Source organism: Rhodococcus sp. H29-C3 (genome assembly GCF_030063405.1).
Classification (GTDB): Bacteria; Actinomycetota; Actinomycetes; order Mycobacteriales; family Mycobacteriaceae; genus Rhodococcoides.
In genome coordinates this window covers 112,361-170,031 of sequence record NZ_JASITC010000007.1, presented here as the reverse complement: position 1 = coordinate 170,031, position 57,671 = coordinate 112,361, and the positions used below count along the sequence as shown (strand labels likewise).

Below are 57,671 nucleotides of genomic sequence, written 5' to 3'. Positions count from 1 at the left end.
ATTCACCCACGAGGCTTTTCGCAGTGTGCGGCGCACCGCGAAGTGGGTTGTCTTCCACTGGCCACTCCCCTGCACCGACTCGATCGATCTCAGCGCGGATCGCGATCATGGCGTCACAGAAGGCGTCGATCTCGTCCAAATTTTCACTCTCGGTCGGCTCGACCATCAAAGTGCCCGCGACGGGGAAGCTCATTGTCGGCGCATGGAACCCATAGTCGGCAAGACGCTTGGCGACATCGTCGACCGTGACGCCCGTCGATTTGGTCAATCCTCGAAGATCGAGGATGCACTCGTGCGCGACCATCCCGTTGTCACCGGTGTAGAGAACCGGAAAGTGCTCGTCCAGACGCCGGGCTATGTAGTTTGCCGACGCGATGGCGGTGAGAGTCGCGCGACGCAGCCCCACCGCGCCCATCATGCGGATATACGCCCACGTGATGGTGAGGATCGAAGCACTGCCGAACGGCGCGCCCGATACCGCGGGTCCGCCCCCGAGGTCGGCTCGCAGGGGGTGCCCGGGAAGGTATGGCTGCAGGTGACTGCGTACTCCGATCGGACCGACACCGGGGCCGCCGCCACCGTGCGGAATGCAGAACGTCTTGTGCAGATTCAGATGGCTTACGTCACCACCGAAACGGCCCGGGCGGGCAAGGCCGACAAGAGCATTCAAGTTTGCCCCGTCCACGTACACCTGACCGCCGGCGTCGTGTACGAGTGCGCAGATGTCGTCGATCTCGTGTTCGTAGACGCCGTGGGTGGACGGATAGGTGATCATGATCGCAGCCAACGAACCAGAATGCTGATCGATTTTGGCCCGCAGATCGTCGACGTCGACGTCGCCGTTGCTGCGGCAGGCCACCACGACGACCTTCATACCGACCATGACGGCAGAGGCAGCGTTCGTGCCGTGTGCGCTCGACGGAATCAGGCAGACGTCACGGTGACTGTCTCCCCGCCCGAGGTGATAGTTGCGGATCGCGAGCAATCCTGCATACTCCCCTTGGCTTCCCGCGTTGGGCTGAAGACTGACGGCGTCGTAGCCAGTGATGTCGACCAACCACTTTTCGACATCGGCTATGACAGAACGTATTCCTGCCGTGTCGTCGTCGGGAGCGAAGGGGTGCAACCGTGCGAATTGTGGCCAGGTGATCGACTCCATTTCTGCTGTTGCATTGAGTTTCATCGTGCACGAGCCGAGAGGAATCATGCTTCTGTCGAGCGCGATGTCTTTGTCCGAGAGCATTCGCAGGTAGCGGAGCATCGAGGTCTCGGATCGGTGGCGAGTGAACGCCGGGTGGGTCAAGAACTCGGAAGTTCGCACGAGGTTCGCTGGAATGGACTCGATCGACTCAGAAATGGAGTCACCCGCTTCGAAAGCACTCAGAACTGCGTCGACATGGGCTGTGGTGGTGGCCTCGTCGCAGGACACTCCTACTCTGTCGGCATCGATGTGTCGAAGATTGATACCTGAGCTCTTGGCCGCATCGATGATGCACTGCGCGCGTCCTGGAACTATCGCCGTGACCGTGTCGAAGAAACGGTCCGAAACCAGTTCTATGCCAGAATTCGAAAGGCCGCCGGCAAGCCGTCGTGCGTGCGAATTCACTTGGCGCGCAATCGCTCGCAATCCTTCGCTTCCGTGATAGCTGGCGTACATTGCCGCCACTATCGCCAGCAGAACCTGAGCGGTGCAGATGTTCGAGGTCGCCTTCTCGCGACGGATATGCTGTTCCCTGGTCTGCAGGGCAAGCCGGTAGGCGAGGTCTCCGTCCGCGTCGACGGACACTCCGACCAGGCGGCCTGGAAGCTGCCTCGAATGTTGCGCATGCACTGCGAGATACCCGGCGTGTGGACCGCCGTAACCCATGGGAACTCCGAAACGCTGAGTGGTGCCGAAACATACGTCCGCACCCACTTCCCCGGGAGGGGTGAGCAGAGTCAGCGCCAACAGGTCTGCCCCGATCGCAACGAGAGCACCTGCCTCGTGTGCTCGCGCGATCGTGTCCGTGTGGTCGACCAACGCCCCCGAGGCGCCGGCCGTCTGTGCAAGCACACCGAAGAAGTCACCTTCGGGAAGACCCTTGGCCAGATCGATCGAGACCAAGTCGATGCCCAACGGCTCAGCCCTGGTTTGGAGGATCGCACGAGTCTGCGGGAACACATCGATGTCCACGAGGAAACGCGATGAAGTCGACTTGCGATTAGCCCGGCGAAGAAGCGTCATGGCCTCAGCGGCTGCAGTGGACTCGTCGAGCATCGACGCGTTGGCCACTTCCATTCCGGTCAGATCGGACACCATTGTTTGAAAGTTGAGCAGCGCCTCCAAACGACCTTGACTGATCTCCGGCTGATAGGGCGTATAGGCGGTGTACCACGCTGGGTTTTCGAGTATTCCACGAGTCAACACCGGTGGCGTCAGCGTGTCGTAGTAGCCGAGACCGATCATCGACGTCGCCACTGTGTTGTGTGAGGCAAGGACGGCCAACTCGGCGAGAGCCTGATGTTCACCCACCGGCTCCGGGAGGGTTTCGAGACCGTCGCTGATACCTGAAGACGACGCAGGATCGAGAATTGACTTCGGCACTGCACGGGCTGCCAGCTCGTCCAACGACGCGACGCCCACAACGTGAAGTATTCGTTCGAGTTCGTTACTGTCCGGGCCAATGTGCCGGTCGGCGAACAGCGCCTTTACCGATTTCAGATCAGCTGTGCTAGAAGAACTTTCGATCACGGGGCGCTCCAAGGTGTGCATACGACAGGGCCGGATCCTCCCCCTCTGTCGCGTGCTCACCGAAACGAGCGCCTGAGAGATTCAGCCGATCCGGACTCGAGGAGCTGTCCGAACGTCTTTTCACCTTGGGCGGACGGGTACTCCCATCACTTTCCAGAGACGTCGAAGCTCACACGGTCCGTGTGCCTGAGAGATTGACGGGGAGGTATTGCTCCTTCGGCGTCCGAGACTGGCTGTCCCGGAACTCTCCCGCGCAAGCGCGACGCTCGAAGTCTATCCTGTTTTGCGGCTGGCCCGAGTCTTGCGGCGGGAGGCGAGTTCATCTTCGGGACTCGTCTCGGACTCTCCACCGTCTGCACGCTCGGCTGGGAAGTCGGCGATCAGACCGGTCAGTTCACGCATCGCTCCGTTGACGGCAATGCCGAATACCCCTTGGCCGCCCTGCAGCAAATCGACTACTTCCTCTGCAGACGTGCACTCGTACACAGTGGTGCCGTCGGAGAACAAGGTGATGTTTGCCAAATCTCCGACGCCGCGCTTGCGAAGGTGATCTACCGCTACCCGTATGTTCTGCAGAGAGATACCAGTGTCCAGTAAACGCTTGACGATCTTCAGAACCAGCATGTCCTTGAAGGAGTACAGGCGTTGACTACCGGAACCTGCTGCGCTGCGAATGGACGGTACTACTAGCCCCGTACGAGCCCAGTAGTCGAGTTGACGATAAGTAATGCCCGCGATCTGGCATGCACTCGGAACTCGATAGCCCACCAGTTCGTCTGGAACGGAATCGTCCGGGAACAGCCCCGGCTGAAAGTCGGGCACGAAGGGTGTCGCCGTGACATCTGCCGCAGGCTGCGTCGGCAGATCTGCCTTCGAGGTATCCACCGATTCAGCATCGTCCGGCACAACACTCGCTGAACCGTGGTGGCGTCCCTGCGGCTGATCTTCCACTTACTTGCTCCCTCTTCGGATGTCTCGACGCTGCTGTTCGGACCACGACGATAGCGATCCGACCGGGAAATCATCCCGGTGTACTTCTGCGTGAAATCCACTCCGCGTACCCGGTAAGACTACGCCCCGGCGCGAATCGACGACACACGATCGTCGACTTCTGTACTTCACAACGGGAACGTTAGGGGGCCGAGGAGAGACAATCAACGCAACGCGCCGTAAACCTGAACCTAAAGTTGAGGTTGAGACTCTTCCGTTACCGAATAGAGGACTTCAGCCGTCCGTGGCCTTGAAATCGTCCGGTGAAACCGATTCCAGAAACTCCTTGAACTTCTCGACTTCGTCTTCGCGCTCATCAGGCATCAGGAGCCCTGCTTCGGAGAGGACGGGCTCGTCGGCGAAGATAGGTACGCCCGCCCGCAACGCGATCGCGATGGAGTCCGATGGACGGGCCGAAACTCGGATGTCCTTGTCGAAGACCAAATCCGCATAGAAGGTGCCCTCTTGGAGGTCCACGATGCGAACCTCCTTCAAAGTGTGTCCCAAGGCGCCGATCAAGTCTTTGATCAAGTCGTGCGTCAAGGGTCTGCCCGGTTGCACTCCCTGCTGCTCGAGCACAATGGCAGCAGCTTCGGTCTGCCCGATCCAAATGGGTAGGTACCGCTCCCCATCGGCTTCACGCAGCAACAGGACGGGCTGATTCTGAGGCTGCTCGACACGAATACCGACAACACGCATCTCACTCATTGCCTCTGCCTCCCATATGCGTTGAAAATCGGGCCGCAGGTCTGGGTCCGCCCACTGCAGCCGAGTCTATTGGAATCCACCGCCATGCGGAGGGTGGCCTAGGGATGAACACGAAACGAACCGAACGCTCAGCGATCGAGCGCACCGCGCACCGCGGCTTTGACCAGACAAGTGTGCAGAGTCAGAGACAGCGCAGCGAGCTCTCTGATCATTTCCTCGGCTCGGTCCCGTGCTCCCGCATCTCGGCCCTTCGCAACCGGTCCGGCAATTTGCGCTACCAAACCGGCTTCTCGATCGGCAGCCAGTTTGAAAGCTCGTAGATGCCGAACCTCGAGACCGAATTGCAACATCGCTTTCGCAGTCCTCGCGAGGGTTACCGAGCCCTCGTCGTAGAAGCCGGCTTGACCCGGCGTCAGTAGGCCGCCTCGAATGAGTTCGGTGACGAATGTCTCGTCGACACCCGCTCGCTCCATGAGGTCGGCTTTGCTGACTCTGACCTCACGATCAGCGAGGAACTCCTCAGGCGACACTTCACCGGGAGCGATACTGAGACCGCGCGGCCTACGAGGCGCGTCCTCTGCACGCTCGACGCGTGCGACTCCACTGTCTATGGCTTCGAGCTGCTCTTTGATCACTTTCAGCGGAAGGTACTGATCTCGCTGCGCCGTCAATACGTATCTCAACCGCTCGCAATCAGCGATGGAGAAACGACGGTATCCGGACGCTGTGCGCTCGGGCGAAATCAAACCCTCCGCTTCGAGGAATCGAATCTTCGAAATCGTGACGTCAGGAAAGTCGGGCCGAAGACGATCGAGGACGGAGCCAATCGACATCCCCCCAGGAGACTGCTGCCCGACGGCGGTCACTGGCTGCCCGCACCCGCAGACGATTCGCCGACCTGGGATCCGGCGCCGCCGCGTGGACCGGTCAGGAATACCAGGCGGAACTTACCGATCTGGACCTCGTCACCGTTGGTGAGCACAGCCGAGTCGACAGGCTCGCGGTTGACATAAGTTCCGTTGAGGCTTCCGACGTCGACCACCTGAAACTCGTCCTCGTCCTGACGGAACTCGGCATGACGCCGACTTACAGTGACATCATCGAGGAAGATGTCACTGTCCGGATGACGGCCGGCAGAAGTCGTCGGCTGATCCAGAAGGAATCGAGACCCTGCATTCGGTCCCCTCTTCACAACGAGAAGAGCCGATCCGACGGGCAGGCCTTCCACACCCGACACCGGGGCCTCCGAGGTCTGGCTCGTCGCCGAGTTATCCAGCTCCTGCAGGAAATCCGCACGAAAAACCGAAGTGGTTTCCGCTGGCGACTCTCCGTAGATGCCGTCGTTGTCGTTCTCGCTCACCGTTTCTCCTTCTCAGTCCTCTGCACCCTGGCGACTTACACCACGGTCGACGCAAAATAGTTTGGTTGTTCTGTGTTCCTACGGACCTGCGCCCCGACACGACAACTGCACAACAACGACCGTACCTTGCGGACGGGCATGGGTGTAGACGGTTGCTTCAGCTCGCGTCCGCTAGTTACTCGGTCGTAATGGCAGCATATCCGTCCGCATCGAGCATCTCTGACACTGCCGCGTCCAAGACCTCCGCCGAGGAGACCTCCAGTTCGACCAACCACCCGTCGGTGTAGGGTCCCGAATTCACCTTTTCCGGATCTGCCTCCAGAACTTCGTTGACGGCAATAACTTTGGCGGTCAGGGGTGCGAACACGTCGGACACACTTTTGGTCGACTCGACCTCGCCCATGGAGCTGCCGGCGGTGACTTCCTCGCCGACAGAAGGCAGCTGCACGAACACGACATCACCCAATTGCGCCTGTGCGTAGTCGGTGATACCGACGCGAACACTGGATGGGCCTACTTGCTGCACCCACTCGTGTTCGGGTGTGTAAAACAAATCGGCAGGCAGCTCGATTTCGCTCAACTCGGCAGTCCTTTCGTCTCAGCTCACCGGACGGTGATACGGGGTTTTGCTCGATGAGCGTATTGACGTGATCATGGGTCCCGCAAGGCGGACACGGTGACCTGCTCCGATTGTGAAATCCGGCATTGACCCCCATTCCTGGCTACCGTATCGACCACCCCGCCTGGAATATCCAATGCTGCGGCCAATGTCGCCGGATCTCCGACTGCGGTGTAGACGAACGGAGCACTTACCTTCTGCCCGTCCACGACGACCGCCCCTGCACGTCCCGCAATCCACGAGTCCAAGCCGATACGAACTCCATCGTTGTCGCTGCCGGCGATCTGCACCGTCTCCGCGCCCGCCGCTCGCAGCTCCTGCAATGCGTCCACGAGGACCTCGGAGCCGACGCCGGTGCGAGGGTCTTCCACCGTCATCACGATGCCGGGGCCCGTCGCAGGAACGGTCCCTACCAGTACCGACAAGGCGTCGAGACGCTCGCGCGCCTGCGTGAGTGCGGCACCGGAGCCACCGTCCTCCTGCTGCAGTGTCGACAGGGTGTCCTGTAGTGACGTGATGTCGTCACGGAGCGCAGCTTCTCGACGACCCAGATTGTCCAGAAGAACGAGAAGATCTCCCGGGCGCGCGCTGTCGAGTGAGTTCTCGCTGTCGTTGACGCGAACCTGCGCAGCCAAGCCGATCCCGAGGGCGATCATCAACACGATCGTCAGCGAACCGAACACGATCGTTCTGCGTCTGCGTCGATCACCGTGGAACTCGTGCCTTCCCTCTCGCGCCACGGCGGTCAGGCCCCGAACAGTCGACGGCGCAGGGCTGCTGCATTTCCGAAGATCCGGATTCCCAGAACCACGACTATGGCCGTCGACAGCTGTGTACCCACTCCGAGCTGATCTCCCAGCCACACGATGAGTGCTGCGACGAGAACGTTGAAGACGAACGAGACGACGAAGACCTTGGAATCGAAAATCTCGTCCAGATACGCTCTGAGACCGCCGAAGACCGCATCGAGCGCAGCGACTACGGCGATCGGTAGATATGGAGCGACTGCGCCGGGAATCTGCGGACCCGACACGGTTCCGATCAGGACCCCGATCCCGAGAGCAAGGAAGGCCAGCAAAACCAACCCTCCGCCGCGCCTGCTCACAGCATGTGTGGCGCGGTCGTCGGACACATAATTCGCTGCTGCCCCGTCGTTACGTTCCTGTGTCACCTTCCGCCTTCCTGCTGTGCGCGCCCGGCCGTCCTGATAGCCGCTGCGGGCAGTTCGAGTGAATCCTCGGACCGCACTTCGAACCCGACATCGTAGAGCTGAGTGAGCGCTGACATTCGCAGGTGGGCATCACTTACCGCAAATCGAACCTGGAGCTGCTCGGCCGACCCGATTGCGTTGATCGCGTACGGGGAGAAGACTGGATGATTGTCTACGAGCATGGCACCGCCCGCCTGTCTGATCGTCACGTTCGGGCCGATTCGGATTCCATCGACTGCAATCGCCTCGGCACCACTCGCCCACAATGAATTCACAACCACCTGGAGATCTCGATCCAGCACAGTGGCCGCAGAGTTTCCGCGTTTCTTCTGCGAAACATCGGACAGGTTTGCCGAGGCAGGCGGCTCGGTGACCACGACGGCGATACCTGCACCGGACGAGGTTTCGGCGCCCGCCGCAGACTCGATGTTCATCAGTGAACTCAGGATCGATGCACCATCGTTGTCGCTCTGTAAGACGTTCGACCGGGCCGACTCGACCTCGCCGGCGAGAGTCGACCGTGTTAGTTCCATCGCGTCGGACCGGCTTTCTGCCTCGCGTACCGTCTCCACCAAGTCGTGCGCTTGACCGGACGCGTCCGACCTGAGGACGTCGACTCGGGACAGCGCCACACCGAAAACAATGCCGATGAGAACTACGCCGACGATGGCAAGGACCACATCCATGCGAGTCCGAGTGGATTTCGACGACTTGGTCGCCGATGCGGCTGCATACCCTGGGTCGAGGTGCTCGCTCATCAATGACTTCAGCAATGAAGGCGTCGGGTTGCGTATCGGTGGTTTACGCATCACGAAACACGTTGATTCTGGCTCCTCGGGATCGTCTTCGCCACGATCGATGCTTTGTAGGTGTAGAGCACCCCGGTCCAGGTATAGAGAGCGGTCCCCCAAATGATCAGCGAGTATCCGATCGGTGTGAGCACGTCCGCTACAACCGATTCTCCGGTGGCACCGAGCAGTACAGGCAGGGCGACCATGATCACGAAAGTTGCTGCTTTACCCAGATAGATCACCTCGGGTGGCGGTAGTCCGCGTCGACGGTAGATCAGCAATGTACCCGCGAGGACGACGTCGCGTCCGATCAGAATCGCCGCCACCCACCACGGAATGATCCCACGGGCAACGAATGCAGCGAGAGCACTCACAACCGACAATCGGTCCACCAACGGGTCCAGAAGCGCACCCAGTTGCGATGACTGATCGAGCGCCCGTGCAAGCTTTCCGTCGAGCCAATCGGTTGCACCGCTGAGCAGCAGGACTGTCAGCGCCCATCCGTCTGCTTCAGGAACGAGCAGCAGATAAAGAAACAGTGGAATTGCCAGCAACCGAAGTGTGCTGAGCACGTTCGGCACTGTGAGAACCCGGCTACTGAGATCGGCATCGGAACCCGGATCGCTCACCACCCACACCTCGATCCTTTGTCGTCGACGCCCTGATTGAGGCTGGATTGGTACCCACACGTGGGGTGAAGAGTCAACGCCACGCGAACACCGGTTGCTCGAAGTCTGCCACGCGAGTATGACGCCGATGGAAGACGACTTCGCGGAACTGGTGACCGACTGCACCCGTCGGCGCGTGCACCAGCGAATCTCGGAACGGCCATTGGATGACGGGCCGTTCGGATTCTGGAATCGCCACGAACCTCGGGTCTATATCGATCTCCGAGGCGTCGACCTCGTACACGATCTCTACCTCGACGACGTTCGGCACGACCTGCTTCAACGTATCGCCTACCCACACGACGAACGGCGTGATCACATACCCGGATCGAGTGCTGTAGTCGTCGAGCCGGCCAAGAATATCGTGAGGGGGAACATGCACGTTCAGCTCCTCGCCGAGTTCACGCAGGCAAGCATCCTCGGCCGACTCCCCCGGGTCGATGCCACCTCCTGGCAAGGCGAACTGCCCCGGATGAGCGCGCAGACGCGAGGGACGCATGGTGAGAAGCATCCGTCGTCTGTACGGTTCACCACCGATGGCTATGGCCACTGCCGCCGCTCGCATGTCGCCGACTGCCATCCGCCGAGATTCGAATTCCGATAGCGCGGACACGATCGACGGACGTTCCAGTCGTTCGTCGTCGATCACGACGTAATCCATGTCGGGATGAAATTCGGCAGGCCGGCGTTGCACAGGACTTCGCTGTCGGATCGACCACCGGAAACACCGGAGTGGATACCGAACGCCGCGACGACCTGCGCGTCGAAATCGGGCATCGACAACTCCTCGGTCGGTGTGCGGAACGGTTGCTACATCCTACTCATCGCGCAACGCCGAGCTCTCGCACGAAGACCGGGTCCACAACGACGCGATCGACCCCCCAACCAGTCCAAGGCCTGCGCCCACAACGATTCCGACTGCTGTGCCGGGCGCGCCGCCGACGGCGACGCCGATAGTGATACCTACCCCGGCGCCCATACACAGCCCGACGCCAGGCAACGACTCACCGAGGCGTCGGCCTGATCGACTTGTGCTCATTGCCATATCCCACAATCTTTTTCGATCGCTCGACCGGTCACACTCTGTCTGCATCTTCGGTAGGAAGCTGCACTGTCGGCGGGACCTCGTGCAGGTCAACCGTGTCCGAACCGGTGTGTCCATCGACAGCTGGGACCTCCGATTCGCCGGGCAGCACCGCATCGAGCGCACGTGGTACGAGCCAGCACAGCAACGCACCGAAAAGGACCAGTATGTTGCACCATTGCAAAATTGTCGCTGCGTTGTCGTCGGTGATGACACGGTCGAGCGCTTGCATGTTCATCACGAGACCGTGGAGAAGTATCAGGACCCATAGTCTTCGGAACCGGAAGTAGACCCACGCCGCAGCTGCACCCCAGAGAAATGCCCACACGAACCCGCCGAAGCCGAAGTACACGTAGAGCAGGCCCCGCATGGTGGCAGCGAGAACTATGATCCATCCAATCGGTAGTCGACCCGAAAGAAGGAGAACGGGCAGCGCCGCTAGGAGTGGTTCTTCACGCAACCCGGTGGCCAATGCCGAAGCGACAGCCAACCAGGGTGACGCCACGACCGCCGGCACCGAGAAGTCGAACCGCGCGAGACCTAACTGGGCGAGAACCAACACGACCGCTGATGCACCTGCGATGGCCGCGCACCATGCGATGGACGCATCGAGAGCGGTTCCGCGGCGCTCTGGCAACACTGCGGCGAGAGTGCGTCGCCGCAGGAGGAGTGTCAGCCCGATGGCAATGAACCCCAACGACATCTGGACCGCCAGCGCAACGAGGTCGGCCCGTTGATCCGACACGCTCAGCACCGGGGTCGGCGCGTTGGGCTCCCGCATTCTCCACAGCGCACCCACAATGCTGACCGAGTACAGCAAAAGCCACCCTGTCACCAAACCGAGAACGAGCAGGACGCTGACGATCGACGACGGGTGCATCGTTTGGTTCGAGCGCGACCACACGCTGCTGTTGCCCACCATCTCCGACCACCAGACCTCGAACGCTCATCCGACCGCGATCTGTCTACCACGAGTTCGAGATCGACGGAGACTTCGAACTGGGTGCGGCGATGACCCGAGCGTTCTTCCGAGTATGGGCGGTATCGGACGAATACTTGACTTGTTCAAGAAATGAGAGTCGTATCACAGGTGTGACCTCGAGGCCCAACTACCGGGAGATGTTGCGCGATGCAGAACTTCGCGTCACGCGCCCTCGCATCGAGGTGCTCGACGCGGTGCACACGTACCCGCACTCGGACACCGAATTCATCCATACCGCAGTTCGCGCTGAACTGCCGGTCGTCTCTAGGCAAGCCGTCTACGACGTGCTCAGCGCCTTGACGGCCGCTCAACTCGTTCGCCGCATCCAACCCGCCGGTTCCGTGGCGCGGTACGAGTCCAGAGTCGGCGACAATCACCATCACCTCGTGTGCACCTCGTGCGGGGCCATCTCCGACGTCGATTGCACGGTCGGATCGGCTCCGTGCCTCACCGCGTCCGACACTCGAGGATTCGCGGTCTCCGAAGCCGAGGTCGTGTTCTGGGGCATCTGCCCCGATTGCGCGTCCCCACAGAGTTCACGATCACAATCATGATCGGTTCGATCCGCCAGCCCCGGAAGGAATCTCGTGTCTGAAGACCACACCACTCGCGAAAAAGAGATGAACCAGGACCAGCCCCAAGAGGGAGGCGCCTGCCCAGTACTACATGATCGGCAGCTACACCCGAGTGAGGGTGGGAGCAATCGCGATTGGTGGCCGCAGAGCCTCAATCTTCGGATTCTCAAGAAGAACCCAGCTGTGGGCAACCCGATGGGCGAGAACTTCGATTACGGCACAGAGTTCGCCAAGCTCGATCTCGCCGAGGTCAAGGCTGACCTTGCGGCCTTGATGACGGACTCACAGCCATGGTGGCCTGCGGACTTCGGTCACTACGGACCATTTTTCGTACGTATGGCCTGGCACGCGGCGGGCACGTACCGGATTCAGGACGGACGCGGAGGTGCGGGCGCGGGGATGCAGAGATTCGCTCCGTTGAACAGCTGGCCGGACAACGCAAGTCTCGACAAGGCTCGCAGACTCATCTGGCCTGTCAAGAAGAAGTACGGCAACAAGCTCTCATGGGCCGATCTCATCGTCCTCACCGGAAACGTAGCGATCGAGTCGATGGGGTTGCCGACCTACGGATTCGCCGGCGGCCGCGTCGACGTTTGGGAGCCCGACGAGGACGTCTACTGGGGACCGGAACAGACATGGCTCGGCGACGAGCGCTACACGGGCGAGCGGGAATTGGACAATCCTCTGGCCGCTGTCCAAATGGGTCTGATCTATGTCAACCCCGAGGGCCCGAACGGCGAGCCCGATCCCGCGGGTTCCGCCGTCGACATCCGCGACACGTTCGGCAAGATGGCGATGAACGATATCGAAACCGCTGCGTTGGCAGTCGGCGGCCATACCTTCGGCAAGGTTCATGGTGCAGCCGATCCAGAGCCACACATAGGCCCAGAGCCAGAGGCCGCACCGCTGGAGCAGATGGGTCTCGGCTGGAAGAACAGCTACGGCACGGGCGTCGGTGCAGATGCCATCACCAGTGGCATCGAAGGTACCTGGACACCGACTCCGACGACCTGGGACAACACGTTCCTCGAAACGCTGTACGGCTACGAATGGGAGGTCCACAAGGGTCCGGGTGGTGCATGGCAGTGGCGTCCGAAGGACGGCGCTGCATCCGATCTCGTTCCCGACCCCGCCGACCCTGCCAAACGGCACGCTCCGATGATGCTGACCAGTGACATCGCGATGCGTGTAGACCCGATCTACGAGCAGATCACTCGACGTTGGCTCGATCACCCGGAGGAACTGGCAGAGGAGTTCTCGAAGGTCTGGTTCAAGTTGACCCACCGTGACCTGGGGCCCGTCTCCCGCTACCTCGGTCCAGAAGTTCCGAGCGAGACCCTCCTGTGGCAGGACCCGATCCCGGCGCTCGATCATGAACCGGTCGGCGAAGCAGACATCGCAAAACTCAAGAGCGTCATCCTCGCTTCGGAGCTGACCGGACCACAGTTGATTTCCACCGCGTGGGCTGCAGCGTCGTCGTTTCGGGGCAGTGACAAGCGTGGAGGCGCCAACGGTGGGCGTCTTCGCCTACAGCCACAGGCCGGATGGGAGGTCAACGAACCGGACGAACTGGCAAACGCCATTCGTGTTCTGGAAGGCATCAAGGAGACCTTCGGTGCTGCGGGAACAGCGAAAATTTCCTTCGCCGACCTCGTCGTCCTCGGCGGGTGTGCAGCCGTCGAACGTGCCGCGCAGAGTGCCGGCCACGATGTCACGGTGCCGTTCACTCCCGGGCGTACAGATGCAGCACAGGACCAGACGGACGTCGAGTCGTTCGCCGCTCTCGAACCCAAGTCGGACGGGTTCCGCAACTACGTCGGGAAGGGCCAGAGTCTTCCGGCCGAGTACTCGTTGGTCGACAAAGCGAACCTGTTGACCCTCAGTGCGCCCGAGATGACAGTGCTGGTCGGCGGTCTTCGAGTGCTGGGAGCAAACCACAAGAAGTCCGAACACGGAGTCCTGACGACGCGTCCTGGAACCTTGACCAATGACTTCTTCGTGAATCTTCTCGACATGGGCACAGAGTGGATTCCCACGTCCGAGGAAGGCATCTACGAGGGCAAGGACGCTGCGACGGGAGAAACGAAGTGGTCCGGCACCCGTAACGACCTCGTCTTCGGCTCGAACGCCGAACTGCGCGCACTGGCCGAGGTCTATGCGTCGGACGATGCTCGCGAGAAGTTCGTCCACGACTTCGTCGCCGCGTGGGACAAAGTCATGCAGCTGGATCGCTTCGATCTGGTCTGAGCAGAGAAATCGACCGTCCGGGGCATCGGGTTCACCTGCTGTGCGGACGGCCTGTGCTCTCGCCAATCTCCTCTCGGACGTCAGAGAGGAGATTGGCTTCGGCCGGAAGGGGTAGACAGGACCGATGACCAGTACTCACCTCGTTTCGTCGCCACCCCTACCTGCACCCTGTGGTCCCTTGTCGGCCGGTGTCATGGACTTCATCACCGGCAAGTCGACGGCTGCGCCCCTGACTGCCGGTGGCTTGGAGCCGATGTCTCGGGACCTCCATGTGGCGTTGGCTACGTGCTACGAGTTGCACTACCGAGGCTTCGACGGGGTCGACGACCGCTGGGAATGGGATCCGGAGGTGCTGCGATTCCGCGCAGCCTTGGAAGCGTCGTTCTTGTCGTATCTCCGAGACAGCGTCGAGCCAGGCTACGACGCGATGGCCGAGATGGAGTTCTTGTCCGTTGCGCATTCTTCGGGTAGCGGGCCTTCCTGGTATCTGCGCGACGAAGGTTCGTGGGATCACATGCGCGAGTACTTCGTCCACCGATCGATCTACCACCTCAAGGAAGCCGACCCGCACGCGTGGGCGATCCCTCGGCTACACGGACAGGCAAAAGCCTCGTACGTCGCGGTCGAGTTCGACGAGTACGGCGGCGGGCGCGGCGAGCGAGTACATCAGAAGTTGTGGGCAGATCTCATGGATGCCGCCGACCTGGATTCGACATACCTCGGATATACCGATCGAGCGCCTGCCGAGACGCTCGCCTGGGTCAATTTGATGTCGCTCTTCGGTCTTCACCGGGGACTGCGCGGCGCGACGGTCGGGCACTTCGCTGCCACTGAGATCACTTCCTCGCCCGGGTCACAGCGGCTGGTCACCGGCCTCGAGCGGCTGGGGGCACCGCAGGCCTGCATCGAGTTCTACGCCGAGCACGTCGAGGCAGACGCCGTGCACGAGCAATTATTGCGTCACGACGTCGTCGGTGGCCTCATTCGTACAGAACCCCATCTCGAGTCCGACATCGTCTTCGGGATGCGCGCACTCGATTTCGTCGACGCTGCGCTGGGCGACCGGATGCTGGCAGCGTGGAACTCGGGTTTGTCGAGCCTGATCTGACAAACTTTCCCGAACGCTGCTCAGCTGTGCAGGTTGCCGTCTACGATCCGTTATTGGGTTTGGATAAATCAATCCCCGCACTGGTGGGGCGCACGTCTGACTGGGGGCGGAACAGCTATGTTGTCCGACGTGATCGATGTGACCATCGACTTCGAACATTCGAAAGATCAAGTCTGGGAAATCGTGACTGCGCCGGAATGGTATTCCCGGTTCTTCATGGGGCTCGAGTCCTGCCTGCCTGTTTCGGAGTCGATTCCCGGAGCGTTCATGGCAAGGGCCGACGGCACCGATCACGCCGTGCGGCTCGATCTCGACTACGTGAGAACGACGATGTCGATCACTCATCTCGATTCCGGTGGATTCGTCAATGTCCACCTCACCGAGGGTTCGCCCGGGCGATGTACAGCCGACGTGACCGTGTTCAAAGCATCTTTGAACGGTGCGTACTCGTCTGTTCCCGACCGCAACGGCGTTGTTTGCGATTGGTTGCGAGCAGGGTTCGCACACCTTGCCGACTACCTGGCGGGGAAGCCGACCTCCATTCTTTCCGGTTCGGGTAACTCCAGGACAATGCAACTCGATATCGCCAAGACAATGTACAAAACCGGCGTCATCCGCACCGCACGACCAGATCTCGCATTTCGACAACTGAGTTCGTTGTCCAAATGGGGTTTCACACTGGGCGGCGGTTTCGGCGCAGCCGCAGCGACCTCACCGGACGCGATCGCACTTATCGACGACCGAGGAACCCGGACGTTCGCAGAAGTACATCAACGGTCACACCGCATAGCTGCGGGTTTGTTCGCGATGGGTCTGCGCTCCGGAGACACCGTCGGGGTGCTGGCGCGCAATCACATCGCGATGACCGAATGCACAGTCGCCTGCGGATTACTCGGGGTGGACGTGGTGCTGTTGAACACCGGCCTGGCAGCACGCCAAATCGAGAGTATCGCGGACCACCATCAGCTGAAAGCGCTGTTCGCCGACGACGAGTTCGACTCGATCGTCTCGCATGTGTCCCAGGAAGTGCCGCGAATCAGCCTCTCCTCACGCTCGACCGTCCCTGGAAGGCGCCTGCTCGAGCAGCTGGTGGCGCCCCCGTCCGCGACATTCGCTCGGCCTGAGCATCCGGGAACACTGGTGGTCCTCACCTCTGGAACGAGCGGAACTCCCAAGGGCGCATTCCGCCCCACCGCCAAAGGGTTCGGAACGATTGCGGCGATGTTGTCCAAGATGCCGCTGCAGGTGAACGAGCGCATGATGATTGCCGCCCCACTGTTCCACAGCTGGGGTTTCGCCGCGCTTCAGCTCAGTACACCGCTTCGATCGACGGTTGTGTTGCAGGACAGATTCGAACCCGAATCCTGCTTGCGAGCGATTGCTGAGAATCGTTGTACTTCGCTCATCGCAGTCCCGATCATGCTCCAACGTATCCTCGAGTTGCCGGCGGACGTCCGCGCACGGTACGACACCTCGAGTCTGCGGGTAGTCGCATGCAGTGGATCGGTTCTGGCGGGTTCGATGGTCACTCGCTTCATGGACACATTCGGTGACGTTCTGTACAACTTCTACGGCTCTACAGAGGTGTCGTGGGCAACGGTAGCTGGACCTGCTGATCTCAGAGCTGCTCCTACGACGGCGGGGAAACCGCCACTTGGAACCCTTTTGGCCATTCTCGACGGTGGGGGTCTTCCGGTCCCGCGCGGCTGTGTCGGAAGAATTTTCGTAGGCAACGACATGCTGTTCAACGGATATACCAACGGCGCGACGCCTGCTGTCACAGCAGGCCTCGGGGCGGACACGATGGACACCGGTGATCTGGGTTACCTGGATTGCAATGGCCGGTTGTTCGTCTGCGGCCGGGATGACGAGATGATCATCTCAGGTGGAGAGAACGTTTTTCCTGGTCCTGTCGAGGATGCGATTGCTCATCTTCCTCAGGTCGGCGAGGTCGCAGTGGTAGGTGTGTCGGACAAGGAATACGGTCAGAGGCTTGCCGCATTCGTAGTGATGCGCGGCGCCGCAGGACTGGACGATGACATGGTTCGTCTCTACATCGGAAATCGGCTGAGCCGATTCTCGGTACCTCGCGACGTCACGTTTCTCGACGAGCTTCCGCGCACCGCAACCGGGAAGGTGATCAAACGTCTACTGATTCAGTCATCGCCACAAACTCCGCTCGCAACCTAGCCACCGCGGCACCGTTATTTGGGCGATCAGCCCGTTATCGAACGGGTTCCCTGAGCCCTCGGACGGTTGAATTCACCTGACCGGCGACGCGAAGGAAAAGTCCGCCGCACCGGGGCATCAAGATCGTCGGGCTGACTGTAGCCGCGATATGCTGTCAGCTACATCCGGCGGCGAACCGAGGCTATTGATACATGAGCGCGACTGATACATGAGCGCGACCTTGCGCCGAACCAAGTCCGAATCGAAGTCGTTCTGGACGCGATTCGACACGCGGACAACGATGGTGATCACGAGCGCCTCTGGGGCGCTGCCGCTACTGGCAATTGCGCTGATCTCACCGTCGTTCCTTCGCGACGGCGCGCTACCCCTCCTGACCGCGATCGTCGTCTTCACTGCGATTACCGTGCTGTACGCCGTGCACGTCGGCAGACTGACAGATGGGCAGTTCGCGGCGCTCGGTGCGGGCGGCATGATCGGTGTCGCAATTTCGGCTTACCTCATCGCCGACCCTGCAGGTACGCGGGCAGTGACGTCACTGCTTGCCGTTGTACCTGCAATTGCAGCGTCCGGCTCCTCGCCCCGCATGACAGCTGCTCTCACGGCAGGTTCGGTGGCAATGGCGACGTGGTTGTCGGCCGTCAGTCTCTCGTCCTCAGGCGTTGCGGTCACCATCGTCGCTATCGGTGCGGGAGCAACGTCTGTGCTGGTACCGGTGATCCTGATCGCGACCCTTCGCCGGTCTCTGCTCATCGTCAACAAGCGCCTCAATGTTCTGGCGAATACCGATCCACTCACCGGTTTGCTCAATCGCCGCGGAATGATGACACAGGTAGAAGCGTTGCTCGACCAGACGTGCGACAGTCGCAGTCAGTTGTCCGCACATGTCATCGATATCGACCATTTCAAGGCCGTGAACGACAGTCATGGTCACGCTGCAGGTGATCTCATACTCGTGACGATTGCGGATGCCCTCGTTCATGCAACCGAGGAGACGGGGTCGCGTGGAACGATCGTCTCTCGCATCGGTGGCGAGGAATTTCTCGTATTGACTCCCCTTACCGACAACCGTTCCTTCGAATCGAACATTCTCGAACGTGTCCGCTCCGAATGCGAGGTCACCGTCAGCATCGGATCGGTGACTGCCGACGTCCGTGCCGTCCTCGATCCCAGGCTCACCATCGACGGTGAATTGGACAGCCCCCACGTCGAGCAAGTCATCGATACACTCATGCACGCCGCCGACAACGCCCTCTACGCCGCCAAATCCAGTGGCCGTGACCGTGCGTCACACGCCGGGACAATAATGGTCACGTGGAACTCGACGCGGCAGACCGATGAATCGCTGTCCCCTCGAAGATAGTTCCCCGCAGTCGAAGACTTGATGACCACTATGCGACTGCAGAAGAGTGATAGCCGTTTCCGGTCAGCGCACGCGAATCGCTTTCCATGAGATCCCAGACATCCGCATGTGCATCTCGTGCAATGGTCTCCCGATCCCACCACATCAAACGAGTGCGGTACTGATCGCTTGGGTACGCAGCAGCGGGCACAGTGGTATCGATTCGCCCTCCGGACGTTTCCCACTGACGAAGCACATGGTCGGCAGCACTTGCGAACAAATACCTGCTGCCCGTCAGTTCGATGGTCGGCAGCGCCGTTCTAGCCAACATTCCCGAAATCAGCCGCGCCGGCGCTCCCTCTCTTACCCACGCGCTCTTCATCTCGATGATTCCGTGCGGAAGTCGAGTCAGAAGTTGACTCCTGACCACGTCGAGCCCCGGTGAGTCCGCCCATTCGGTCAACACATGCGACTGCTCGACATAGGTATAAGGACCCTGCGCCCTAACTCCACCGAGCATCTCCCCCTCAGGTCCGAGAACGACGTAGAACAACGCTGTCGTCGCGCCCGATTCCACTTCGTCGATGTCGAGAGCACACGTCACACCATGGCGCGAATACGACGACCAAGCACCGTCGACATACCGCGTCCAGAGTTCCGGCGCTGCAGAAGGCATTGCCGCAACGAGAGTCATCGATCCCTCGCAGTGGCTGATTCTCGGCCCGAATGATGCGTCGACGGGCCGACGCATTCCTGACAGCTTCAACCGAGCGGCACGCGAACCCCTGTTCGCGGTAGGGGTTGCATAGCGGTAATCGACTGTCGCAGGTGCAGACATAATCTCTCCTAAGTAGACATACCGGGATCCGAAGTCCCCGGCTATGGGGCGAAAAGCCGACGCTATCGAGCGCCAACAGTTCAGTTGCCAAGTGGCAACCAGGCAATTCTTCCTGGTCGTGGAACATTTGACTGTTCGAAGGTCGTAAATCTTCTTCCAGCACTGCGAATAATCATATTTCCGGTACCGATGACGCACTTTGTCGAATCTTTCGACTCGGATTTCGCAGTCGTATCGGACCTCAGTGAACACCGAGTACACCTGTATCGGTTATCTTGACGAAAGCGGAGCACCTGCTCGAGCGTCCGAACGAGAAAAGTGAGAGCCACGTGTCAGAACATCGGATACTGAATTCGGCCCTCGAGAGCGATTCGACGACCGTCGAGGAACTAGCGGGTCTACCAGGGATGCGGATTCTCGACGCTTCACAGAATCAGTTCGAATCGTTGACGGGTCTCCTGCCGAGCCCACCGGTGGACGTCCTCGCCGAGCCACAACGGTGGATTCACTATCCGTGGAGACACTCCCTTGTGAAACTTCTCGGGCCGAGAGGCTTTCGGACTCTGCGACTGGACCGGAACAGAAACAAAATCACCCTCTCCGAGCAGGAGCGGATGACCGAACTGCGGGTGGGAGTGGTCGGTCTCAGCGTGGGGCACGCCGTGGCGCACACCATCGCCATCGAAGGGTTGTGCGGTGAGCTCAGACTCGCCGATTTCGACGTCCTGGACCTGTCCAATCTCAACAGAGTCCCGGCATCGGTGTTCGACCTCGACATCAACAAGACCACGGTCGCGGCACGCCGAATCGCTGAATTGGACCCATATCTGAAAGTGGTTACGCACCCCGAAGGTCTAATTGCTTCCAGTATGGACACGTTCATGGACGGACTCGATATCGTCATCGACGAATGCGATTCGCTCGACGCGAAGTTGAATCTCCGCGAGGCCGCCAGAAGTCGAGGCATACCAGTTTTGATGGAGACCAGCGACGGCGGAATACTCGATGTCGAGCGATTCGATCTCGAACCGACCAGACCGTTGCTACACGGCCTCCTCGGAGATCTCGATGCCCGCTCTCTGGCTGACATCACGCCGGAGCAGAAGGCACCGCTGGCTGCCCGGATTCTCGACCCCACAAAACTCACTCCGCGAATGCTCGCTTCGCTACCGGAAATCGGGGTATCGCTGTCTACCTGGCCGCAACTCGGCAGCGATGTCGCACTCGGCGGCGCCTCGGTTGCGGCAGTGGTGCGCGCGTTCGGATTGGGTACGCCACCCCCGTCAGGAAGGGCGCGAATCAATTTGGAGACACATATCTCGGCAATCGTCGACTTTTGACCCATGGGCCGTCGTTAGGTGGTGCGGTCGAGGTGTGTCACGCACCCGTTCGGATCATGCGTTCTTGAATGTCGACAGCCCGTCTCGGTTTCAAGTGGTGATCCGGTCTACCCCACGGTGTCTTCGGCGGCTCGACCGGCTTTCGCGACAGGCGTCCGCTCTCGGCGTGCACGGTGGCTGGTGTCGCAGAATGGATAGATTTTGCTCCGCTTGCACATGCAGAGCGCGACGACACTGCGATCAGATACGACCTGGGATCCGTCGGGCATGGTGATCTCCACCGGACCGTCCACAAGCATGGGCCCGCGCTCCACCACGCGAATACGTGTACATGACATAAGGTCCTTACCCGATCTACTCGACACCACCATGTGAACAACACACCTGGCTGTGGGCCTTGCTTCCGCTGCAAAGTGACGGCGATGCAGTTCGCCGGGGTTTACCCCGCAGTGTGCGCTTCGAATCATGAGTCCTCCTACGACGAATGACAACACCGACGATGCGCAGGGCGGGCACGGGCGGCTACCGCCAATCGACTACGGGAAGCCTTGCATTGCTGGCGCGTAGCCGAGATAGAAACTAGCGTTTGCATGATGAGCGAGTCGAACGGCCTCGGCAATGAGACGTACGCGGCCCATCCCGGGGAACAGCACGGCGAGAGTCTTTCGTCACGGCTCAATTGGCTGCGCGCTGGTGTGCTCGGCGCCAACGACGGAATCGTCTCCACGGCAGGACTCGTCGTCGGTGTTGCAGCACTTTCGTCCGAGCGGGGACCGATACTCGCTGCAGGCGTCGCCGGTCTCGTCGCTGGTGCCGTGTCGATGGCACTCGGCGAGTACGTGTCGGTGAGCACCCAACGGGACAGCGAAAAGTCCCTACTGGCCAAGGAGAAAATGGAGTTGCGTGACGATCCCGACGCGGAACTCGAAGAGCTGACCTCGATCTACGAAAGCAAGGGACTCAGCCGGGCAACTGCGCTCACCGTCGCTCACGAACTCACCGAGCACGACGCTTTCGCAGCGCACGTCGATGCCGAGTTACACCTGGACCCGGACAACCTGACCAGTCCGGTTCAGGCAGCACTGTCGTCTGCTCTGTCTTTTACCTTGGGCGCAGCGTTGCCCCTCATTGCGATACTCGCGCCACCGGCAACGGCTCGAATCCCGGTGACCTTCGTGGCAGTTCTGCTGGCGCTGGCATTGACCGGCCAGGTCAGTGCGCGACTGGGCGGCTCGAGGCCAGGCCCTGCAATGTGGCGCATCGTCATCGGCGGCGCGCTGGCCATGATCGTGACTTACCTGATCGGACAACTGTTGGGTATTGCCGGAGTCTGACGATCAGGGCTGTGCAAGGAGTGCAGTAAATTCTTCGGCGTAAGCGAGCTGTGTTCGCAATTCGGCGCACGTGGTTTCGGCTCGTCGATGGCATTCGTCAACGTATCGCTCGGCCGTTGCCCGTGCCTCGCGGTCGGCGGATCCATCTGCTCGCGCGTCGAGAGCGGTAAGAAGTTCGCGCATCTCCTCGAGCGTGAATCCCAGCGGTTTCATGCGCCGTATGACGAGTAGCCGCTGCACATCCGATTCGGTGTACAAACGGAACCCGCCTTTGCTTCGCGCCGAAGGAGTCACCAGACCTGCGTCGTCGTAGTGTCGAATCGTCTTGATGGACAGCTCGGTTCGCGCTGCGACGTTGCCGATCTGCATCTGTGCCGGTTCGTTTTCGCGTTCAGGCATATCCGTATAGCTCCTTCTTTTCACGCGCGAACCCGTCAGTGCCCTGCGCCGAGATTTCCGCTCAGTAACCCATGTCGCTGCGCGCTGGCCTCGTTCAACCCGACGATGGTCGCGGTCTTTCCCTTGGCTGCGTATTTGGTGGTGATCGCATCAAGGGTCGCGACGGTCGACGCATCCCAGATGTGTGATGCCGACATGTCGATCACGATATGTGCAGGGTCACCGACGTAATCGAACTGATAGATCAAGTCGTTGCTGGAGGCGAAGAACAACTCACCATGCACCGCGTAGACGCGGGTGTCCGGGTCCGGGTGTGCGACATCGACGACCTCGGTCAGATGCGCGACGCGTCGCGCGAACAAGACCATCGCGGTCACGACGCCGACCGCCACTCCGTAGGCGAGATTGTCGGTAGCAACGGTGACCGCGACCGTGGCGACCATGACTAGGGTTTCGCTCGTGGGCATCCGCCGCAGTGTCGCCGGGGCGATGCTGTGCCAATCGAAGGTGCCGACCGAAACCATGATCATCACCGCCACCAACGCGGCCATCGGGATCAGTGAGACTATGTCGCCTAGACCGACGACGAGGATCAGCAGGAACACGCCTGCGAGGAACGTCGAGATCCGAGTTCGTGCGCCGGATGTCTTGACGTTGATCATCGTCTGTCCGATCATCGCGCACCCGCCCATACCGCCGAAGAATCCGGTGACGATATTGGCGACACCCTGACCCCAGGACTCTCGGGTCTTGTTCGAGTGACTGTCGGTGATGTCGTCGACGAACTTCGCAGTCATCAGTGACTCGAGCAGACCTACGATGGCCATCGTGAACGCATACGGGGCGATGATCTTCAGCGTCTCGAACGTGAGCGGAACGTCGGGAAGAACTAGTGACGGCAAACTTGACGGAAGCTCCCCCTCGTCACCGACATTGGGAACATTCAGCGCGAACACGATCGTCGCCGCCGTCAGTAACACGATCGCGACCAGCGGTGCAGGGACGACGGTGCTCACCTTGGGCAAGAACACCATTACCGCGATCCCGATGGCAACCATGGGATACACCAGCCAGGGGACGCCGAGAAGGTGCGGAACCTGGGCGATGAAGATGAGTATCGCCAGCGCATTGACGAATCCCACCATGACGCTGCGTGGGATGAACCGCATCAATTTCGCGACCCCCACCACACTGAGCAGGATCTGCAGCACGCCCGCGAGAATGACTGTCGCGATCAGATACTCGACCCCGTAGTCACGCACCAATGGCGCGATGACCAAGGCAACTGCACCGGTGGCAGCCGAAATCATTGCAGGTCTACCACCTACGATCGAGATCGTCACCGCCATGGTGAACGCGGCGAACAATCCGACCCGTGGGTCCACTCCGGCGATGATGGAAAATGATATCGCCTCCGGAATCAAAGCCAACGCAACCACCAGCCCGGCGAGAACCTCGGTCCGCAACCGTCTCGGCGATCGCAAGGCAGACCACACCGTCCATTGCGGTTCGATCGTCTGCGCTGCGGTGGCCGCGGAAGCCATGTAGATGCTCCATTCTCTGTCGAGGAATGTGGGGTGATCGGAAAGATGCGAGGTGTTGAACGCTTGCCGGAGTGGGGGCAACATCTCAGGACGGGCGCAGATTGTGTGCGTCCCTGGAAAGCTTCGTTCACGAACCTACCCTCCCGTGAGGGTAGAGTTGCACGTCAGGATGCGATTCGGTGACTCATCTCACGCCAATGGACCTTCGAAGAATTCCAGATTTGCAGCAGAACGCGCGGGCACTTGTCCAGAGCATCACGTGCTCCACGTGGCATTCGACTACTGCGCGTCGACCGACATTTCGCCCATCTCGCCCCATCCGGTTGCATCCACGGTCTGGCTGACGATCTTGGGCGTCGACGCCAGTGCTTGCGGGAGTTCTTTCATTGCCTTCTTGAAGTGATCACTGTTGACGTGGTCACCACCGGCATCATCATCGCGGAAGGCCTCGAGCAGGACATAGACGGATGGATCTTCCAGGCTCCGAGACCATTCGAACCACAAGTTGCCTGCCTCGGCGCGGGTATTCGCGGTGAACTCGGCTACGTGTTCTGGCCAACGCTCGGTCCACTCGGGCTTCGTCTCGAACTGTACGACGATGAATATCACTGTTTTCTCCTTGAATTCGGAACTGTCAGGAAGCTGATTGCAGCGGCGCCTGGCTCTCGCTCGACACCCACACTCGGGGCGATGTCAGTAGTCGTCACTGGAGTCGGAGGCCGCAGTCCCCTGTCGGACCCGCTGGATGTGGATGCGTCGAGCGAGCCTGATCATCGGGCGAATCAAGAGCTCGACACTGCCGATCAGGAACAACCACGTGCCAGCGACCGCCGTCGTCTCGCCGAAGAACAAGACACTGCCGACGATGAACCAGACGGCAACCAGAATGTCGTTGACGATACTGACGACTTCCCATCGCTGACGAATCACCAGTTCCTCGTGCCCGATGGTAAAGGTCAGTTCGCTCATTTGAGGCTCCTGCTGTTCGAGTTTGACGCCACAGGTAACTACCCGTAATCCGCGCCTCGAACACACAATGCAACCGGATCCGAAAGCCACAAGCGCAGCCGACTCATGTCAAGGTCAGATAGATCAGGACCACATTCAAAACAACGATGATGCCTGCGATGAGCCACGCCGCACCGGTGGTGATCCGGTGATTTACATCCTGTCCCATCAACACTCGATCGGAGGTGAACCGCACCAATGGGATCAAAGCGAACGGGATACCGAAGGACAACACGACCTGGGAGACGACGAGTGCGCGGCTGGGATCGACCCCAGCCGCAAGAATGAGAAGTGCAGGCACTAGCGTCACCACTCGCCGCAGCACAATCGGAATCCGTTTGCGTAGTAGGCCGTCCATGATCATCGCGCCCGCATACGCCCCTACCGACGTCGACGCGAGCCCCGATGCAAGGAGCCCCACCGCGAACAGCAGCGCGACCGATGGGCCCAATGTGTCCCCCACCGCCGCATGGGCGCCCTCGATCGAATCGACACCATCGCGTCCGCCGAGAGTTGTTGCCGCCAAGAGCAGCATCGACATGTTGACGGCTCCGGCCAACAGCATTGCCAATCCGACGTCTATTCGGGTGATCCGCAACAGCCGCCGACGTACAGGTCCTGCTTCGGGGTGTCCATGGCGATCGCGTGCAAGTCCGGAGTGGAGGTAGACCGCGTGCGGCATGACCGTTGCACCCAGCATCGCTGCTGCGAGCAACACGCTTTCCACACCGTCGAATCGTGGGACAAGTCCCGCAGCGGCCTGCGAAAACGATGGAGGTTCGACGAATATGCTGGCCAGGAAGCCGACCGCGATGACGGCAAGCAAACCGAGGATCACGAACTCGAACGGCCGCTGTCCACGCCGATCCTGCACCAACAGCAACATCATCGACACCAGCCCGGTGATCAGGCCACCGGCAAGAAGGGGCAGGTCGAACAGTAGATACAGCGCAATCGCACCACCGACGACCTCGGCGAGGTCGGTCGCCATGGCGACAACTTCCGCTTGAGACCAATATGCAAGTCGCACAGACCTGCTCGATTTCGAGCGGACGACCTCGGGAAGCGTCATGCCGGTGACGATGCCGAGCTTCGCGGACAAGAACTGCACGAGTCCGGCCATCAAGTTCGCCGCAACGATCACCCACACAAGCAAGTAGCCGAACTGCGCGCCGGCACTGACGTTCGAGGCGACATTCCCTGGATCGACATAGGCTATCGCCGCAACGAAAGCTGGACCGAGCAAGATACTGGCCGACCTGAACCGTGACGGCGGCCGCCTGGAATGGCCCGGTGAGGGCGAACTGCCCATCACACCTGTCCGATCGCCACGTTTTTCATAGTCCCGACAATAGAGTTGGGATCACCGAACTATGCGTTCGACGCGGACCTTCCGATCTATCCGACGTCGACCCACGTGTGAATTCGATCCGGTCCACGCACGGAACTGGGTATAACATCAAGCGATGACATCGATTGATGACAAACCGGAGGAACAACTCGCGCCCCCCCGCGGGTTCGTACCGGTCCTGGCCGCAATTTGTACCGTCGTCGCCATCGTCAGCAGCGTCGGTGCACCTTTGATTCCGACAGTGGCCGACGCATACTCGGTCTCGTTCACGAGCGCGCAGTGGACGCTGACGATAACGATGCTGGTAGGAGCCGTTACCGTTCCGGTCCTCGGCCGCCTCGGAGACGGTCCCCACCGACGACCCGTGATCATCGGAGCGCTGTCCGTGGTCTTCATCGGTTGTGTCCTGGCCGCGATCCCCAGCAACCTCGCACTCCTGCTCATCGGGCGTGGCCTCCAAGGTGTCGGGCTGGGGCTCGCGCCGCTCGCGATGGCGGTAGCGCGCGATCACCTGACACCGGTCGAGGCCAGACGCACCGTTGCGGCACTGTCGGTGACCGCGGTCGCGGGCATCGGTCTCGGCTACCCCCTGACTGGGGTAATTGCCCATCTCTGGGGGTATCACGCCTGCTTCCTTGTCGCCTCTGCGGCATCGCTCGCAGTGTTGGTCGGTGCCATCACATCGGTTCCTTCCAGTCGGCACGTACCGCACAAGCCGCTCGATATTGTCGGTGCGGTACTCCTCGGAATCGGCCTCACTCTGTTACTGATTGCGCTCACTTCCGGCAGCTACTGGGGTTGGACTTCTTTCCAGACGATCGGATGTGCGGCGGTAGGCCTCGCGGTCGTCGTCGGCTGGACTTTCCACGAGCTGCGGACTCGGTTTCCCCTCGTGGAATTGCGGCTGTTGTCCAAACCCGCAGTCCTGACTGCCGATGTCACCGGACTTTTCGCCGGTATCGGGATGTTCGTTCTGTCATCGGCCGTGATCCGCTTCGTACAGACTCCGTCCGACACCGGTTACGGACTCGGTCGGTCGGCGATGGTGGCGGGCCTCGTACTCGTGCCGTTCTCGTTGACGAGCGTGTTCGCGAACAGGCTTCTTCCCCTGGCCGAGCGGTGGATCAGCAAATCGATGATCATGCCGATCGGTGCGATGGCCTTCGCCGGCGCGCTCACGCTGTTCCTGTTCGGTCGAGACGAACTATGGGTCGTATTCGTACTCATGGGGGTAGCCGGCCTCGGGATCGGGTTCACCTTCGCCGCAATGCCGGCATTCATCGTCAGCGCGGTCCCACCGCACGAAACAGGGAGCGCACTAGGAGTCAACCAAGTAGCACGCACGGTCGGTGGTGCGGTGGGTAGCGCGTTGAGCGCCACCGTGCTCGCGATATACACAGCCCCCGGGCAGACATTTCCGGACAGCGCCGGCTATACAGCAACCGCCATCGTCGGTATCTGCCTATGGACGGGCACGGCAATCTTGGCTTTCGCACTATCCTATCGAGGCAGCCGCGCCGAAAAACTGCCTGCCAGATTGGTCGACGAGAGCATCGAGTCGGCCGCCACCGGCAGCTTCGCCTACGACATCGCCAGCCGCAGAGGACAGAGTGAGGATTCACAATGATCCAAACACGCCCGGTAGCCCGCTTTCGCGACTCCGACCGCACCAAGCAGGATCTTCTCGAAGCTGCAACCGAACTGTTCGGCGCGCGTGGATACGAGAGAACGACGATCCGAGAGATCGGCGAGAAGGCAGGCGCTGATCCTGCCTTGATCGCCCGCTATTTCGGAAGCAAGGCGGCCTTGTATATCCAAACCCTGCCAACGGAAAACGAAAATCCGCACCTTTCGGACATACTCGATCCCGCTCGGATCGAGGCAACGATTCGGCGTGTTCACCAGGTCGGTCCGAGCCCCGTACTGCAAGCGGTTGTTCGCGCACACGACGATCCAGCGATTCAGACCGCAGCTACAGCTCGTATCGACGCCAAACTCACTGCGGGAATACAAGATCGGATGAAGGAGGCAGGTCTCGACTCCCCACGATTGAGGGCTCAGATGGCAGTAGCCGTGCTGGCGGGTATCGCGTTGGGACGCGCAGCCGGAACCCTCGACGAGCTAGCGGGCGCAGAAGAGAATCAAGTCGTGCAACTGACGGTCAGGTTGTTGGAGTCTCTTTTGGACGAGAACAGGCTGTCACCCGACCACCCTTCGCCGTCTGGACTCTGACCAACGAAAGCCTTTCGCCCCCATAGCCGCTCAGGGCTTCAGAATCACCTTGACCGCGCCGTCCTGCTTCTTCTGGAATATCTCGTACGCGTGCGGGGCCTGCTCGAGAGGCAGGGTGTGAGTTGCGAACGAATCGACACCCAATGGATCGTCGTCACCGAGCAGGGGCATGATGTCGTCCACCCACCGCTTCACGTTTGCCTGGCCCATGCGCAGCTGAATTTGCTTGTCGAACATGGTGAGCAGTGGAAGCGGATCGGCAACCCCGCCATAGACACCGATCAGTGAGATGGTGCCCCCACGACGGACGATGTCAATGGCGGAGTACACCGCATCGAGTCTGTCGACTCCGGCCTTTTGCATCATCGGCTTACCGAGAAAGTCCGGCAGCAGACCGGTGAGCTGCTGCGCAGCCTTCGCCACAGGTGAACCATGTGCTTCCATCCCGACAGCGTCGATCACCGAGTCGGTGCCGCGCCCGTCCGTGAGATCTCGAATCACGTCGCCGAGTTTCCCCGCATGCTGGGCGAGATCGACGGTCCGAATTCCGCGGGCTTGCGCACGGGCAAGCCGCTCGGGGACTCGATCGACCGCAATGACGTCGAAGCCGAGGTGGGTTGCGATGCGGGCAGCCATGTCTCCGATGGGTCCGAGACCGAGGACCGTCACCGAACCGCCCGGCTGGATGTCGGCGTACACAACAAACTGCCACGCCGTCGGAAGCACGTCCGACAGGTATACGTACCGCGAATCGGGTGCTCCAGATGGAACTTTGATGTGGGTGAACTGCGCCTGTGGAACGCGCAGATACTCGGCCTGTCCTCCTGGAACACTGCCGTACAGCTCGGAGAAACCGAACAGTGCCGCACCCATACCATGCTCACGCACTTGGGTGGTCTCGCATTGTGTGTACAACGAGCGATCGCACATAAAACAGCTTCCGCACGATATTTGGAAAGGAATCACTACTCGGTCGCCGACAGCAAGGTTGGTAACCTCCTTACCGACTTCACGAACGATGCCCATCGGCTCGTGGCCCAGGATGTCCCCTGGTTTCATGAAGGCGCCCAGCACCTCATACAGGTGCAGGTCAGAACCGCAGATATTGGTCGAGGTGACCTCGATGACGGCGTCGGTGGGCTGCTCGATGATGGGGTCGGGAACCGAGTCGACGCGAACATCGCGCTTACCGTGCCAGGTAGCTGCTTTCATGGGACTGCTTCTTCGCTTTTCATTGCAAGAGTTGGCCTTCGAGCGGCCAGACCGACTATCAGTTTCGGCCGGCGGGAGCGACGGTGCTCTGATTCATCACTCGATCCCACCAACTGTCCAATGGGCTCGAATCGAGCCAGATCACGAACTCGGTAGTGTCGTCGATTGACATTCGGACTCCAGACTGTGGCTGCTCGTACACTTCGAGGCGCCAATCTGCTTCAGTGCCACTGTCTCTGATACCCAAGGCCGTGAGTGCGAAACACATGCAGACGTGTTTCCGCAGCACTTGTCACCGTCGCGGCGCCTCTGCGGTCAGCTGTCTTTGTCCTCGTTCTCGGCGACTTCGGGAGCTACTTCCCGAGTAGCCATTCCTCCAGTCTTACCTTCGTCGGTCGGCCCGGGCCGACCGCCTTTAGGCTCGGTGGACTCGGATTCGATGTCTTCGTCGCGTCTCATGTAGCACCGACTACCCCGGGTAGTGGTGAATCAACCGAGTGTGGGATCAAGAGTCGGCTGGGCGACGGCCTTCGATGACAATCAGTTCTTCGCTTCGACATCCCACCTCGATCAAGCCTGCCGCTTCCATCCACGCTGCGCGCTCATGAAGGACGGGCCCGAAATCGATCGTTCGACGGCGTATTACCTCGGCGTCGAGCCCGGTGTCCCTCAGCCGATCGAGAGATTCCTCTACCCCGCAAAGTTCAGACTGCACCATCATCACTGCTCCACCCGGCACCAGGAGATCGAACGCGTGTGTGCACAGAAGATCCAACACCACTCGGCCGCGGTCTCCTGCGTCCCACGCACGGTGCAGACCCATCCCGACCGGCGGACGAGGTGAGGGTACGTACGGCGGATTGGAGACTATGACACCGAACGGCGCGTCTTGCCGCGCGTCGGACAGCGTCCCCAAGCGTGCGTCGACGCCGACGCCGTTCGCGTCGGCATTCGACAGAGCGCAGGCTACGGCCTGGGCAGAGATGTCGTACGCAACTACTTCCCGGGCACCGCGTCGTGCAGCTTCGATCGCGGCGATTCCGCTGCCGGTGCACAGGTCGAGAACCCGAGCACCAGCGAGTCCGGAGTGCGCAGCAATCTCGGCGCACAGAAGATACGAATCTTCCTGAGGCGCATAAACTCCGTCGTCGACACTGATGGATGGAAACGAACGCTCTCGTGCAACGGTCACCGGCACCTCCGTATTGGTACTGGGGAGTGCCCCGCCTTGCACACGGGCAAACCCCATCCTGCAACGTAACGTCGTTTCCGGTCGTCCCCTATCGCCAGACCGGGGCCATTCGGGTAGGCATGTTGGGTATGACTTCAGGGACAGAACGAACCACCGACGCCGACGCCGACGCGGTGTGGGCGGTGCTGGCCGACGGATGGCAATACGCCATGTGGGTCGTGGGTGCATCCCGCATTCGCGCAGTCGACAGCACGTGGCCGTCGCCGGGTTCTTCGATTCATCACTCTGTTGGCCTGTGGCCTGCGGTACTGGACGACACCACGACCGTCCTCGAGTCTTTCCCCGGACGGGAGCTACAGCTCCGGGCACATGCCCTGCCGTTCGGGACCGGTAATATCACTGTTCGATTGCACCCGCAGGCGCGCGGTTGTCGAATCCAGATGATCGAACACGCTGCGAGCAAACCTTTCAGTCTGCTCCTGGACTCGTTGCAGCACGCCGCAGTGCATCCTCGAAACTCGGAGGCCCTGCGCAGGTTGGCGTTGCTGGCCGAGCGAGCAACCCATTGACGGTCGTCATCGGTCACGCCCGATCGTGGACAGGTCTGGGCATCGCCGCGGACTTCGGAAGGGTGAACCAACTCGGCAGCCCGCGGCGCAACGTTGCCGGCCCGTCGATGGTCAGGTCGCCGGACTCGAGCGTGTGCGACCAGGTCACGTCGCCGCGCCAGATCTCGGTCAGCACACGCAATCTTGTGCTCACCCAGACCGAGACGGTCAGACCTGGATCGACATCGCACACGTCGACCTCACCGGGGGTGATCACGAGCCACCACGCCCGGGAATGCACTGCTACGTCGGTGAAGTGGAACTCGATCACCGCACGCTCGCCCGGGATGGACGTCGAACATACGTTGCGATGCATGTCCCACATGAGCAGTGCAGGATCGAGATCCCCATCGCCGAGGGTTCCGACCCAGCGCGTGCCCCACATACCGAGCGCTTCGACAACGGGTCGCAGCTCCATTCCCGCTCGGGTGAGGACGTAGCGCGCCTCATTTCCCGAATCCTGCTTTTCGACGATCCCGGCTACAACGAGTTGGTGGAGTCGCTTCGACAGCAGAGTGGGTGACATTCGGGGCAGTCCGCGTCGCACATCGCTGAAGCGGCGACTGCCGAGCAACAATTCGCGAACCACCAGCAGAGTCCAACGCTCGTCGAACAGCTCCATCGCCTTGGCGACGGGGCAGAACTGGTGGTACGAGGACCCCATCTACCGACGATAGCGCTCATCGTGTTCCCGGTACAGATCCTGTACTGGATAAACCCAGCTCACATTCTTACTCTTCGACTCATAGCCGATACAACGTTGAAGGAGCGGGACAATGACCGAAACAACAGAAGTTGTCGATGCAGACCGTGCGCTGAAGGCGGCGCTCAGAACCATGTGGGGGCTGGGAAACTATCCTGCCGTCGCTGCCGAAGTAGTTCAGGAACTCGGGCCGACACTCGTACGCGCGTGCGGGGTCGAGGCCGGTCAGCGAGTGCTCGACGTCGCAGCAGGATCAGGGAACGCGGCACTACCGGCTGCTGCGGCCGGCGCAACCGTGATCGCAAGTGACCTGACACCCGAACTGTTCGCTCGCGGCCGCGAGTTGGCCGCAGCTCAACAGGTCGACCTCGAGTGGATCCAGGGTGACGCCGAGGCTCTTCCGTTCGCGGACAACGAGTTCGACATCGTGATGTCGTGTGTCGGCGTCATGTTCGCCCCGCATCATCAGCAGTCTGCGGACGAGCTGGTACGCGTCTGCCGGGACGGTGGAACGATCGGGCTCATCAATTGGACGCCGGACGGCTTCATCGGAAAGATGTTTTCGGCGATGAAGCCGTACGCCGCTCCCCCACCTCCCGGCGCACAGCCGCCACCCTTGTGGGGCGACGAGGCGCATGTCCGCGGTCTGTTCGGAGATCGGGTCCGCGAAATGACCGCCGAGGTGAGAACACTGACCGTCGACATGTTCGCCCGGCCGGAGGACTTCGTGCACTACTTCAAGAAGAACTATGGTCCGACGATCGCGGTGTACCGCCGGATCGCGGACGACCATGCCGCGGTCAGGGCTTTGGACAGCTCACTGATCGAGCTGGCTGGAGAATTCTACGAAGGTAAAGCAATGCAATGGCAATACTTGATCGTGGTAGCGATAGCTCGCTGAGGTAGCAGAGTCCGTCAGCCCCCGTTAGCCGCGCTCTGGCCGGCACGACGGCCGAAGAAGCTGCCGTCGCCGAGTGACGCCCCGCTGGCGTAGCCGCCTGCGCAGACACCTGCGGTGCAGCGACCCGCCGCGAAGAGGCCGGGGATTTGTTGGCCGGAGACGTGGAGCACCTCGGAAGCTGTACTCGTCCGCAGTCCGCCCAGCGTGAATCCGCCCGTCATGCCGCGCAGGTCGATCGCAGCAATGGGAGTGCCTATCGGCTTAACCCATTCGGTCTTCTTACCCAACAACGGATCCTCACCGTTCACGGCGTGACGGTTGTACAGCTCGACTGTCGATTGCAAAGCACCTGCGGGCAATCCCATGTCGGACTCCAGCTCCTCCACCGTCTCGGCGACCCAGGTGGGTCGGCGCCGAAGCTGCGGGGTCGAAGTCTGCGTAGTCATCGCGACCTCGTATGAGGCCTCGTCGATGACGAGGAACGCCTCGTTGAGGTTTTCGAACAGAACAGCCTGACCTACACGGCCGGGGTAGGTGTCCTCGTTGATGAAACGCTGGCCTCGTCCGTTGACCAATATTCCACGGATGAACATTTGTGGGTCACTGAAAAAAGCGACCTCAGCGGCATCCATGTGCGCGAGGTCGGCACCGATTGCCTGCGCCATGCGGATTGCGCGTCCATCGTGCTCTTCGATCGACGCGGCCGGACGATTGATCAACCTGGGCGCGTACGACTCGACCATTGTCTTGTTGTAGGCGAAGCTGCCAGTGGCCAACACCACGCCCTTAAGTGCGCGGACTGAAACGGTCTTGCCGTATTGCTTAGCTTGGACTCCGACAACCCGTCCGTCGGTATCGACGATCAGCGTCTGAACCCGCATGTCGTACTCGGATCTGACTCCGAGGGCGGCAGCCTTGTCGGTCAGCGGCTTCATCAGCATGTATCCGCCGCCCTTTTCGGAGCTGACGTGCTTGTCTTTCATTTGAGGGACGTGCCCTCGCGGCGCCGGCGGAATGACGGAATTGAACGGTGCCGCGTTTTCCCCTCCGGTGTACTGCAAACCGTCATCGTCTGGGGGCTCCCAGCCCGGTTCACCCCAGAAACTCTCCTTGAACGGAACTCCGCAGTCATCGGCCAGCCAGTGATAGTGGTCGACGCTTCCCTCGCAATAGAGATCGATCTTGGCCTCGTCGACACCCGGTCCCAAGGCTGCCTTCATGAAGGCCTTCATGTTGTCCACGGTGTCGTCGAATCCGCAGGCCTTCTGCAAGGGTGTTCCCCCACCCATGTAGATGAAGCCGCCTGCCATCGCCGCCGCGCCACCCCATCCACCGGTGCGTTCGAGCACCAGGACATCGGCACCTGCCTGTGCCGCACCGACCGCGGCTGCAGCTCCGGCCACACCGAAGCCGGCGACAACGACGTCGGCTTCGTAATCCCACTCGCTCACCTGCGCTTCGGGGATGGGTCGGATTGGGCTCTCGGTGGTCGAATCGGTGCTCGTCACGAGACTCAGTACAGTCCAAAAACTTCTCGAAGTGTGAAATCTCCCGGTGACTGAGACTGTGGGCCTGGTCGCGCGACATCCACACGGCCGTTCAGGCCATGCGCGAGACCTGTAGCGCCGGTAGCCCGATTTTCTGAACCGACGTCACGCGTGACAATCGTCTCGGCTCGGAATAGCTCGCCATCTCCGAAGGTTAGCGACTGTAAGTAATTCGAACGAAGAACGCAGTGTCGCCGACGAAAAGAGCCGAACCAGTGAAGTTGTTTTCCCCCTTGACCTTAGGTGAACTGAAGCTTGCAAACAGGCTGGTCATGGCGCCGCTCACGCGTGTGCGGTCAGGACGAGACGGAATCCCCGGCCCCCTGGTGGTCGAGCATTACAAGCAGCGTTCCTCGCTCGGTCTCATCGTGACCGAAGGGACGTATCCCTCTCATGCAGGTCAGGGATTCCCGGGTCAGCCCGGGCTTGTTACGCCTGAGCAGATCGCTGGTTGGCGCAATGTCGCAGAAGCAGTGCATACCGAAGGTGGGCTGATCGTGTCCCAGGTCATGCACGCCGGGCGCGTGACACACGAAAGTACAACGGGCGGCCGCGAGGTCGTGGGGCCGAGCGCGATTGCCATCGAAGGAGAAACCCGCACCTACGACGGCAAGCAGTCCTACCCGGTACCGCGTGCACTCCGAACCGATGAACTGCCCTCGGTGATCGAGGAGTTCGTACAGGCATCGAAGAACGCGATCGCAGCTGGTATGGATGGCGTCGAAATTCACGGTGCCAATGGCTATTTGCTCCACGAGTTCCTCTCGCCGGCGTCGAATCGACGTGAGGATTCCTATGGCGGATCACCGGAGAACCGGGCCCGTTTCGTCGCTGAAGTCGTCGTGGCCGTTGCGGAGGCCGTCGGCGCAGGCCGCGTCGGAATCCGCATCTCTCCCGAGCACAACATCCAAGATGCCTACGAGAAGGACATCGAAGACGTGCGGGCGACCTACCTGGCGCTCGTCGATCGGATTGCGCCACTCGGTCTCTCTTACCTCAGTGTGCTGCACAAAAATCCGGCGGGGGAACTCGTCCAGAGCTTGCGGCAGGCCTTCGGTGGTCCGACGCTCGTCAACAGCGGATTCGGCGAGATCACCAGCCGCGACGAAGCGCTGTCCCTTCTGTCGGACGACATCGGCGATGCAGTGGTCGTCGGTCGCCCTGCCATCGCCAATCCTGATCTCGCGTACCGATGGCGTGAAGATCTACCCTTGAATACACCCGACCAGAACACCTTCTATTCCGGTGGCGCAGAGGGTTACACGGATTACCCCGCATTGCAGCACTGACGCCACGTTGGTTATGGCCCGCACCCGAAGAATGGGTGCGGGCCTTTGCATTTCAAGGATGCGGGCGTCAACGTGGGTTGAACACTGGGGTCACCAGCGAGACTGACCGCCGTCCAACGGGATGACCGCGCCGCTCAGATAGCGTGAGGAATCCGAGGCCAAAAATGCAACTGCTTGGCCTATGTCACGTTCAGGATCGCCGATACGCCCCATTGGGATCGTCCGAACGAACTCTTCGGCTTCCTTCGGATTGTTCTCTATCCACCACTCGAGTGCTGGCGTAAGTGCATGCGGGGCAACGCAATGCGCGCGTATCCCCTCATGCCCCCATTCACTGGAGGCGGTCCGAGTCAATACGCGCATGGCTTCCTTGGTGGCGGCGTAGACCCCGAATCCTGATGTGTCCCAACGAACTGCAGACGAGGTGATCATCGTGATGATGACTCCCCCGCCCCTCTCGACCATCGATGGGTGGACGGCTCGCATCAGGCGCAGTACAGCACGTGGTCCTGTTCTCAGGGCGTAGTCGAAGAAGTCGTCGCCGGATTCGTCGAGCGGCACCGGGAACGCGGAATTGGCGTTGTTGACCAGAATGTCGATGCCGCCGAAAGCGTCCATTGCTGCGCTCACAGCAGCCTCGCATGCACCGTCCGAGGCGATGTCCACCTCGTATACGGCGACGTCTGCAGCCGAGGTCACCTGCGCAATCTCCTCGGCTACAGCCTCGAGTTTCGAGCGGGTACGGCCGACGAGGAAGCACTTGGCCCCGGCGCGTGCGAACTCCAGAGCGACGCCCCGTCCGATTCCCTGGCCGCCCCCGGTGATCAAAGCGATCTTGCCGGTAAGGTTTTCGGTCACAACTGTGTCCTTCCGTCCTGCCACGGATCTGCCGTCATCCGAAATCCGGGCAGGCTAGTGAGTTCGTGTGTGAATTCGTAGGTTCGGGTGTAACCGGTGTGCGCTATGCGCCAACGACCGTCCTCGCCCCGCTGATAACGGTCGTCGTAGAACGCTGCACCTCTGAGAATGGCGCCGTACTTGGGATGCATGACCATGTCGGACAGGTACCACACCCCGCTGGCGCTGTCGCCCTCGACGACGATCTCAGGGTGATCTACGCGGTGCTCGGTGATGAGTCCCGGTATCATCGCACTACGCATGAATGCCAGGACATCATCGCGTGAGGTGAACCGCAGGTGTTCACCGTATTCGGCAACGACATCCTCGGTCAGGGTCTCTGCGAATTCGTCCCATCTGCGGCAGTCGAGGGTCCGAAGGTACCGATATTTCAGTTGTTCGATTTCCGCGACGTCGTCACGCGTCACTAGGTACTCCTGTCGAGTGATGGAGACCCAATGAGAACACGTTCTAGTGTGCGGTGACGGTAATTTCGGAACATTACTGTCCGAAGTTCGGACGAGGCCGCGAAGCCAGATCTCTTGGTGGCCCGGAGGTTAGAACACGACACTCTCAGTCACAGACGACAGTGCAGTAAGAACTACCTGCGCTTGGGGGCGGCGGTGGACCACAAAGCCCACCCCGCAAGGAGCCTGCCTATCCGAACCCGATCGCGCGGCAGTACGGCAAGCCCCACGCCGAGCATTATCTCGACACCACCGGAAGCCATGACGACGTTGTCGGGGTCGGGGGGTATCGATCGTGGGACCTGAGCGTGGAAATCCTTGCGCGCCCGAAAGAGGTGGCTCGAGCCGTCGAAGGAGCGCTGGCTTGCACGGGACTTTCAGTCTTCGCCACACTTTTGGTATCGATCGAATCATCGCTACGTGATCGCCTGGACATCCCCTCACAGAACTGACATCTATATGCCCGACTGGTCTCCCCTGCTCGTCAGCCGTTCCGGCCACGTCGAGAGAGAAGAGGCCAGGGCAGTATCGCGGAGCCTGAGGCGCCTGCGTGACTCGATCCCGCTACTGGGAGTTCGATCGGGCCGGGCTGAACCGCTGCCACAGTACAGTGACGAGCAATGCTCCAAGCAGTGATCCGATGATTCCGCTCGGCCGCAGCGATATTCCGTCGCCGGCAATCAAACTCACCACCAAGCCACCGACGAAGGAGCCCACAATTCCGGCGGTGAACGCCAGCGTCCAGTCCATGCCGGTCTTGGACCTGCCCAAGATCAACTGCGCGCCGGCACCTATCAGAAGACCGAAGAGAATTATTCCTATGATCAGCACTGATGCGACCTAGCCTTTCAGAGTGAGCGTTCGCTATCGCCGTGGGAACCTAAATGTCAGGTCAGAGTATGCGAACCGTCCCGAGATGTTCAGGTAATACGGTGGATGGTCGGAAGTTCGATGTGGGCCTTCGCTACGACATCGACACTCACGTCCGTTGTGCCCGCAAACGTTCGACCAGCCCGAGTGTGAACCGGTCGATTTCCTCGATGGTGAAGTTTCGGCTGCGCCTGACGGAGTCGGAGGGTCGTCGGAGGAAGTGCTCACCCCCGATCGGGACGCTGATCAACTCGATGACTCGTTGAAGCCATCGGACGACCCGAATGGACGAGGACACATGGTCGGCCAGCAGCAAGGTCCCTCCGGGCCGAAGGACACGCGTCATCTCTGCAAGTGCCGCGTCGGGATCCGGTATTGCGCAGAGGGAGAACGTGCAGACGACCGTATCGAAGGACGCGTCGTCGAAGGTCAGGGCCTGCGCGTCACCGATAATCAGTTGCGCTCCGGGCATGGCTTCCTTGGACTTGCTGGCTGCGCGGGCAAGCATCTCCGGGCTGAGTTCGATGCCGGTCAAGTCGATGCCAGGTGGGTAGTGGTCCAGATTGAGGCCGGTACCGACGGCAATCTCGAGCACCCGACCTTCGGCTCGGGCGCAGACCCACGATCTGGTGTCTCGAAAGAGAACTCGATCGAGGAATGTCATATGTTTGTCGTAGTTGGCCGATTGCTTGTTCCAATATCGTTGCCACCGCTCGAGTCGGTGTGCCGAGTCCCCTGACATCACTCATACCTTTTTCGTCGTGTCGAATGTTTGATCCTGGCAGAGCTGTTTCTCTTACAAAATCTCAGCATGCCATTTCAGACCCAGCAGGTCGTCACGACGCGATTCCCAAGGACCAGGCAAAGACCGTATAACTGGCGACGGTGATCAGAGCGATCGCGATGAGGTTGAGCCACAAGCCACCTCGCATCATCTGACCGATCGTGATGTAACCACTCGCGTACGAGACGGCGTTCGGTGGTGTCGCCACCGGCAGCATGAACGCGCAGGTTGCAGCGAGCGCGACCGGAATCGTCAGAAGCAGCAGATCGAGGTCCATGCCCATCGCCACGCCACCTGCCAACGGAAGGAATGTCGCTGCTGTCGCGGTGTTGCTGGTGAGCTCGGTCAGGAAGATGGTCGCGGTCGTTGTCACCACGACCAACAGGATCACAGGGATCGTGTCGAGACCCGCTGCCACACTACCGATCCAATCGGTCAGGCCGCTGGACTGAAACTGGGCCGATAGGGCGAGTCCACCGCCGAACAGAAGCAATACCCCCCACGGCAGCTTGATTGCTGTCTCCCAGTCGATCAGACGCACTCCTGCTTTACCTCCGCTGGGGAGTAAGAACAACAGAATAGCCGCGGTCATCGCGATGCCGGTGTCGGAGATCGGTGGGTCATCGAAGATGAGCGGAACCGCGACCCAGGATGTGGCTGCCAGACAGAAGATGACTGCCACCCGGATTTCACCCTGTGCCATCTTCCCCAGAGCATCGAGTTCTCCCCTGATGAGGCGCTTACCGCCGGGGATGTCGTCGATCTCGGGCTTGAACAAGACGTGAGTGAGCAAAAACCACGCGACAACGAGCAGAACGACGGCGAGTGGCACTCCGGCAACCATCCATTCGAAGAATCCGATGGTGATTCCCTCGCCCTCCAAATAACCCACCAGCAAGGTGTTGGGGGGTGTTCCGATGATCGTCCCCAAAGAGCCGATCGAAGCGGCGTAGGCAATGCCCAACATCAAGGCGGTCCCGAAGTTGCTTTTGATCACCGCCTCCGTAACCGTCGCGTCGGTCGGCACGTCATCGGCCGAGGTTGAACGTGCCTGTGCGGAGGCGTCTGTGCCAGGTTCTTTCGTGGAGTATTCCACCTCGGCCTTCTTTCCGATGTCGAGCACCAGAACCAGAACCGAGACGCCGATGGGGATCATCATGACCGCAGTGGCGGTATTCGAGACCCACATCGACAGAAAACCTGTCGCGATCATGAATCCAGCGATCACCATCGTCGGCTTGGTGCCCATGGCGTTGACAGTCAGCAACGCAATCCGGCGGTGAAGGTTCCACCGCTGCATCGCAAGAGCCAGTAGGAAGCCGCCCATGAACAAGAAAATGATGTTGTTGCCGTAGGACGCGCCCACGTCGTTGACGGCGACGTCGAGATCGAAGATCGGGAAAATTATCAGGGGCAACAGTGCAGTTGCGGGAATCGGGATGGCCTCCGTCATCCACCAGATACCCATCAGAACTGCTGTCCCGGCGGTCAACCGCGCAGCATGACCGACGTCGGCTGGCATTACCGCGTAGACGACTACGGCCAGCAGTACTCCGGCGGCGAGTCCAATCCATTGACGCTTCCGCCGACCCGGCTTCACCTCTTCGGCGCGTTCACCGGCCGACTGCTGATCGACTTCGTCGAACCCGTTCGCATCCGACCGGCGACCGGTCTGTTCATCGGGACCAAGCTGCGTCATGGGACCTCCTCATGCTCGGCGTTTCGCCAGCTTAATGTTGCGAAAGCCGAATATGTCCGTTTCTCGACATCACGATCTGTCCAAACCCCTGGGGCTGCGGTGAAAAAGTATGATTGGTACTTCACCCGAGGAGATGAAATGACGCGGGTTCCGAGTAGGCGGTCAACCCGGCCGCGTAGCGCCATTGCGCTCCCGGACACCCTTCATTCGAGGATGCTCGGCGCAGCTCTTCGGCCGACTCGCCATAGTACGAATGCAGTCGATCATTTATCACGGGTACAGCTTCTACGGTAGGTACCTGGGTAGGAGGACTTACCGCAGCGGGGGGCCCGTCGGATGGAGGCTTCGATCGCTCCAACTAGGAAGACTTGTCAGGAGAGTTCGGGGCATCGTGATGTCCCGCCTGAACAGGAGCATCATGAAACAACTATCCAGAAGACAGTTTCTGACAGGCCTTGCCGCGACACCGATCGTGGTACTTGCCGGATGTGGCGACGGCGAGAACGAGCGTTCTCGAGCGTCGACGTTGCGGCAGTTGCCGATACCGCCCATAGCCGAGTCCACGGTCGATGCGAACGGCACACGTCATTTTCACTTAGTCGCAGCAGCCGGCGCAGCGGAACTAATCAGCGGAACGACGACAGCCACGTGGGGGTACAACGGTTCAATATTGGGGCCGACGTTGCGTGCTCGTCGCGACGAGACTGTGGCTTTCACCGTCGAAAATTCTCTGCCCGAACCGACGACCGTGCATTGGCACGGAATGCACGTTCCAGCTCGGTTCGACGGTGGACCCCATCAAACGATCGACCCCGGTGAAAAGTGGGAACCTACATGGACCATCGACCAGCCGAGCGCGACACTGTGGTACCACCCCCATCCGCACGGTTCATCAGAAAAGCACGTGTATCGGGGACTCGCAGGGGTTTTCATCATCGACGATGATGTTTCCGACTCACTCGAACTGCCCGGTGACTACGGAGTGGACGACGTACCGCTGATCATTCAGGATCGTCGATTCGAGGAGGACGGCAGCCTCGATGAGTCGGACTCCACAAATATCGGACTGTTGGGCGACACCATCGTCACCAACGGGGTCGCTGGGGCTTTCCTCCCCGTCGTTACCGAGAGCATCCGGCTCCGCATCCTCAACGGATCGTCCGGCCGCCTGTACAACCTCGGATTCGATGATTACCGCGAATTTCAGCTCGTAGCGACTGACGGCGGCTTACTGCGAGAGCCCATATCACTGAGCAGAATTCAGATCAGCCCGGGTGAACGCGTCGAGATGATCGTGCGCATCGATTCGGGAACCGATTCGATTTTGCGATCGTTTCCGATCGACAATCACGATAATGTGGATTGGGAATCCACCGATACTTTCGGCTTTGCGGATACCTTCGACATTCTCGAACTGCGTGGAAGGCAGCAACTCAAAGCTTCGTCGGAACTCCCTACGGTTCTGTCAGTTCTACCAAAACTGGATTCTGGGAGTGCCGCGGCAACAAGAGAATTCGAATTGCAATGGTTCATGATAAACGGCCAACGGATGGATATGAACCGTATCCACTTCACGTCGATTGTGGATACTACCGAGGTGTGGACGGTAACAAACGTCGACAATTGGCCACACAATTTCCATGTACACGACGCTCAGTTTCAGATCGTCGACATCAACGGGACGCCCCCACCGCCAGAACTCGACGGATGGAAAGACACCGTGTACACGCCACCCGGGCAACAGTTACGGCTGGCATTGCGGTTCAGCCGTTACACCGACCCGACAGCGCCGTACATGTATCACTGCCACATGCTCATGCACGAAGACCAGGGAATGATGGGACAGTTCGTCGTGGTCGAGCCGGGCGCACAAGCGGCGCAGACGATAAGCTCCTCCGCCGACATATCAGATATGGAATCGATGCCGAATTTTGAAGGCATTCACCACTAGCCCGCTCCCTTGGCGAATATCGCGAGACGTACTCGGTTGTCGCAACCGGTCTTCTCCATCAAATTCGAGATATGCGATTTCACCGTGGTCACACCGATATGCAGTCGATCGCCGATGTCTCGATTGCTAAGCCCCTCGCCGACAAGCCCCAGCACATCATGTTCGCGCACAGTCAACGACACCGCCGGGACTGCTGCGTCCGCGATGTCCGAAGAGGCGGTAAGCGCGCGATCGACGATCCGACGCATGAGCTCCGGGGAGAACAAGAAGTCTCCGTCGGCCGTCCGCCTGATAGCGCTCAGCAAGTCGACCGGCGAGGTGTCCTTCACCAGAAACCCGGTGGCACCGGCCGCCAACGCAGGGTAAAGATGGTCGTCGTCATCGAACGTCGTCAGCACCAGCACCTTCGATGCAGGGTTTGATGCCACGATCTGTCTCGTTGCCTCGATACCGCCGAGACCGGGCATTCCGAGATCCATCAAGGTCACATCGGGTGAGAATTCGGCGGCCAACCGAATTGCCTCCAAGCCGTTGGATCCCTCGCCGACAACGGCCAGATCCGGTGTCGACTCGCACAACATGCGAAGGCCGGCCCGTATCAAGCGTTGATCGTCGATGATCGTCAACCGGATCACAGCGTGTGTCCAGGTGTGGTTGGGGCGGCGGGGATCCACGCGTCGAGTTCCCATCCGTCGACGATTGCTGTTGTCACTAGTTGTCCACCCACCAGGGCGATGCGTTCTTTCATGCCGATGACTCCGTATCCCTCGCCGCTAGGTGGCATGTTTTCGACTCCAGTATTGATGATTCGAACCGAGAACCCGGCGCCCTTGCGGGCTATCGACAGATTCACAGCCGATCCGGTCGCCGCGTGTTTCATCACGTTCGTCAACGACTCCTGCACAATTCTCAGCAACGAGAGCCTGCTGATGGCGTCGAGTTCGCAGATATCAGCGTCCACACAGGCCGCCACCTCGTATCCGGCGCGCCGAGTGCGTTCGATAGCCGCGTAGATTTCAGATCGGACGGCACCTGGGTCCACCAGAGGCACTTCGTTCAAAGACGGTTCGCGAAGCGCGGCAAGAAGTCGACGGATATCGGCCAGTGCATCGGATGCGGTGAGGTGCACATCATCGAGAACTGCGTCCACACGCGGATCGACCCTTCCGAGTACATGTCGTGCCACTCCTATCCGCAGGACGATCGACGCCATGTGGTGCGCGACGAGATCATGCAATTCTCTTGCCACAGCGGTTCTCTCAGCTGAGCGTGCACTGATTTCAGCTGTTGCCGTCCTGGCTTCTGCATCTGCGGCACGTTCCTGATAGGTCGCCGCAAGCTCGCGCTGCGCGCGAATGTAAAGACCAAGCAGCACAGGGAGCCCGACGAACAATGCGGTCGAGGCGACTGTAGTCCAGCGCCAGAAGGCATCGGGGTGGTCGAGCCACGCCCCGAGCACCAACGCACCTGTCCAGACCATAGTCGCAAAAACTCGAGATGCTCGGGACGAGCGCAAAGCAACCTCGCCCAGCGATACGGCGCCGAGGTAGGGCACAAGCTCCGACACGCCCCAGGCTTGCGCGGCGAACATAGGAACGGACAACGCCGACAGCGTGATGGACGCAACGAGCGGTGCCCGATCCCCAACGCTGAAGACTACTGCCGACGCGCACCCCAGAAACCAGTAGCTCAACGGTACATAGAACTCGCCAGGGAAGGTGCTGGCAATCAGCAGGATCGGGGCCAACGCCACCGGAGCAAAGCGAATCGTCCTACGCACCGGAATGTCGATCATCACACCACCGTAGGGGAACCGCCTCGCTCGCCGTCGGTGGTCACGACCATTGGGACGCCACACCAACGACTTGGTGACCTCAGCTGCGTCGCCTGAAGCTACACACTCCACCTATTGGGGTTAAAACAACTCCGACGTCGCACACACAAAACTGACAGGCGTCATCAAACCGCCTGTCACAGCCACAGATCGAACCAAAAATGAAACATGTTCTAATATTGCCCGAACGGACGTGGCCCACGCGGAGACCAAACAGAGAGTCGGGACCGCCAAGGGGGTGCAGCGAGATCACTGGGCTGGTAAGGGGAAATGTAGCCGCGCGGCTCCCCGATCGAGTAGCCAAGCTGGTCACCTGCTCGTTCCACACGTGCTCGACCTCGATCCACCGATGTGCGTCGATCGACGGCATTCAGCCCTACGGGACGGAGGAGGCACTGCTAACCCTGCAGTCACCCAAGGCGCAACGTGTGCTCGTCGGACTGGGACCTCTCGCAATGGTCTCGGGTGCTGCCATTTTGGACAATTTAGGCGCTGCCGTGCTCTGACAAGATAAAGGTGCCCAGTAGGAAACGAGAAGGTCAGCAGGAACATGAATACATTCAAAGGCGTAGACGAGCACTGGTACCGCGCATTGTTCGACGCGAGCACCGTTGCGATAGCACTAGCCGACGAGCAGGGCTTGCTGATGGCCGCGAACGACGCCTACTGCGCGATGGTCCAACGCACCTGGGGAGAAATTGCCGGTCGATCCTCCCGCGAATTCACCCATCCCGACGATCTCGCACAGCATGCGGCGATGGCGCAGTTAATGGCAGGAGCACGAGAGCAGGGCCAGGTGCTGCGGCTCGAGAAGCGGTATATCCGCCCAGATGGCACCCTGAGATGGGCATGGGTCTCCGCAGTCGCCGTGACGTCACCGGATGGCCGGACATGGACTGCTTCGGTCATCCACGATACGACCGAACGCCGAATCGCCGAAGACATGTTGCAAGCCGCAGCAACGACCGATCCTCTCACCGGTTTGCTCAATCGCCGCGGATGGCGAGAAGGGTTGCACCGACTGCACTACCCCCCGCAATGCACCAACTCACTCATACTGGCGATGATCGATCTCGATCGGTTCAAGGCGTACAACGACACCCACGGCCACCCCGCCGGCGACCAACTGCTCACCACGTTCAGCGCAGCAGCGCGCGGCATCCTCGGTCCGCAGACCCTGTTTGCTCGTTGGGGTGGTGAAGAATTTGCATTGGCTCTCCCCGGAATCGACGTCATGCAGGCGCGTCGAATTCTTACCGACATCGCAGCGGTCGTTCCCGACGGTCAGCAATTCTCGGCTGGATTCACTTCGCTGCAGCAGCGCGAAACCCTCTTCGACTGCTTCGATCGCGCCGACGTGTTGCTCTACCGCGCCAAGCGAGACGGCGGTGGTCGAATGTACGATAAACACGATGACCTGGCCTGATGTATGCCCGTTGAGAAGCCCCCCCGAGATCACATCGGATTCACGATCGGCGCCGTTGGGGTCCGTTGTGGACGCGCTTACCTCGTTTTCTGATGCCATCGGGCCAGCACCCGCCTCGTATCCGGTGGCAACCACGATGACGTGATCAAGTCCTGTTGTCTTTGGACTCACTTTTCGATCCCATGGGGAGTCTGACCTCGAAACGAGCTCCACTCAGCGGCGACCGAAGAACAGTCACCGACCCACCATGTGCAGCGACCGTGCCGGCAACAATAGCCAAACCCAGACCCGCACCGCCCTCACCACGCGTTCGCGAGGAATCCAGCCGCACGAACCGATCGAACACTCGCACCCGCTCCGACTCCGCAATACCCCGCCCATCATCATCGACCGTGATCAGAGCAGACCCACCCGACTCCGCACAGGACAATTCCACTCGACTGTTCGCGTGCCGAACCGCGTTATCGACAATGTTGCGCACCATCCGCGCCAACGCCTGCTGATCCCCGGTCACCCGAACAGGAACAATCGACGTCCGAACAGTCACCTCCGACATCGATCCGACACGTTTGCCCTCCTCATAGAGCAGATCGTCGAGGTCGACGTCGACTGCGCTGGCGGCGGTCTGCTTTTCGTCCGAACGAGCAAGCAACAAAAGATCTTCGATCAACCCCCGCATCCGTCGCGCTTCGGGAAGGAGCGAATCGTCTATCAATGTCGCATCGATCAACTCCGGCCGTGCTGCGGCAAGCTCGAGAGCAGCAGTGATCGTCGAAAGCGGACTCCGAAGCTCATGCGAAGCATCACTGACAAACCGCTGCTGCGCACGCTGCCCCGCGTGGAGCCGCTCCAACATCTCGTTCATCGTCACCGCAAGTCGAGCGATCTCGTCATGTGCCTCCGGAACCGGAATACGCTCCCCCAGCTGACCATTGGAGATCGACGCCACCCGAGTCCTGATCCGCTCGACGGGACTCAACGCCGCACCGACAAGTCGGTACGTCGCGAACGCGACTAACGAGATCACAATAGGGCCAACGATTGCCAGTAGAACCGCGACCGTGGTGACAACGTCTTCGACCGTCTCCCGGTCGGCACCCACCAACACCGTCACCGGCCCCTCTGCACTCATCGCGCCGCGGCCCGTCACCCAGAAATCGCCACTCTCGCCGACCTCGACACGCCCGAGATCCTGCGTGGTCGACGCCGGAACCTGAAAAGTCGACAGCGGCGCATCACTATCCCCACTCGAAGAAGCCCGCACCGCCCCGGACGCGTCGACGACCTGCAGGATCCCGATCTGACCGTCGGTAGCCAACAACGAATCGTCGATCTGCGACGGCGAATCGGACTCGAGCTGCTCGCAGACCTGCACCGCGCGAGCCACCGCAGCAGTACGGGCAGAGGATTCGAGAGAGCTGTAGAGCACACTCAACAACGCGCCACCGGCGACGATCAAACACACAGCAAGCACCAGGGTCGTAGCAACCGCCGAACGCACCCGCACGGTCCAACGTCGTGGCCGCAACACATCGATGTAGGACATCACGCCCCCAGTGTCCTACCTGCAGCGCCGAAGACAACGACCATCTTCAGCATCCCTTCAGGATTACCCTGCCAGAGTCGTTGTCCATGAGCACCACACGCATGTTGGCGAGCAAAGTCCCCGAGGTGACGCTGTACTTCTGGATCATCAAAATCCTGGGAACCACCGTCGGGGAGACAGCCGCCGACGCACTCAACGTCGATCTCGGGTTCGGTCTCACCGGGACCACCCTCGTCATCGGCATCATGTTGGCCGCAGCGCTTACCTACCAGTTCACCCTCCGGCGGTACGTGCCATGGATCTATTGGCTGGTGGTCATCCTGATCAGCGTCGCCGGCACGCTGATCACCGACAATATCACCGACAATTTCGGCGTTCCACTGGCAACGAGTACCGGATTCTTCACCGCCGCACTAATTCTGACGTTCGCAGCCTGGTACTTCGCCGAGGGAACACTCTCGATTCACAGCATCCGAACCCGCCGCCGCGAAGGGTTCTACTGGCTTGCAATCCTGTTCACGTTCGCACTCGGCACCGCTGCAGGCGATCTCGTCGCAGAGCAAATCGAACTGGGATACCTCACCTCGGCACTCATTTTCGCCGCCATCATCGCCCTGGTCGCCGCCGCGCACTACGCCCTACGGCTCAACGCCGTCCTCGCATTCTGGATCGCCTACATCATCACCCGCCCACTCGGCGCGTCCATCGGTGACTACCTGACACAGGACAAGACTGCCGGCGGCCTCGGACTCGGACCGACCCTCGTCACCGCCGTGTTCGTGATTGCCATCGTTGGATCCGTGACGTACTTGACCATCTCCAAAGCCGACGTCCTCGACACCACATTCGACAGCGTGGATACCGAGGATGGGGAGAGAGTGTGACACCGACCCTCAGCGCTCCACGGTGATACTTCAGAGCTCGCGGGAACATTCGAGAAGCAGACGAACAGCTCAGTCGATCACACCGGTCGCGAGCCGGTATCCGACTCCCCGGATCGTCTCGATGCTCTTGCGCCCGAACGGCTGATCGACCTTCTTACGCAAATAACCGATGTAGACCTCGACGATGTTCTCGTCCCCGTCATAATTGGCATCCCATACCGACCGCACGATCTCGGACTTGGTCACCACCACCCCACTGCGCCGCATCAGAAACTCGAGCACACTGTACTCGCGCGGTGTCAAGGCCAGTTCCACACCGCTGCGGGTCACGCGGTGCCGCGCTGGATCCAACTCCAAATCCCCCGACGTCAACACCGTCGGCCGCTCCGGAGCACCTCTCCTGAGTAGGGCCCGCAGCCGAGCGACCAACACCACGAACGAAAACGGTTTGATCAAATAGTCATCGGCACCGAGATCGAACGCATCGGCCAGATCGTATTCACCGTCCTTCGCCGAAAGCATCAGAATCGGAGTCCACACACCCTGCGCCCGCAGATCCCGCACAATGTCGTAACCATGCTTGCCCGGCAACATGATGTCGAGCACGAGTGCATCGAACTCCCCGGAGACCGCGGTATGAAACCCCTCGTCACCGTCGTGCTCGACCTCGACGGTGAAACCCTCGGCCACCAGACCGCGGCGCACCATCTCCGCCAAACGCACTTCGTCCTCGACCACCAGTATCCGCATCGACAACTCCATCTCTGTACGTCCGAAGAAGTACACCAGAACCACGAGGTGCCCGGAGATTCGCTTTCAGCGGTTCTTCAGGATCACCTCTGCACACTGATGCCCGTGCTCCTCTCCTCATCGACGTCTGCCGTGCATTCAACGGTCACCGAAGTATTCACCGAAGCTGCGTCGACCGATGTCGAAGCCGCCGGCCTTGCGATCGCCGTTGCCCTCGTCGCGTGTGGGACGGTGCTCAGAACACGCGACAGCCGAACCAACGGGACGATCTTCTCCGCACTGGGCTACGGCTTCGCGGTGCTGGTCCTCGCCGTCGCGGTACACAGCAACGGCGCTCTCACCGGTGCCGACGCACCCGTCGCCCAATGGTTCCTCGATCACCGAAATTCCACCCTCGATCACCTGGCAATCGCCATCACCACCGCAGGTGGCCCGCCCGAAACAGCAGCATTGGGCATCCTCGTCGCGGTAGTGCTGATCTGGCGAACGAAACGATACGGCCCGGCGTTGGTGCTGCTTGCGACGGTCGCCGCAGCCTCGATCCTGTGCAGTGCACTGAAACTGATCGTCGGCCGAGAGCGCCCACCACTGTCGATCCAGTTGATGCTCGAAACAGATCCCTCGTTTCCATCAGGTCACGTCACCGGGTCCGCGGCGCTGCTGCTGATGATCGCGCTCATCGTCAGCGCGCGACGCCCAACGGCGGTGCGCGTCCTGTTCCTCGGTATCGCTCTCGCCATCACTGTCGTTGTCGCCTGCACCCGCATGTATCTCGGGGTCCACTGGCTCACCGACGTCTGCGCCGGCGCTCTCATCGCCGCGTTCATGGTCACCCTCGGTGGCTACGCACTACACCGGCTCGACACTGCGACTACGGACGAATCCACACTGACCCGGCACGTCAGTCAGGTGGCGCGATAGTGCCCTATCCTTGGGGCATATCAGTGAGTGAGGTGAATCCTGTGCGTAGAGCGTCCGGTCAGCTGGAAGAGTCCATCGTGCAGTTGCTCGGTGAGCATCGAGAGCTGTCGGTATCGGAGGCTCGCGCTCATCTGGACGCCGAACTCGCGCACACCACCGTGATGACTGCGCTGGTTCGGCTCCATGGCAAAGGTCTGGTCGAGCGGGAACGCCGAGGCAGATCGTTCGTCTACACCCTCACGGCACCGGTAAACGAGATTCCTGCGCTTCGTGCCGCGATGCGTATGCGAACCGAACTCGGTGAGCGGGACAAGCGTGCGAATGTGCTGGCAAGTTTCGTCGCGTCCTTGGACCCCGAGGACGAGGCAACGCTGCGCAATCTGCTCTCACCTGATGCAGGCGATCTGGAAGAGCGCGGGCTGTGACGCTACTTGTATTCGTGGCCGCATTCCCCTGGGTAGTGTCGCTGGCGATTCGCATGAACATCGAACGCATCGATCGCCGGTTCACTCCTTCGACTGCTGTGGTGCTGTTTCCAATTCTCGCCGTCGTGACCGCATTCTCGATTGTCGCCTCGATGGTGGCAATTGCTGCAGTCCTGGTTTCTTCACCCAATCCCTTCCGAATTGTGCTGGGTGTTGCACTTCTCGGGTGGATTCTCTGGCGGTCCATCGAGGTGTCACGGCATCTTCGACGGGTTGTAGTCAGTTCCTCGATGGCTTCGCGCTTCGGAGCCGAAGCCAGAACACCAGGGGGAACAGTTCTCGTCGACTCCGCTGAACCCGACGCCTTTGCCGTGCCATCCGGTGGCGGTGCTGTTGTGGTGACAACCGGCCTCGCGGAGGCTCTGTCCGATGCCGAATTGCGTGCGGTCATCGAACATGAACGTGCGCATCTGCGATTTCGCCACGCCCTATGGATTCAGATGTGCGAGATCGCGGCCCAATTCGATCCGGTACTGCGCCCGTTGGTGGTTCGGGTACGACATGCCGCGGAACGTCAAGCAGATGAATACTCCGCTACATTCGGCCGGAATGTGACTGTGTCTGCGCTCGCGCGAACGGCTTTGCTCCGCACTCATCTCGAGAGGGATGCGCAGTCTCGGAAACTTGCAAATACAGGTGGCGATGTCGTTCGGCGTGTGCGTGCTTTGACCGAGCCCCCGCCCGATCGCCAGCGTTACGCAGTCGTCGTCGCCGGCCTTGTAGTGATAGCCGCTTGCGCGTCGATCTCGATAGCGCTGTTCGACGTAGCTCAGGACGTCATCGTGCCGGAGGTCGGAGAAACGCCTTCATCTGTCTTCCAATAACAGTGGCAGGCAGTCGCACCCGGCAAGTGCCTCGAGCCGGATCTTCGTTCTCGCCGCTGACCCCCGTCACTTGCTCGGGCCATCCTCCGCGGGGGCAGACGTGACGGTGTCATCCCACGCGGCGCGCGCACCGGAATCTCCGATGCGATACACCTGGACGATCGTTGCCACCCCGACGAGAACGGCAATAATCGCAACGGCAACCGATAGCCACCGCACCGGCGGCTTCTCGCGGCGTTCACGTAAATGTTGGAGTACTAGCAATGCCGCAACCACGACAGCTGCGATTGCGAAATAGAGCATGGTGTCGCCGAGCCCGGCATGCGTCTCTACTGCTGCGGACTTCGGAACGCGCTTTTCCAACCATTCACCGGCATCCGTGGTGAGCGGTGTCAGCACCAGAATCAACACCGACAGAGCCGCGATCAACCAGACGAATCTTCGACGCGCTCCCGCCCACACACTGGCCGCGACGGCGAGAAGTGCAGTCAGTGGCGCGAGGACCACGACGAAGTGAATCAACAGAATGTGGGCTGGTAGGCCGTTGATCGTGGACACTGGTTTTCCTATTTTCGGTTGCACGTGCGATGCACCACGTATTGCACGAATTGCATTGCTTCTCAGACGAGTACACGGTTCCACTCCGCCGTCGAATTGGCGATGATGTCCCGTACGACCTGCTCGTACGACTGTCCGAACTCGGCGACCGTCGTCCCGTCGAACAATGCCGTCGGATAGACGATGTCCACCCCGATCGCGGTGACAAGTCCCGCTTCGTCCCGACGTTCGGTGACATGGACGTGTATATCGCATTTGGCGATATACAGCGGACGTGGAGTTACCTCGAAATGGGCGTCGTCGATGTCGAACTTCGAAGTGGTGAAGATATCCAGGGACAAGGCGACTTGAAAGAGTGGATGCAAGGAATCGACGGGGTCCTCGACGAGATCACCCGCGACGTCGACGAACGGGGCAGTTGCGTGGTCGAGTGCTCTCAGTTCGCTGGTACGCGCCAGGGCAAGGACATCGTCGAACGTTCGCGCGGACGCGATATTCGTGCGGATGGCGACCGTATTGGTGAACATTCCTACGAGTTGCTCGAACCTCGGATCGTCTCGAGCTGCAACAGGAGTGCCGATGACGATGTCGGTGGTCGTGCTGAGCCGCGCCAGAAGGACGAGCAGTGCTGACCGAAGTACGGTGAATCGTCCTGTCCGGCTACGGTGACCGAGCCCGTCCAGCCCGTCCACGACAGCGGAGTCGAATTCCAACGAAACTCGGGCACCGGAGAAATCCCACAGGGCTGGCCTCGGCCGGTCCAGGGGCAAAGCGATATCTGGTGGTGCTCCAAGCAACTCCTTGCGCCAGAACTCCATATCGGCGGCGGTGGACCGAGCTGCGGCCCATACGCTGAAGTCCGAGTACTCCAGCGGCAGTTCTGTCCATTCAGCGGTCTTGCCGGCGGCCCGGGCGTTGTATGCGCGAACGAAGTCCGAAGCCAACACACCAAGAGACCATCCATCTGCGGCAATATGGTGCACCACGCACGCGAGCAGATGACGATCGGAAGAGACCGAGAACAGCTGCGCCCGGATGGGACGCTCGGAGCGAACATCGAATGGTTCTGCCAATACCGCATCTACCACGTCGGCATCGAATGCAGTCGTACCTAACACCGGTCCGTCGAGAAGAGAAGTCCGATCGATGACTTGCGCTGGGCCCCAAGTCGAATCCGGATACACCGTCCTCAGGCTTCGATGGCGGACCGCCAGATCTGCGAACGCTGCTTGCGCCGCCTGAGCGTCGAACGAGCCCGTGATCTCTATGGTGAACGGCAAGTTGTACAACGGAAGGCGTGCGCCTCGATCGATGTGGCGCTGCTGCGGAGCGAGCGGGATGTACGCCGCAGTGTCCGAGCGGCCCCGCTCGAGACCAGATGAGTAGGCCGACCCCCGGTCGGTGAACCGGGCGTCCACCAGCGCGGACAGAGCAAGGACCGAAGGGGCATCGGTGAGGTCTCGCACGCCGACCTCCACGGTGGTATCAGCGCGAACGAGGGCGAGAACTCTAGTGGCTGCCAGCGAATCGCCACCCATATCGAAGAAGGACGTCTCGACATCGACGTGGTCGGCACCGAGAATGCGCGCATACGCCGCTGCGATCGCAACTTCGGTGGCACCTGATGGTTCGACGCCGCGTACCTTCGGCTGAATCTGCGGCGCCGGCACGGGGAGTGCTGCGCGGTCGAGTTTCTTGTTGACCGTCAGCGGGATCGCGTCGAGAATCGTGATTGTCGACGGAATCATGTGGGCGGGCAACCGCTGCGATATATCCAGTCGAATCTGCTGGGTATCGACGGCCTGCTCGATGGGCACGATGTATCCGTCGATGCGTAGCCCGCCATCGGGACCGTAACGCACAGTCGAGGATGCTGCAGTGACCTCTGGATGCGCACGAAGTACCGCATCGATTTCTCCGAGTTCGACCCGGTTTCCTCGGATCTTGATCTGATCGTCTGTTCTGCCGAGAAATTCGAGGTTTCCGTCCGCCAGGTGACGCGCCAGGTCGCCACTACGGAAAAGTCGTGAACCATTACTGCCGAACGGGTTTGCGAGGAACCGCGTCGCGGTTTCAGCACTGCGGCCGAGGTATCCGCGGGCCAGCCCGCGTGTCTCGATGAAGATCTCTCCGGTGGTACCGGCAGGCACCGGGTGCAGGGCGCGATCCAGGAGGTAGATCTTCGCTCCCGTCATGGCCGTGCCGATCCCGATCGGCTCATCTGCATGCATCGGGTCGGTCATGGTGACACTGCATGTCGTTTCGGTCGGCCCGTAGGCATTGAGCAAGCGGCGGTTCTGGGACCAGCGATCGACGATGTCTCGCTGGGCAGCCTCACCACCGATGATGATGGTCTCGATGCCGTTCGGCTCTGATGAATCGAGTGTGGCCAGAGCCGAAGGGGTGATCAACAGGTGGGTGATCGATTCGCGTGAAAGTAGTTCAGCGAGTTCGAGTCCGCCATACACGCCGGGAGGCGCGATCACGACTGTCGCACCGGAGATCGCGCCCGCCAGAATTTCGACGACTGCAGTGTCGAACCCCGGTGAGGCGAGATGACAGATGCGCGACGAGAAGTCGAGGTGGTAACTGGCTCGAATGTGCTGTGTGAGTGCACCGATCCCGTCGTGAGTGACGATCACACCCTTCGGCTTGCCGGTCGAGCCAGAGGTGTAGATGAGGTATGCCGCGCTATGTGCCCTGTACTCGGCCGATACGACAGCAGCGGCGGAGCGCGGCGGTTCGGTGGGATTGCCGATGTCTATCCATTGCACCTCCCCCAGTTCGGATTCGAGGTGCTCGAATGTGCACAGGCCGACCCTTGCAGAGCAGTCGCGGAGGATGAACTCAGCTCGTTGCCGCGGATAGTTCGGGTCGATGGGGAAGTACACTGCGCCCACTCGCGCTACTGCCCAGAACGCCGCGACTTCGGCGATCGATCGAGACGCGCGGACCGCAACCATGTCCTCGGGCCCGACTCCGCGATCGATCAATGCACGGGCGAGACGGTCGACCTGCGTGGACAATTCGGTATACGTGACGACTTCGGTATCGCGGACAGCAATCCGATCGCCGTAGAGACGGACCGCCTCGTCGAACACTTCGATCAGCGAAGTCGAGCTCTCGGCATCTGCGCCGACGGACACGGGCGAGCTTCGCGTTTCTTCGAGAAAGAAGAGCTCGAGATCCGCCACAGCGGTGTCTCCGCAACCAGGTTCGGTGAAGCCGTCGAGAAAATGTAAGAAGCGGGCGTGATACCGGGATAGATCACCGGTTGTGTATACGGCCGGGTTCGCCTCGAAATCGATACGGGGTTGCGTGGCAGTTCTACTCGGATAGATATTGACCGCAAGATCGGCGACCGGACCCGTCGTCACGATGTGGATCTGACCGTCCAAATCACCGACGGTGATGTTGTTGGCGAACATCATCACGTTGATGGTGGGCCCGAATTGGCCGACGCGAAGCGGAGATCCACTCACCGATGCAGTGGGTCTGCTGCGCTGGTGCCGCAATACTCCACTCAATGCCACTTCTGTCGATTTGACGACGCTGTCGACCGTGGCCGATCCGACTCCGGACAATCGCAGAGGGACCACATTCGACACCGAGGATCCGGCACGGCGTAGCAATGCCGTGGTCCTCGCCGACACCGGCAACGACAAGTGGACTTCGTCGGAACCTGTCATGCGCGCAAGGAAAGCGGCGAACGCAGCGATCACCACACTCGATGTTGCGCGATCGCCGACCGACCATGAAACGGCCGAAGACGTCCGGTGCGCGTCGGTGTCCGCGCCGATCGTCATGGACAACGGTTCGGGCTGCACCGCCCGGCCCAGAGTGACCGGAATGGATTCTGCTGCATCAGGATTCGTAGTTTTCCAAAACCGTCCATCACGCTCGAATCGCGAGGACGTTCGATATCTCTCGTCCTCGTCGACAAGGGCGGCCGGGGATGAAAGGTGGAGAGGTTCCGGTTCGGTCCCGGCTCGGGAGGCCGAGTAGATCGCGGCGGCCCGCTCGAGCACTTTCATCGATGCAAAGCCGTCGAGCGCGATGTGGTGGGCTCGGGTGTACCAGAGCACATGGTCATCGGCGAGACGAAAGAGCCGCAACCGGACAAGTGGCCCATCCATCGGCAGCGGGGATCGACAGTCGTCGTCTATCCATTGGAGCGCAGAACTCAATGCGCTCGGGTGTGCTCTGAGATCGACAATCTGCGCGACGTCATGGATCTGTGTCGTGAATACCTGAGCGGGCCGTCCCTCGATGTCGACGACGCGCATGCTCGACGAAGAGAATTCGAGGTGTGCCTGCAATCCACTGTCGAGTAATTCATCCACATCGACCTCACCTGTGATGTCCACGTAATAGGCGATGGTGAAGGGGATGTCCGGCATGAGCTGTTGGGCATACCAGATGTCAGCTTGAGTCGAACTCAAGGGCAATGAGTCTTCGAGCACGGCATCCTCCCGCATCAGCACCGAACTACTACATGGTGGGTAGTTTCAGGCTACATGCGCCGCGGATCGAAGAAGAAACGCTCGCGTCACGTCGAGCACGAGCATGATCGAAATCGACAAACCCGACCCCGAAATCTTCGTACACTGACTATCTGACGGAACTTCCGCAACACCGCCGACTTGTCGACGGATCTGGACAGCGATCACCCACCGCTACCGCGAGGGACACGATGCAATGATGTCTAAGCAGCCTGCGATAAGGACCGATCGACTTACCAAGCAGTTCGGCGCATTCACTGCGGTGTGCGATCTCGACCTCGAGGTCGAACGCGGTGAAGTGTTCGGTTTCCTCGGCCCCAACGGTGCAGGCAAGTCGACCACGATCCGGACACTTCTGGACCAGATCCGGCCCACCTCCGGTCGCGCACGGATCCTCGGGATGGACTCGCACAAGGACTCGTTGAAAATCCGGTCTGCGATCGGGTACGTGCCTGGGGACCTGGCCCTTTACCCCAAACTGACCGGAGCGGAAACGCTGCGGTACTTCGCGCGTCTTCGCGGCGGGGTCGACCACAAGTATGTCGATCAGCTCGCGGAGCGGTTGCAAGCAGACCTGTCGAAGAAGGTCGGCGACTACTCCACCGGCAATCGGCAAAAAATCGGGTTGATTCAGGCGTTCATGCACAAACCGGATCTACTGATTCTCGACGAACCGACCGCGGGACTGGACCCACTGGTGCAGCGCGAGTTCAACACGATGCTGCACGAGGTGCGCGAGGAAGGGCGCACCGTGTTCTTGTCCTCGCACACTCTGTCCGAGGTCGAACGCGTCGCCGGACGGGTCGGCATCATCAGAGAAGGCCGACTTGTAGCAGTCGAGCGCATCGCGGACCTGCAAGCGAAAGCGATCCGGCGACTCGACATCGAGTTCGCGGAGCCGGTGTCACCAGAGCTCTTCGCGCAGGTAGACACCGTCCGTGAGGTCACCGTCGACGGCACCCACGTCACCGTGGCGTTCGACGGCCCGATCAACGGCATATTGGCGGCGGCGATGTCGCACGAACTGGTCGATTTACATACCCGTGATGCCGACCTGGAGGAGATTTTCCTGGCCTACTACCGCGGCAGTTCCGAAGACTCAGACGACGGAGACTCAAAAGACGGTGCGAAGAAGGATCCATCAGATGTCCACTGACATCTTCACTCGCGAAC

At 60.5% G+C, this 57,671-nt stretch carries 57 protein-coding genes and 1 riboswitch (2 of these 58 running past the window's edge); of the genes, 20 read left to right on the top strand and 37 right to left on the bottom strand.

What is annotated here, in order from left to right; all coding sequences use genetic code 11:
* The 14 genes from gcvP to QMK32_RS17230 form a co-directional block, all read right to left on the bottom strand.
* Positions 1–2,752 carry the 5' portion of an aminomethyl-transferring glycine dehydrogenase gene (gene gcvP, locus QMK32_RS17295; protein ID WP_283476366.1) on the bottom strand. It extends 149 nt beyond the left edge of the window, so the window shows 2,752 of its 2,901 coding nt (coding positions 1–2,752); its start codon is at positions 2,750–2,752; its stop codon lies beyond the left edge, outside the window.
* Positions 2,753–2,895: 143 nt separating this feature from the next.
* A riboswitch (glycine riboswitch) is annotated at positions 2,896–2,993 on the bottom strand.
* A gap of 11 nt (positions 2,994–3,004) precedes the next feature.
* Positions 3,005–3,595 (bottom strand): MerR family transcriptional regulator, encoded by a 591-nt coding sequence (locus QMK32_RS17290; protein WP_269306098.1) that lies wholly within the window; start codon positions 3,593–3,595, stop codon positions 3,005–3,007.
* 360 nt (positions 3,596–3,955) lie between these two features.
* Positions 3,956–4,429 (bottom strand): bifunctional nuclease family protein, encoded by a 474-nt coding sequence (locus QMK32_RS17285; RefSeq protein WP_269305915.1) that lies wholly within the window; start codon positions 4,427–4,429, stop codon positions 3,956–3,958.
* A 128-nt stretch (positions 4,430–4,557) separates the two neighbouring features.
* A complete protein-coding gene (gene ftsR, locus QMK32_RS17280; RefSeq protein WP_269305917.1) occupies positions 4,558–5,295 on the bottom strand; it encodes a transcriptional regulator FtsR in 738 nt (245 codons plus the stop codon).
* Complete coding sequence (gene odhI / locus QMK32_RS17275; protein ID WP_088943866.1) at positions 5,292–5,789, bottom strand: oxoglutarate dehydrogenase inhibitor Odhl; 498 nt, start codon at positions 5,787–5,789, stop codon at positions 5,292–5,294. Before odhI ends, ftsR begins: the two co-directional genes overlap by 4 nt.
* A 175-nt stretch (positions 5,790–5,964) precedes the next feature.
* Positions 5,965–6,369, bottom strand: coding sequence for a glycine cleavage system protein GcvH (gene gcvH / locus QMK32_RS17270; RefSeq protein WP_283476363.1), 405 nt, complete (start codon positions 6,367–6,369; stop codon positions 5,965–5,967).
* 71 nt (positions 6,370–6,440) lie between these two features.
* On the bottom strand, positions 6,441–7,148 hold the full coding sequence (locus tag QMK32_RS17265; RefSeq protein WP_269305923.1) for a DUF881 domain-containing protein: 708 nt from the start codon (positions 7,146–7,148) through the stop codon (positions 6,441–6,443).
* A gap of 5 nt (positions 7,149–7,153) precedes the next feature.
* Positions 7,154–7,492 (bottom strand): small basic family protein, encoded by a 339-nt coding sequence (locus QMK32_RS17260; protein WP_502943671.1) that lies wholly within the window; start codon positions 7,490–7,492, stop codon positions 7,154–7,156.
* Between the two features lie 83 nt (positions 7,493–7,575).
* On the bottom strand, positions 7,576–8,427 hold the full coding sequence (locus QMK32_RS17255) for a DUF881 domain-containing protein (protein ID WP_283476362.1): 852 nt from the start codon (positions 8,425–8,427) through the stop codon (positions 7,576–7,578).
* A complete protein-coding gene (locus QMK32_RS17250) occupies positions 8,427–9,038 on the bottom strand; it encodes a CDP-alcohol phosphatidyltransferase family protein (RefSeq protein WP_502943660.1) in 612 nt (203 codons plus the stop codon). Before QMK32_RS17250 ends, QMK32_RS17255 begins: the two co-directional genes overlap by 1 nt.
* Before the next feature lie 73 nt (positions 9,039–9,111).
* Complete coding sequence (locus QMK32_RS17245) at positions 9,112–9,726, bottom strand: NUDIX hydrolase (RefSeq protein ID WP_502943659.1); 615 nt, start codon at positions 9,724–9,726, stop codon at positions 9,112–9,114.
* Positions 9,723–9,854, bottom strand: a complete 132-nt coding sequence (locus tag QMK32_RS17240) for a hypothetical protein (protein WP_269305928.1) — start codon at positions 9,852–9,854, stop codon at positions 9,723–9,725. Before QMK32_RS17240 ends, QMK32_RS17245 begins: the two co-directional genes overlap by 4 nt.
* A 40-nt stretch (positions 9,855–9,894) precedes the next feature.
* Positions 9,895–10,116, bottom strand: coding sequence for a hypothetical protein (locus QMK32_RS17235; protein WP_283476358.1), 222 nt, complete (start codon positions 10,114–10,116; stop codon positions 9,895–9,897).
* A 37-nt stretch (positions 10,117–10,153) separates the two neighbouring features.
* Positions 10,154–11,083 carry a CPBP family intramembrane glutamic endopeptidase gene (locus tag QMK32_RS17230; RefSeq protein WP_283476357.1) on the bottom strand — a complete coding sequence of 310 codons (930 nt, stop codon included), beginning with the start codon at positions 11,081–11,083 and terminating at the stop codon, positions 10,154–10,156.
* 170 nt (positions 11,084–11,253) lie between these two features.
* Here QMK32_RS17230 and QMK32_RS17225 point away from each other — a divergent pair, with 170 nt between their 5' ends.
* The 5 genes from QMK32_RS17225 to QMK32_RS17205 all read left to right on the top strand — a co-directional run bounded on the left by QMK32_RS17225 (position 11,254) and on the right by QMK32_RS17205 (position 18,623).
* Positions 11,254–11,697 carry a Fur family transcriptional regulator gene (locus QMK32_RS17225; RefSeq protein ID WP_269305933.1) on the top strand — a complete coding sequence of 148 codons (444 nt, stop codon included), beginning with the start codon at positions 11,254–11,256 and terminating at the stop codon, positions 11,695–11,697.
* A gap of 33 nt (positions 11,698–11,730) precedes the next feature.
* On the top strand, positions 11,731–13,965 hold the full coding sequence (gene katG, locus QMK32_RS17220) for a catalase/peroxidase HPI (RefSeq protein ID WP_502943658.1): 2,235 nt from the start codon (positions 11,731–11,733) through the stop codon (positions 13,963–13,965).
* A 124-nt stretch (positions 13,966–14,089) separates the two neighbouring features.
* On the top strand, positions 14,090–15,073 hold the full coding sequence (locus tag QMK32_RS17215; protein ID WP_283476356.1) for an iron-containing redox enzyme family protein: 984 nt from the start codon (positions 14,090–14,092) through the stop codon (positions 15,071–15,073).
* A gap of 117 nt (positions 15,074–15,190) precedes the next feature.
* Positions 15,191–17,263 carry an AMP-binding protein gene (locus QMK32_RS17210; protein ID WP_283476354.1) on the top strand — a complete coding sequence of 691 codons (2,073 nt, stop codon included), beginning with the start codon at positions 15,191–15,193 and terminating at the stop codon, positions 17,261–17,263.
* Positions 17,264–17,471: 208 nt separating this feature from the next.
* Positions 17,472–18,623, top strand: coding sequence for a GGDEF domain-containing protein (locus QMK32_RS17205; protein WP_283476352.1), 1,152 nt, complete (start codon positions 17,472–17,474; stop codon positions 18,621–18,623).
* 28 nt (positions 18,624–18,651) lie between these two features.
* Here QMK32_RS17205 and QMK32_RS17200 read toward each other — a convergent pair whose 3' ends face one another.
* Positions 18,652–19,440, bottom strand: coding sequence for a hypothetical protein (locus QMK32_RS17200; protein WP_283476349.1), 789 nt, complete (start codon positions 19,438–19,440; stop codon positions 18,652–18,654).
* A gap of 329 nt (positions 19,441–19,769) precedes the next feature.
* On the opposite strand from QMK32_RS17200, the gene QMK32_RS17195 reads away from it, so the two are divergent.
* Positions 19,770–20,780: an Rv1355c family protein gene (locus QMK32_RS17195; RefSeq protein WP_442972404.1), complete on the top strand. Its 1,011-nt coding sequence runs from the start codon at positions 19,770–19,772 to the stop codon at positions 20,778–20,780.
* Positions 20,781–20,887: 107 nt separating this feature from the next.
* Here the strand turns inward: QMK32_RS17195 and QMK32_RS17190 are convergent, their stop codons facing one another.
* A complete protein-coding gene (locus QMK32_RS17190; protein ID WP_502943656.1) occupies positions 20,888–21,079 on the bottom strand; it encodes a CDGSH iron-sulfur domain-containing protein in 192 nt (63 codons plus the stop codon).
* Positions 21,080–21,373: 294 nt separating this feature from the next.
* Here QMK32_RS17190 and QMK32_RS17185 point away from each other — a divergent pair, with 294 nt between their 5' ends.
* Positions 21,374–22,114, top strand: coding sequence for a VIT1/CCC1 transporter family protein (locus QMK32_RS17185; RefSeq protein WP_269305946.1), 741 nt, complete (start codon positions 21,374–21,376; stop codon positions 22,112–22,114).
* A 3-nt stretch (positions 22,115–22,117) separates the two neighbouring features.
* On the opposite strand, the gene QMK32_RS17180 is transcribed toward QMK32_RS17185, so the two are convergent.
* The 5 genes from QMK32_RS17180 to QMK32_RS17160 form a co-directional block, all read right to left on the bottom strand.
* On the bottom strand, positions 22,118–22,513 hold the full coding sequence (locus tag QMK32_RS17180; protein ID WP_283476347.1) for a MerR family transcriptional regulator: 396 nt from the start codon (positions 22,511–22,513) through the stop codon (positions 22,118–22,120).
* Between the two features lie 35 nt (positions 22,514–22,548).
* Entirely contained in the window at positions 22,549–24,057 is a 1,509-nt protein-coding gene (locus QMK32_RS17175; protein WP_283476421.1) for a SulP family inorganic anion transporter, read from the bottom strand.
* A gap of 279 nt (positions 24,058–24,336) precedes the next feature.
* Positions 24,337–24,666 (bottom strand): putative quinol monooxygenase, encoded by a 330-nt coding sequence (locus QMK32_RS17170; protein ID WP_283476346.1) that lies wholly within the window; start codon positions 24,664–24,666, stop codon positions 24,337–24,339.
* Between the two features lie 84 nt (positions 24,667–24,750).
* Positions 24,751–25,026 carry a YrhK family protein gene (locus QMK32_RS17165; protein ID WP_283476344.1) on the bottom strand — a complete coding sequence of 92 codons (276 nt, stop codon included), beginning with the start codon at positions 25,024–25,026 and terminating at the stop codon, positions 24,751–24,753.
* Positions 25,027–25,129: 103 nt separating this feature from the next.
* A complete protein-coding gene (locus QMK32_RS17160) occupies positions 25,130–26,377 on the bottom strand; it encodes an Nramp family divalent metal transporter (RefSeq protein WP_283476341.1) in 1,248 nt (415 codons plus the stop codon).
* Between the two features lie 154 nt (positions 26,378–26,531).
* Here QMK32_RS17160 and QMK32_RS17155 point away from each other — a divergent pair, with 154 nt between their 5' ends.
* Together QMK32_RS17155 and QMK32_RS17150 are read left to right on the top strand one after the other, a co-directional pair.
* The gene (locus QMK32_RS17155; RefSeq protein WP_283476340.1) at positions 26,532–28,043 is read left to right on the top strand and encodes an MFS transporter; all 1,512 of its coding nucleotides are present in this window, start codon (positions 26,532–26,534) and stop codon (positions 28,041–28,043) included.
* A complete protein-coding gene (locus QMK32_RS17150; RefSeq protein ID WP_283476339.1) occupies positions 28,040–28,648 on the top strand; it encodes a TetR/AcrR family transcriptional regulator in 609 nt (202 codons plus the stop codon). The genes QMK32_RS17155 and QMK32_RS17150 overlap by 4 nt, the downstream gene beginning before the upstream one ends.
* Before the next feature lie 30 nt (positions 28,649–28,678).
* Here QMK32_RS17150 and QMK32_RS17145 read toward each other — a convergent pair whose 3' ends face one another.
* The 3 genes from QMK32_RS17145 to QMK32_RS17135 all read right to left on the bottom strand — a co-directional run bounded on the left by QMK32_RS17145 (position 28,679) and on the right by QMK32_RS17135 (position 31,052).
* Positions 28,679–29,860, bottom strand: a complete 1,182-nt coding sequence (locus QMK32_RS17145; protein ID WP_283476338.1) for a zinc-dependent alcohol dehydrogenase — start codon at positions 29,858–29,860, stop codon at positions 28,679–28,681.
* Positions 29,861–30,175: 315 nt separating this feature from the next.
* Positions 30,176–30,319: a hypothetical protein gene (locus QMK32_RS17140; protein ID WP_269305961.1), complete on the bottom strand. Its 144-nt coding sequence runs from the start codon at positions 30,317–30,319 to the stop codon at positions 30,176–30,178.
* A 46-nt stretch (positions 30,320–30,365) separates the two neighbouring features.
* Complete coding sequence (locus QMK32_RS17135; RefSeq protein ID WP_283476335.1) at positions 30,366–31,052, bottom strand: HemK2/MTQ2 family protein methyltransferase; 687 nt, start codon at positions 31,050–31,052, stop codon at positions 30,366–30,368.
* A 128-nt stretch (positions 31,053–31,180) separates the two neighbouring features.
* On the opposite strand from QMK32_RS17135, the gene QMK32_RS17130 reads away from it, so the two are divergent.
* A complete protein-coding gene (locus tag QMK32_RS17130) occupies positions 31,181–31,621 on the top strand; it encodes an SRPBCC family protein (RefSeq protein ID WP_283476334.1) in 441 nt (146 codons plus the stop codon).
* Between the two features lie 13 nt (positions 31,622–31,634).
* Here the strand turns inward: QMK32_RS17130 and QMK32_RS17125 are convergent, their stop codons facing one another.
* Positions 31,635–32,324, bottom strand: a complete 690-nt coding sequence (locus tag QMK32_RS17125; protein ID WP_283476332.1) for a winged helix-turn-helix transcriptional regulator — start codon at positions 32,322–32,324, stop codon at positions 31,635–31,637.
* Between the two features lie 112 nt (positions 32,325–32,436).
* On the opposite strand from QMK32_RS17125, the gene QMK32_RS17120 reads away from it, so the two are divergent.
* A complete protein-coding gene (locus QMK32_RS17120; RefSeq protein ID WP_283476330.1) occupies positions 32,437–33,264 on the top strand; it encodes a class I SAM-dependent methyltransferase in 828 nt (275 codons plus the stop codon).
* Positions 33,265–33,278: 14 nt separating this feature from the next.
* Here the strand turns inward: QMK32_RS17120 and QMK32_RS17115 are convergent, their stop codons facing one another.
* Complete coding sequence (locus QMK32_RS17115) at positions 33,279–34,772, bottom strand: FAD-dependent oxidoreductase (protein WP_283476329.1); 1,494 nt, start codon at positions 34,770–34,772, stop codon at positions 33,279–33,281.
* A gap of 254 nt (positions 34,773–35,026) precedes the next feature.
* Between QMK32_RS17115 and QMK32_RS17110 the strand changes: the two genes are divergently transcribed.
* A complete protein-coding gene (locus QMK32_RS17110) occupies positions 35,027–36,100 on the top strand; it encodes an alkene reductase (RefSeq protein WP_283476328.1) in 1,074 nt (357 codons plus the stop codon).
* A 90-nt stretch (positions 36,101–36,190) separates the two neighbouring features.
* Here QMK32_RS17110 and QMK32_RS17105 read toward each other — a convergent pair whose 3' ends face one another.
* From QMK32_RS17105 to QMK32_RS17080, 5 genes are all read right to left on the bottom strand, one after another.
* Positions 36,191–36,958, bottom strand: a complete 768-nt coding sequence (locus tag QMK32_RS17105) for an SDR family NAD(P)-dependent oxidoreductase (RefSeq protein ID WP_283476327.1) — start codon at positions 36,956–36,958, stop codon at positions 36,191–36,193.
* Positions 36,955–37,425, bottom strand: coding sequence for a nuclear transport factor 2 family protein (locus QMK32_RS17100; protein WP_283476325.1), 471 nt, complete (start codon positions 37,423–37,425; stop codon positions 36,955–36,957). Before QMK32_RS17100 ends, QMK32_RS17105 begins: the two co-directional genes overlap by 4 nt.
* Before the next feature lie 603 nt (positions 37,426–38,028).
* The gene (locus QMK32_RS17090; protein WP_283476324.1) at positions 38,029–38,295 is read right to left on the bottom strand and encodes a GlsB/YeaQ/YmgE family stress response membrane protein; all 267 of its coding nucleotides are present in this window, start codon (positions 38,293–38,295) and stop codon (positions 38,029–38,031) included.
* A gap of 148 nt (positions 38,296–38,443) precedes the next feature.
* On the bottom strand, positions 38,444–39,076 hold the full coding sequence (locus tag QMK32_RS17085; RefSeq protein ID WP_283476322.1) for a class I SAM-dependent methyltransferase: 633 nt from the start codon (positions 39,074–39,076) through the stop codon (positions 38,444–38,446).
* Between the two features lie 94 nt (positions 39,077–39,170).
* Positions 39,171–40,817, bottom strand: a complete 1,647-nt coding sequence (locus QMK32_RS17080; RefSeq protein WP_283476320.1) for an SLC13 family permease — start codon at positions 40,815–40,817, stop codon at positions 39,171–39,173.
* A gap of 418 nt (positions 40,818–41,235) precedes the next feature.
* Between QMK32_RS17080 and QMK32_RS17075 the strand changes: the two genes are divergently transcribed.
* The gene (locus QMK32_RS17075) at positions 41,236–42,768 is read left to right on the top strand and encodes a multicopper oxidase family protein (RefSeq protein WP_283476319.1); all 1,533 of its coding nucleotides are present in this window, start codon (positions 41,236–41,238) and stop codon (positions 42,766–42,768) included.
* On the opposite strand, the gene QMK32_RS17070 is transcribed toward QMK32_RS17075, so the two are convergent.
* On the bottom strand, positions 42,765–43,403 hold the full coding sequence (locus QMK32_RS17070) for a response regulator (protein ID WP_283476318.1): 639 nt from the start codon (positions 43,401–43,403) through the stop codon (positions 42,765–42,767). The two genes, QMK32_RS17075 and QMK32_RS17070, sit on opposite strands and share 4 nt — an antisense overlap.
* Positions 43,400–44,563: a sensor histidine kinase gene (locus QMK32_RS17065; protein ID WP_283476317.1), complete on the bottom strand. Its 1,164-nt coding sequence runs from the start codon at positions 44,561–44,563 to the stop codon at positions 43,400–43,402. Before QMK32_RS17065 ends, QMK32_RS17070 begins: the two co-directional genes overlap by 4 nt.
* 589 nt (positions 44,564–45,152) lie before the next feature.
* Between QMK32_RS17065 and QMK32_RS17060 the strand changes: the two genes are divergently transcribed.
* A complete protein-coding gene (locus tag QMK32_RS17060) occupies positions 45,153–46,028 on the top strand; it encodes a sensor domain-containing diguanylate cyclase (protein ID WP_283476315.1) in 876 nt (291 codons plus the stop codon).
* A 145-nt stretch (positions 46,029–46,173) separates the two neighbouring features.
* Here QMK32_RS17060 and QMK32_RS17055 read toward each other — a convergent pair whose 3' ends face one another.
* Positions 46,174–47,574, bottom strand: a complete 1,401-nt coding sequence (locus tag QMK32_RS17055) for a sensor histidine kinase (RefSeq protein ID WP_283476419.1) — start codon at positions 47,572–47,574, stop codon at positions 46,174–46,176.
* 86 nt (positions 47,575–47,660) lie between these two features.
* Between QMK32_RS17055 and QMK32_RS17050 the strand changes: the two genes are divergently transcribed.
* Complete coding sequence (locus tag QMK32_RS17050; RefSeq protein WP_283476314.1) at positions 47,661–48,458, top strand: COG4705 family protein; 798 nt, start codon at positions 47,661–47,663, stop codon at positions 48,456–48,458.
* 69 nt (positions 48,459–48,527) lie between these two features.
* Here the strand turns inward: QMK32_RS17050 and QMK32_RS17045 are convergent, their stop codons facing one another.
* Entirely contained in the window at positions 48,528–49,208 is a 681-nt protein-coding gene (locus QMK32_RS17045) for a response regulator transcription factor (RefSeq protein WP_283476313.1), read from the bottom strand.
* Positions 49,209–49,313: 105 nt separating this feature from the next.
* Here QMK32_RS17045 and QMK32_RS17040 point away from each other — a divergent pair, with 105 nt between their 5' ends.
* Genes QMK32_RS17040 through QMK32_RS17030 form a run of 3 tightly spaced genes read left to right on the top strand, consistent with a single transcriptional unit; the run spans position 49,314 to position 51,438 of the window.
* Entirely contained in the window at positions 49,314–50,129 is an 816-nt protein-coding gene (locus QMK32_RS17040; RefSeq protein ID WP_283476311.1) for a phosphatase PAP2 family protein, read from the top strand.
* A 41-nt stretch (positions 50,130–50,170) separates the two neighbouring features.
* The gene (locus tag QMK32_RS17035; protein WP_283476309.1) at positions 50,171–50,554 is read left to right on the top strand and encodes a BlaI/MecI/CopY family transcriptional regulator; all 384 of its coding nucleotides are present in this window, start codon (positions 50,171–50,173) and stop codon (positions 50,552–50,554) included.
* Complete coding sequence (locus QMK32_RS17030; RefSeq protein WP_283476307.1) at positions 50,551–51,438, top strand: M56 family metallopeptidase; 888 nt, start codon at positions 50,551–50,553, stop codon at positions 51,436–51,438. The genes QMK32_RS17035 and QMK32_RS17030 overlap by 4 nt, the downstream gene beginning before the upstream one ends.
* A 66-nt stretch (positions 51,439–51,504) precedes the next feature.
* Here the strand turns inward: QMK32_RS17030 and QMK32_RS17025 are convergent, their stop codons facing one another.
* Both QMK32_RS17025 and QMK32_RS17020 read right to left on the bottom strand, forming a co-directional pair.
* The gene (locus QMK32_RS17025; RefSeq protein ID WP_084345389.1) at positions 51,505–51,996 is read right to left on the bottom strand and encodes a DUF2231 domain-containing protein; all 492 of its coding nucleotides are present in this window, start codon (positions 51,994–51,996) and stop codon (positions 51,505–51,507) included.
* 62 nt (positions 51,997–52,058) lie between these two features.
* The gene (locus tag QMK32_RS17020) at positions 52,059–56,474 is read right to left on the bottom strand and encodes a non-ribosomal peptide synthetase (RefSeq protein WP_283476417.1); all 4,416 of its coding nucleotides are present in this window, start codon (positions 56,472–56,474) and stop codon (positions 52,059–52,061) included.
* Positions 56,475–56,694: 220 nt separating this feature from the next.
* Here QMK32_RS17020 and QMK32_RS17015 point away from each other — a divergent pair, with 220 nt between their 5' ends.
* Both QMK32_RS17015 and QMK32_RS17010 read left to right on the top strand, forming a co-directional pair.
* The gene (locus QMK32_RS17015; protein WP_283476303.1) at positions 56,695–57,654 is read left to right on the top strand and encodes an ABC transporter ATP-binding protein; all 960 of its coding nucleotides are present in this window, start codon (positions 56,695–56,697) and stop codon (positions 57,652–57,654) included.
* A protein-coding gene (locus QMK32_RS17010) for an ABC transporter permease subunit (protein ID WP_283476301.1) crosses the window boundary here: on the top strand, positions 57,644–57,671 show its 5' end (the start). The gene runs 749 nt beyond the window's last position; 28 of the gene's 777 nt are visible here — the first part of the coding sequence; the start codon lies at positions 57,644–57,646; its stop codon lies off the right edge, out of view. Before QMK32_RS17015 ends, QMK32_RS17010 begins: the two co-directional genes overlap by 11 nt.

What these genes read in the sequence shown, in the direction of transcription:
- QMK32_RS17285 (WP_269305915.1), bottom strand. Translation starts at nt 4,429, where the DNA reads ATGAGTGAGATGCGTGTTGTCGGTATTCGTGTCGAGCAGCCTCAGAAT.
- QMK32_RS17255 (WP_283476362.1), bottom strand. Translation starts at nt 8,427, where the DNA reads ATGCGTAAACCACCGATACGCAACCCGACGCCTTCATTGCTGAAGTCA.
- QMK32_RS17240 (WP_269305928.1), bottom strand. Translation starts at nt 9,854, where the DNA reads ATGCCCGATTTCGACGCGCAGGTCGTCGCGGCGTTCGGTATCCACTCC.
- QMK32_RS17235 (WP_283476358.1), bottom strand. Translation starts at nt 10,116, where the DNA reads ATGAGCACAAGTCGATCAGGCCGACGCCTCGGTGAGTCGTTGCCTGGC.
- QMK32_RS17230 (WP_283476357.1), bottom strand. Translation starts at nt 11,083, where the DNA reads ATGGTGGGCAACAGCAGCGTGTGGTCGCGCTCGAACCAAACGATGCAC.
- QMK32_RS17215 (WP_283476356.1), top strand. Translation starts at nt 14,090, where the DNA reads ATGACCAGTACTCACCTCGTTTCGTCGCCACCCCTACCTGCACCCTGT.
- QMK32_RS17210 (WP_283476354.1), top strand. Translation starts at nt 15,191, where the DNA reads ATGTTGTCCGACGTGATCGATGTGACCATCGACTTCGAACATTCGAAA.
- QMK32_RS17205 (WP_283476352.1), top strand. Translation starts at nt 17,472, where the DNA reads ATGAGCGCGACCTTGCGCCGAACCAAGTCCGAATCGAAGTCGTTCTGG.
- QMK32_RS17200 (WP_283476349.1), bottom strand. Translation starts at nt 19,440, where the DNA reads ATGTCTGCACCTGCGACAGTCGATTACCGCTATGCAACCCCTACCGCG.
- QMK32_RS17190 (WP_502943656.1), bottom strand. Translation starts at nt 21,079, where the DNA reads ATGCTTGTGGACGGTCCGGTGGAGATCACCATGCCCGACGGATCCCAG.
- QMK32_RS17185 (WP_269305946.1), top strand. Translation starts at nt 21,374, where the DNA reads ATGAGCGAGTCGAACGGCCTCGGCAATGAGACGTACGCGGCCCATCCC.
- QMK32_RS17180 (WP_283476347.1), bottom strand. Translation starts at nt 22,513, where the DNA reads ATGCCTGAACGCGAAAACGAACCGGCACAGATGCAGATCGGCAACGTC.
- QMK32_RS17175 (WP_283476421.1), bottom strand. Translation starts at nt 24,057, where the DNA reads ATGGCTTCCGCGGCCACCGCAGCGCAGACGATCGAACCGCAATGGACG.
- QMK32_RS17165 (WP_283476344.1), bottom strand. Translation starts at nt 25,026, where the DNA reads ATGAGCGAACTGACCTTTACCATCGGGCACGAGGAACTGGTGATTCGT.
- QMK32_RS17160 (WP_283476341.1), bottom strand. Translation starts at nt 26,377, where the DNA reads ATGGGCAGTTCGCCCTCACCGGGCCATTCCAGGCGGCCGCCGTCACGG.
- QMK32_RS17155 (WP_283476340.1), top strand. Translation starts at nt 26,532, where the DNA reads ATGACATCGATTGATGACAAACCGGAGGAACAACTCGCGCCCCCCCGC.
- QMK32_RS17150 (WP_283476339.1), top strand. Translation starts at nt 28,040, where the DNA reads ATGATCCAAACACGCCCGGTAGCCCGCTTTCGCGACTCCGACCGCACC.
- QMK32_RS17145 (WP_283476338.1), bottom strand. Translation starts at nt 29,860, where the DNA reads ATGAAAGCAGCTACCTGGCACGGTAAGCGCGATGTTCGCGTCGACTCG.
- QMK32_RS17140 (WP_269305961.1), bottom strand. Translation starts at nt 30,319, where the DNA reads ATGAGACGCGACGAAGACATCGAATCCGAGTCCACCGAGCCTAAAGGC.
- QMK32_RS17130 (WP_283476334.1), top strand. Translation starts at nt 31,181, where the DNA reads ATGACTTCAGGGACAGAACGAACCACCGACGCCGACGCCGACGCGGTG.
- QMK32_RS17125 (WP_283476332.1), bottom strand. Translation starts at nt 32,324, where the DNA reads ATGGGGTCCTCGTACCACCAGTTCTGCCCCGTCGCCAAGGCGATGGAG.
- QMK32_RS17120 (WP_283476330.1), top strand. Translation starts at nt 32,437, where the DNA reads ATGACCGAAACAACAGAAGTTGTCGATGCAGACCGTGCGCTGAAGGCG.
- QMK32_RS17085 (WP_283476322.1), bottom strand. Translation starts at nt 39,076, where the DNA reads ATGTCAGGGGACTCGGCACACCGACTCGAGCGGTGGCAACGATATTGG.
- QMK32_RS17080 (WP_283476320.1), bottom strand. Translation starts at nt 40,817, where the DNA reads ATGACGCAGCTTGGTCCCGATGAACAGACCGGTCGCCGGTCGGATGCG.
- QMK32_RS17075 (WP_283476319.1), top strand. Translation starts at nt 41,236, where the DNA reads ATGAAACAACTATCCAGAAGACAGTTTCTGACAGGCCTTGCCGCGACA.
- QMK32_RS17065 (WP_283476317.1), bottom strand. Translation starts at nt 44,563, where the DNA reads ATGATCGACATTCCGGTGCGTAGGACGATTCGCTTTGCTCCGGTGGCG.
- QMK32_RS17060 (WP_283476315.1), top strand. Translation starts at nt 45,153, where the DNA reads ATGAATACATTCAAAGGCGTAGACGAGCACTGGTACCGCGCATTGTTC.
- QMK32_RS17055 (WP_283476419.1), bottom strand. Translation starts at nt 47,574, where the DNA reads ATGTCCTACATCGATGTGTTGCGGCCACGACGTTGGACCGTGCGGGTG.
- QMK32_RS17050 (WP_283476314.1), top strand. Translation starts at nt 47,661, where the DNA reads ATGAGCACCACACGCATGTTGGCGAGCAAAGTCCCCGAGGTGACGCTG.
- QMK32_RS17045 (WP_283476313.1), bottom strand. Translation starts at nt 49,208, where the DNA reads ATGCGGATACTGGTGGTCGAGGACGAAGTGCGTTTGGCGGAGATGGTG.
- QMK32_RS17020 (WP_283476417.1), bottom strand. Translation starts at nt 56,474, where the DNA reads ATGCGGGAGGATGCCGTGCTCGAAGACTCATTGCCCTTGAGTTCGACT.
- QMK32_RS17015 (WP_283476303.1), top strand. Translation starts at nt 56,695, where the DNA reads ATGATGTCTAAGCAGCCTGCGATAAGGACCGATCGACTTACCAAGCAG.